This is a genomic window from Hymenobacter sp. BT559 (assembly GCF_016427535.1).
Lineage (GTDB): Bacteria > Bacteroidota > Bacteroidia > Cytophagales > Hymenobacteraceae > Hymenobacter.
Window position 1 is genome coordinate 1 of record NZ_JAELXV010000010.1, and the last position, 57,501, is coordinate 57,501.

Genomic DNA, 57,501 nt, shown 5'->3' on the forward strand with positions numbered 1-57,501 from the left:
CGGGTGGACTGGTCATGGATGGGCGGGTCTAGTGCGGGTAGCTCCGCACTGGCGGCCACGTGGTGGACAAATTGCCACAGCTCCAGCGGGGCCAGCGCCACTTGGTCGCCCGTGAACCAGAGGTCGGGGCGAAATTCATCCAGGGCGCGGGCCAGGACAGGGGCCCGGGCGCGTTCCGGCAGGGTCGGAAAGTGGTGGACTAAGCGCGCTTGCAGGTAGTGCAGCACCTGGGCGCGTTGCGCAGCCGTCGCCTGCCGGTAGGGCAGGGGGGAGGCAGTGGGGGAAAGCATAAATAGGAAGTAGTAAAAGGACAGACGGGGGCCAGCCACTGGGGAGCCAGCCGCGGAGCAGTATTCGCTGAAGTAAGGGAGCCGTTATGGCAGTACCGCGCCAGCGGCCGGGGCAGGGCGCTCGCGCAGCCGCTCATCTGCCAACCAGGTAAGCAGGAGTTGCTGGGCTTCGGCTCGCAGGGCTTGGCGGCGCTCGCGCAGAACCTCCCGGAGTGTGTCTGTAAAGGGGGCCCCCGTGGCGGAGGCGAGCATAATGGTCACCTGCCGGGTATGCGCGTGGAGCGTGACAGCAGTCAGTCCGGTGAGCTCCAGCTGGGCGAGTTGGCGTAGTTGGCGCTTGGCCTGCTTCTGGGCGCGGCGTAGCAGCTGGAGGTCGCGACGGTAGCTCATCGTGCTCGCTGGCTAAGTAGGTCGGCAACTGTTAGCGCGTCGGCCATTTGAAAGCTGGCGACAGCCCGGCGGTCGAACGTGCCGGCCCAGCGGTCGGACCTGTCGGGGAAGAAAGCACCGGGTACCCAGGTTGGAGTGGGCTGGCACAGGCGGGAGCGGTGGCCACGGAAGCTGCCGGAACGCAACTCACGCAACGTGGTACCCGTGGCGAGGTCGCGGCGCTGGCGGGCGGCTTCGGCTTGACGACGGGCGATTTCGGCTAGGACGTTTGCGCCCCAACGAGTTAGATGGGCGATATCGTTGCTTTCATGCACGAAATGGTTGGCCCGCAGTTGTTCCGCTTCGCTGAAAAGGGGGTGGCCGATGAGGGGCATTAGGACGTGCTGACGCAGCTCGCCCAGGGAGGGTTGGGGTACGCTAAAGAGCACACTCGTCCCAGTTACATGGTTCGCCATGTATTTTTGGATTAGGGTTGACAAAAGACCCACCCGTAGTGCCTGCTCTTAACAGGTGCTATATCGGAGGCCATCTCTTGCTGGAGATGGCCTCTTTGGCTTACTTACAGATGGAGCTTCTAACTGAAGCGCTACAAATGTACTACACAAATGCATTACAAAAAAAGCCAAATATTGTCATTTGTATCGCATTGCATTGCATAAGACTACCTTTGTACTACACAATAGGACCACGAATGAAAGCCAAGCCTGCTAAAGATGCGGCGCTAAACATGCGCTTACCAGCCGATTTGCTTGAAAAAGCGAAAACCCATGCTGAAAGCAAAGGCTTGAGTTTAGCAGCATTAGTCCGAATGCTACTTATTCAAGATATAGAAGCTAAAGCAACTCGTCAAACATGAGAAAGCCCAACCAATCGGTTGGGCTTTCTCATGTTTACAGAAGTAGTACGTTGATTATGGGGCCTTTATTGGACTAATTGCCGTTGGTAATCAAACGTTTATATCTCGTGCCAACCACCTGCTACAAGTGCAGGGTCGCGGCGATAGTTCAGCCTCACGCAAACTGCCTAAACTCTCGAAGCTGCTACTATTACTAGCACTCCCAAAATGGTAGCTAATGAGGCGCCAAAAAACAGCGTTTCTGGGACTCTTAGAACCTTCCCTTCAGACCCCGTTATTCAGGCATTTCTTGGAGAAATCACCAACAAACTATTCAGTTACTTAAACAGGCCTTGTAAGTCAAGCACTTATGAGGCCTGTTTGTTTGCAGGTATACTATAGGGGCACTATTTGCTTCTTCAAGTAAGTGAAGCCGTCGCCATATCCTGCAAGTTTAACAGGCTAACAGCCCTGCGGTAAATGTAGTCATTGGGTGGGCTTGTCTTTACTCACGAAAAGTGACGGTGAAGGTTGTCCCGCCCCCTTCCTGGCTCTGCACCGTGATGGTGCCCCCGGCGTTTTCGACTATGCGCTTGACCATATAGAGGCCCACCCCCGAACCTTCTACGTGGGTGTGCAGCCGCTGAAACAGGCCGAAGAGCTGTCGCTGTTGGGCCGCGCTCAGTCCCAGCCCGTTATCCCGCACCGTCAGCACCACGGCCCCCAGCTCGCGGGTAGCGCGCAGGGCAATGATGGGCACTCGGTCGGGAGCGCGGTATTTGACGGCATTGCTGAGCAGGTTGTACACCACCGAGCGTAGGTTTTTGGGGGCGAATAATACCTGAGTGTCGGGAGCAATGTCCACCGTGAGCTGCGCGTCGGCGGCCGTTAGTTGCGGCAGTAGGTCTAGGCGTACGTCGGCTACTACCGGCCCGAGGGGCACTTGCTCGGCCGGCAGGTTTTGGGCCTGCTGCAGGCGCGAAATATCGGTGAGTTGGTCAATGGTGAGCTTGAACCGCTCGATGGCCCCTTGCAGCAGCTGCAGCAGTTGGGCGGTTATTTCCTCGCTTTGCACCTGGGCAGGTAAAACATCATGCAGGGCCATAAGCAAGCCCTCAATGTTGGTGATGGGCGCTTTGAGGTCGTGCGAGGCCGTGTACACGAAGGTATCCAGGTCCACGTTGGTGCGCGTCAGGTGGACGTTGCTTTGGTGCAGTTCTTCGTTGGTCAGCTGCAGCGTGTGGTTGAGGGCCGCTAGCTCCTGGTTCAGCTCCTGCACTTGCTGGCGGGCGAGCACCTGCTCGGTGACCTCGGTGCCCACGGCAATCAGCCCCCAGGTGGTGCCGTGCTCGTCGTAGAGCGGATGGAAGCCGAAGTTGACGTAGGCCTGCGGGGGCAGGTCCAGGTGAGCCCGGTCGAGCATAATGGGGGCTTCGCGGACAAAAAATGGCTCGCCGGTGCGCAGCACGCCCGCCAGGATTTCCTCAAAGCCCTGCCCCGCCGTGTCGGGCACCGCTTCGAAGTAGGGTCGCCCCAGGGTCTGTGCCGCATTACGGCCCCAAATCAAGCCTACTGCCTGATTGGCCAGCTCGACTACCAGGCTAGGGCCGCGCAGGATGGCAATGGCCACGGGGGCCTGCTCGAAGATGCGGCGTAGCTCGCCCTGCTGGGCTTCGCGCTGTTGGCGGGCCAGGGTCTGCGCGGTGGCGTCGGTAGCAAACACCGACACGCCCACCGTTTGGTTGTTTTCGCGGTAGGGCTGGTACGTGAAGTTGAAATAACGGGTCTGGGGCGGTTGCCCGGCCTCCAGATTTAGCAGCACGGGCTCTTCCTGGCCTACGAAGGTTTCGCCCGACTGGTACACCCAGTCAAGGCGCGCCAGCGCCCCGCTGGCCTCGGCCAATGGGTGCACCTCAGCCAAGCGGTGGCCCCGTAATTCTTGCCCCGGAAAAAACTGCTGGTAGGCCGGGTTGACGTACTCAATGCGGTGCTCCGGCTCGCGCAGCAGCATGATGGCGGCCGGTGCTTGCTCGAAGGTTTGGAATAGGTCCTCGCGCTCTTGGGCTCGGCGCTGGGCGGCCGTCAGCAGGGCGGCTTGCATGGCTTCGGCCTGCTGGCGGGCTTGCACTTGCTCGGTCACGTCGTACACGAAGGTGGCTACGCCGGCTACGCGCCCCTGCTCGCGGTAGGGCTGGTAGGCAAGGGTTATAAAGCGCGGGCTGCCCGGCTGTAAGTTGGCCAGAGGCATTTCAGGTACCACCTGCATTTCGCCGGTGCGGTACACGCCATCCAGCAGGTCCACCAGGCCAGCCAGCTTCACCCGCGGGTACACTTCAGCAATGGAGTGGCCCTGGATAGGCCCGGCCCACTCCTCGGGCGGAAACAGCTCGGCAAAGGCGGGGTTGAAGTAGTCGATGCGGTGGTCGGGCTCGCGCAGCAGCACGATGGCCGCCGGCATTTGCTCGAAGAGCTGGTACACGTTCTGCCGCTCCTGCACCTGGCGCTGGGCCACGGCCAGCATAGCAGTTTGCAGGGTGTCGGCCTGGCGGCGGGCCAGCACCTTTTCCGTCTCGTCCACGGCAAAGGTCAGGATGCCCGTAATCTCGCCCTGCTCGTTGCGCAGGGGGTGGTAGCTGAAATCGACGTAGAGCGTCTGCGCCTGCTGGGTGGCCGCGTCGTGCAGCTGCACCGGAATCTCGCGGCCTAGGTAGGGCTTGCCGGTGCGGTACACGCGGTCGAGCAGGTCGATAAAGCCCTGGGCCACCAGCTCGGGCTGGGCCTCAGCCGTGGGTTGCCCTAGGGCGGCCCGATTGCCTACGAGGGTGCGGTAAATGTCGTTGGCAAAGGCAAAGCGGTGCTCGGGGCCCTCCAGCGTAGCAATGGCGGCGGGCACTTGCGCTAAGATTTGCCGCAGCTGCTGCCGCTGCCCGGCCAGCGCCTGGGTGCGCTGCTGCACGCGGGTTTCCAGTTCCTGGTTGAGCTGCTCGACCTGGCGGCGGGCCAGCACCTGCGCCGTGACGTCGTAGGAGAAATCCAGGATGCCGTAAATATGCCCTTCGGCATCGCGCAGCGGATGGTACGAGGTATTGACGAACAGCGGACTAGCGTTGCCCGGCTGGTGCGGGGCGAGCTGCACTTCTACCTCGTAGGCCTGGATTACTTCGCCCGTGGTATACACCCGGTCGAACAGGGCAAAGAGGGCCTCGCCCACGGCCCCGGCAGAGGCCTCGCGCACGGGGCGGCCGAGCACGGCGGCGGCTGGCACGAAGCTTTCAAAGCGTGGATTCACGAAAGTGAACACGTGGTCGGGCCCGGTATAGGTGGCCACCTGGGCCGGCAGCTGCTGCAGCACCTCGTAGAAGCGCTGCCATTGCGCCTCGGCTTCGGCCCGCGCGGCGCGCTCGCGGGCCTGGCTCTCGCGCAGGGCCTGCTCGACCTCGTGGTGCTCCTGCTCGGTCGAGGCGGTGAAGCTCACCAGCAGCAGCTCGCCCACGCGCTGGGCCGCGAGGCGGAAGTAGGCATCGTAGGCGCCGGGCTGGTGGTAGTTGGCGGCCAGGTGGCGCGGCTCGCCGCCGGCCAGGTACGCCGCGCAGTGAAAGGAAAAGCCGGCCTCGGGCTCGGTAAACTGCTGGCGGTACGTAACGGTGGGCTGGGCCGGCAAGCCGAGCAGGCGCTGGGCGGCGGGGTTGAGGTAGGCAAAGGAAAAATCTACCAGCTGCCCGGTGGCATCCAGCACGGGCAAGTAGCCTACTACGCCACTCACGGAGAGGTCCAGCAGGGCAGGCAGCAGCAGCTTGGCCGACGCTAGTGAAGAGAGGGGCATAAAGCAGGGATGTTTTACTGGGGAGGTATTCAGCAGGTTGGACCCCTAGGCTTACCGCCGGGAGAGTGCCACGATTGTTTAGTTGGCCGCGAAGTGCTCGGCCAGCAGCGTCGTCACTTTCTCTCTGGTGAGGGGCTTGTTGAGAAAGCCGGTAATGGGCAGCTGCTCCACGCGGGCCTGGTCGAGCGGGTTGAGGGAGGTAGTGAGCATGGCCACCACGGTGTGCTGCCGCCGCTCGGGCGGGAGGGTGAAGTAGGCCTCCAAAAACGCCAGCCCGTTCATGATGGGCATGTTCATATCGAGCAAAATCAGCTCGGGGCAGCCCGGCCCGTCGGGAAGCAGGCAGCGCTCTTGTAAAATGCGCAGGGCTTCGGCCCCGTTTTCGGCTACGAGCACCTCCTTGGTTACCCGCATGGTGGTAAGCAGGAGTAGCTTATTAAGAAAATTGGTCGTGGTGTCGTCGTCCACGAGCAGCACGCCGTTGAGGATAGGAGTATTCAAAATCAAGGAATTAACTAGGAAACGTAACGGTAAAGGTGGCGCCCTCGCCGAGTTGGCTGGCTACCGCAATGCGGGCCCCGGCATTCTCAATCAGGCGCTTAATCATGTAGAGGCCCACGCCCGTGCCTTCCACGTGGGTGTGCAGCCGCTGGAAAGCCTGAAACAGCCGTTCCTGCTGGCTGGCGCTCATGCCCAGGCCGTTGTCCTGCACCGTGAGCACTACGGCGGCGGGCTGGCGCTCGGCCCGCACCGTTACCTGGGCCGGGCGGGCGGGGTCGTGGTACTTGAGGGCGTTGCTAAGCAGGTTGTAGACGATGGAGCGCAAATTGGCCGGGGCGAAGTGCAGGCCCAGCCCATCGGCAATGGCCACGTGCACCTGGGCCTGCGCCGCCGTCACCTCGGCCGCCAGGTCGGCCAGCACGGCGGCTACCAGCGGCCCTAGGGGCACTAGCTGCGCGGGGCCGGCCGGCGTCTGCTGCAAGCGAATCAACTCGGTGAGCTGCTCGATGGTGAGGCGGAAGCGGGCCACGGTGCCATCGAGCAGGTCTAGTAGCGGAGCCACCAGCGACTGCTGCTGCACCTCCACGGGTAGCGTGTCGCGTAGCACGACCAGCAAGCCCTCCAGGTTAGTAATCGGCGACTTGAGGTCGTGCGAAGCCGTGTAGACAAAGGTGTCCAGATCGGCGTTGGTGCGGCGCAGCTGCTGGTTGGTTTGCTGCAAAGCCTGGTTGGCGCCGGTCAATTCTTCATTGAGTGCCTGCACCTGCTGGCGGGCACTGACTTGCTCGGTCACGTCCACGGCCACGCAGGCGATGGCCGCCACCACGTCCTGCTCATCAAGCAGCGGCTGGTACACGAAGGTGTAGTAGCCGGGCTGGCCGGGTTGGTGGTAGGCCAGGCGGGCGGGCCGCTCCTGCTGGGAGTAGGGCTGCCCGGTGTGCCATACCTGGTCGAGCAGCTCGGCAATGCCCTGCCCTTGCAGCTCAGGCACGGCTTCCAGGTAGGGTCGGCCCAGCAGCTCGGTTGGCGCGTGGCCCAGGATGCGAGCCATCAGCGGGTTCACTACTTCCAGCACATAGTCAGGGCCCCGTACCACGAACAGGGCCGTGGGCGACTGCTCGAACACGCTTTGCAGCAACTGGCGCTGGGCCTCGCGCTCCTGGCGGGCCAGTACCTGCTCGGTCACCTCCACCCCGAAGGCGAGCACGCCCCTAGGCTCGCCCTGGGCGTTGCGCAGTGGGGCGTAGGTGAGGTCGTAGTAGCCGAGCTGCTGCTGCCCCACCGACTGCGTGCGCCAAAGCGGGGTAGTGGGGCTGACCACCGGCGGCCCGCCGGCCCCGATGCGCCCGAGCATCTCGCCAAAGCCTTGAGCCACGGCATCGGGCTGCACCTCGGCTAGGGGGCGGCCTAGGGCGGGCTGGCCCCCCAGCAGGCGCTGGTAGTTGTGGTTGAGGAACGAAAAGCGTAGCTCCGGTCCGCTAAGCGTGGCAATGTAGGCGGGCGTCTGGCCCAAAATCTGATTGAGCAGCGCTTGCTGCTCGCCCAGCTCGCGGGTGCGCGCTCGCACGCGGGCTTCCAGCTCGGCATTGAGCTGCTCGACCTGCCGCCGCGCTAGCACGCTCGCGCTCACCTCGGTAGCTACCATCGTAATGCCGGTGATGCGCCCGTCAGTTTCGCGCAGCGGGTGGTACACGAAGTCCCAGTACACGGTGTCGCGCCGGCCCTCGCGGTCGATAATGGAAGGCAGCTCGTGGGCCACGTAGGGCTCGCCGGTGGCTAGCACGCCATCCAATAATTCCTCGAAGCCCTGGCCGGCCGCCTCGGGCAGCAGCTCGAAGAGCAGCGTGCCCACGGCTTGCGCCGGAGTGCGGCCCCAGAGGGCGCACACGGCCGGGTTGGCCATTTCAATCACGTAGCGCGGGCCGCGAAAGGTGGCAATGCCCACCGGGGCCTGCTCAAACAAGTCGGCCAGTTGCCGGCGCTGGGCTTCCTGCTGGCGGCGGGCGCGCACCTGCTCCGTCACGTCGGTGGCGAAGGCGCTGATGCCCACCACCGTCCCCTGCTCGCGGATAGCCTGGTAAGTAAAGGTGAAGAACCGCTCCTCGGCCGGCTGGTCGGCGGTGGCCGCCAGCGCCACGGACTGCTCGGTGCCGTGGTAGGTAGTGCCGGTCTGGTACACGCCATCGAGCAGGGCCAGAATGCCCGTGGACACCAGCTCAGGCAGGGCCTCGGTCACCGGTAGGCCCAGCAGCTGGCGGCCCGGCAGCAGCCGCTGGTAGGCAGCGTTCAGGTATTCATAGTGGTGGGCGGGGCCGCGCAGCACGCACACGGCCGCCGGTGTGTCGTCGTAGAAGCGGTAGAGGGTCTGACGCTGGGCCAGCAGGCGCTGGGCATCAGCCAAGGCGGCAGCTGGAGAAATAGCCGACAAATCGGCCGAAAAAGAATCGGCGGGAGAAGCCATTGCGACACCGGGGGAAAGCCCTGAACGACAGATAAACCATCGCTGCTGACCGCGTTGCAGGAACGAGGACAGCGAGCAGCCGGTGCGTGGCGCGTAGGATAAAAAACTAATTGGGTAGGACTAGCCAAAGATAGGGGCTGCCCGCCCCGCTAGCCCATCGGGAGTCAGAAAAGTTCCTGGGCTAAGTTGCCCCCTGCGCCGGCTGCCTACCGGCCAACTCGTTCTTGAAGTTTGACCTAGGGCACACCGGCCGCCGGCCTAGGCGGGAAACGTGAGGGTGAAGGTGGTACCCACCTCTACCTGGCTTTCGACGGCGATGGTGCCGCCGCCATTCTCCACCAGGCGCTTGGTGATGTAGAGGCCCACGCCCGTGCCCTCCACGTGGGTGTGCAGGCGCTGAAACAGTCCGAATAATTGGCGCTGCTGTACCTCGCTTATGCCTAGGCCGTTGTCCTGCACTTGTACCACTACCCGCGGCCCAGTGCGGGCCGCGTGCACCCGTATCTGGCAGGGCCGGTCGAGGGCGCGGTACTTCACCGCGTTGCTGAGCAGGTTGTAGATGGCCGAGCGTAAGTTGGCCGGCGAGAAGGACACGACCAGTTCGGGCGCGACGTCGACCGTGAGCTGCGCCCCGGCGGCCACGATAAGCGGGGCCAAATCCAGGCGCACGGCCTCCACTACGGCCGCCAGGTGCACCGGCTCAGCCGGGCCGGCATGTACCAGCTGCAACCGGGAAATATCCGTGAGCTGGCCGATGGTGAACTGGAAGCGGGCCGTGGTCTGGGTTAGCAGGTCGAGCAGGTGGGCCACCAGCTCGTCCTGCTGCACGGCGGGGGGTAGGGTTTCGCGCAGGGCTAGGGTAATGCTTTCGATGTTGGTAATCGGGGCCTTAAGGTCGTGGGAGGCCGTGTAGACGAAGGTGTCCAAGTCCACGTTGGTACGCGTAAGCCGGGTGTTGCTTTCGTTCAACTCTTCGTTGGTGACCGTCAGCTCCTCGTTGATGGCCGCTAGCTCCTCGTTGAGACCCTGCACCTGCTGGCGGGCCAGCACTTGGTCGGTGGCTTCCGTCCACATCACCACGACGCCATTCACGCGCTGGTTTTCATCGTGCAAAGGCTTAAAGATGACATTATAGTATCCTAAGGCTGGCAAGCCGGTGTGGGCGCGGGCCAACTTGATGGGCACTTCGCGCAGCACCACGGCCTCGCCGGTGGCCAGGATGCCAGCCAGCATTTCTTCGAAGCCCTGGCCGGCCGAGCTGGGAATGGCCTCGAAGTGGGGGCGGCCCAGCACGTCGGCCACCGCCACGCCCCAGATAATTTCGGCGTTCGCATTGGCCTGCTCGATAATAAACTGTGGGCCGCGCAGCACCACAATCGCCATCGGGGCCTGCGCAAAAAGGCGCTGCTGCGCTGCTTGCTGCGCTTGCAGCGCCTGGGTGCGCTGCTGCACGCGCGCCTCTAGCTCTTCGTTCAGGTGTCGCAACTGCCGCTGCGCCTCGCTCAAAGCCACGTTGGCCGACTGGTATTCCTCGTTGCTAGCTCGCAGCTCTTCGTTGATGGCGGCCAGTTCTTCGTTAAGCGTCTGTACCTGCTGGCGGGCCACTACCTGCTCGGTCACGTCCACGGCTACGCAGAGTACACCGCTCACCTGGCCGTCAACCTCGTAAAGCGGTTGGTAAACAAAGTTGAAATAAGTCGTGTGAAGCTGGCCATCACGCCGCAGCGTGGCGGGGGTTTCGGTGCCAATATACGACACCTGCGTGTGCAGCACCTGCCGCAGCAAGTCGTCAAAGCCCTGGCCTTGCAGCTCGGGCACGGCCTCCAGCAGCGGCCGGCCCAGGACCTGCGCCGGGGTGTAGCCCCAGAGCGCCGATATAACGGCGTTCACCGTCGTAATGCGCAGGTCCTCCCCCTCATATAAGCTAATGGCTACTGGGGCCTGCGTGATAAGGGCTTGCAGTTGGTTCCGCTCGCGCACGGCCTCGGCGCGGGCCGCTTCGAGCTGCTGGTTGAGCTGTTCGACCTGCTGGCGGGCCAGGACCTGCTCCGTAACGTCGATGGCCGACGTCAGCACGCCCGTGCGCTGCCCTTGCCCGTCGTAGCTCGGCTGATAGGTGATGTTAAAGTACCCCTGGTACGGCTGCCCGGCCCGGCGCAGGGAAACCAATTGCTCCTGCAAATAATGGGGCTCGCCCGTGCGCCAGACGGCGCCGAGTAGTTCCTCAAACCCCTGGCCGGCCAGCTCGGGCAGGGCCGTAAAGTGGGCCTGCCCCGCTACCTGCGCCAGGGACCGGTCCCAGAGCTGCGCCATGCGCGCGTTGGCGAACTCGATAACGTGGGTGGGGCCTTGCAGCAGGCTAATGGCCACGGGCGCTTGCTCAAACATGGCGTAGAGCGTCGCTTGCCGGGCTTCGGCGGCGGCCAGGGCGGCCTGCTCGCGGACCTGGCTCGCACGTAACGCCTCTTCCACCGCCGAGCGGGGCTGGTCGTTGGTGTCGGTGAAGCTGACGACCAGCACCTCCCCGCTGCGCTGCGCCGCGAGGTAGAAGTAGGCGTCGAGCCCGTCGTGCTGGTAATTAAACTGGTGCCGCTTGACCGTGGCCGCCTGGAACGCCTGGCAGTAAAAGTCGAACACGCCGGTGGGCCGGGCAGTGGGGTAAAGCGTCAGAAACGACTGCTCGGGCCGCTCCGGCAGCTGCAGCATCTGCTGGGCGGCGGCGTTGAGCCGCACGTAGGCCAGGTCTACTATCTCCACTTCATCGGCCGCAAACACGGGCTGGAAGAGGATAACGCCCGTCATGGAGACGTTGAACAGCACTTCCAGCAGGTCTTCGGAAGCCGGCACGGGGGCTGGGTGCGCCGGAGTGTGAGCAGACATAAGGCGCAAAAAACAACTAATTAAGGGTGCTAAAGTACGGCCCTTAAATAGTTCTTTCGGAAACTACTTCTTGACCCAGCAAAAAGTGGGTTTTCGGTCTATCTAGCGGGGGTAGGGGAGGGGGTGTCGGAACTGCGCGCCTTTCGGACGCACTGTGAAGTTTCAAATTGTCAGTTTTTAGTGGCTCTCTTTACTGGCTAAACAACTTCACTTTTGTTAGCAGGATTACTTCAGGATTGAAAGCGTCTTTTGAGCTACCGGACAAAACGCTTTTACGCTATCAATCATGAAATTACTCCTTGTCGAAGACGAAGCGGCCTTACGTACCACGCTGGTACCGGCGCTCGCCCAGAACGGCTATGTTGTGGAGGTAGCCATAAATTTTGCCCAGGCCTACGAAAAAATCAAGCTCTACCGCTATGACTGCGTGCTGGTAGATTTGACCCTGCCCGATGGTGATGGTCTTGACCTGGTACGGTCCCTGAAGGCCGACGGCTCGCCGGCCGGGGTGCTCATCTTCACCGCCCGCGACACGCTCGAAGACCGCATCACTGGCCTGGACTTAGGGGCCGACGATTATCTGGTTAAGCCCTTCCACCTGTCCGAATTGAATGCGCGAGTACGGGCCATCATTCGGCGGCGGCAATTTCAGGGGCAGCATCATATCGCATTTCGGGACCTCTTGGTCTGGCCCGAGCAGAATGAAGTCTTGGTGCACGGCGAAGCCCTGACGTTGACGCGTAAGGAGTACGATTTGCTACTTTATCTGCTAGCTAATCCCGGGCGAGTACTCACCAAAGAAGCCATTGCCGAGCACCTATGCGGCGACCAGGTAGACGCGGCTGACTCGTTCGACTTCATCTACACCCACCTCAAAAACCTGCGCAAGAAGCTCCAGGAGCACGGGGCTGAGAACTATATCCGTACCCTTTATGGGGTAGGCTATAAGCTCAACCTGGAGTAAAGGCCTAGTCACGCATGAAGCTACTCGCCGCTACTACCCGCTACTACCTGCTGCTGACGGCTGGCCTATTTGTGCTGGCCAGCGGCCTGCTGTACTTCGGCCTGGAGTGGGCCCTGCGGCACGAGGCTGATGAGCAGCTGCACAACGAGCGGCTGTACGTACAACACCTGGCGGCGGGCGGCAAAAGTCTGCCGGCCAGCCTTTTTGCTTACCAGCTTAGCCGCAGTACCAGCCCCCGACTCACGGGCTTTAGCGATACCCTGCTGCTCGACCCGGTGGAACAGGAGTTAGTGCCCTTCCGACAGCTGACGTTTCGGCTGCCGGCTACCCCTAGCCACGCCGCCGAGTGGCTCACGTTACGCAAGTCCCTAGTGGAAAGCCAGGATGTGCTGCGGGTAGTGCTGGGCGTGATGCTCGGCGCGCTGGCGCTGCTGCTGCTCGGCGTAGTGGGCCTGAATCGTTGGCTGGCCAAGCGCCTGTGGGCGCCTTTTCAACATACGTTGACGCGGCTGCGGGCCTACGACCTGCACCGCCACCAGCCGCTGCATTTACCCTTGCCCGTCATCGTGGAGTTTGCGGAACTCAACCAAGCGCTTAATCAGCTGAGTGAGCGCCTAGTAGCAGACTACGAAAGCCTGCGCCAGTTTACCGAAAATGCGGCCCACGAAACCCAGACGCCGCTGGCCATCATGCAGGCCAAGATGGAGCAGCTATTGCAAGCCCCCACGCTAGCTGAAGATGAGGCGACGATGACCTTACTGGGCGAGCTGCTTCAGGCCTCGCAACGCCTCTCGCGCCTGCACCAAGCCCTCACGCTGCTGAGCCGCCTTGAAAACCATCAGTTTGCTCCCGCCCAGGTGGTACCCGTTTACCTCGACCAGGTGCTGCGCGACCGCGTAGCCATGCTGGAGCCGTTACTCGAAGCCCGTAATCTGCACTTGACGCTGCACGTAGCGCCGAACCTGACTGCCCGCCCCCTACACCCTGGCCTGGCCGATTCGCTGGTGCACAACCTGCTGCAAAATGCCATCAAGCACAACTACCCCGACGGGGACATTGCTGTGTCGCTAAGTCAGACGGCGCTCGAAGTCAGCAATACCGGGCCAGCTATCCTAGGTGACCCCACGCGGTTTTTTGAGCGCTTCCGCAAGCACAATGCCGCTTCCGAATCCCCGGGCTTGGGTCTGAGCATCGTGCAACACATCTGCACCTTTTATAATTTCCGGGTGGGCTACGACTATGCTGCCAGTCCGGTGCGCCACACCCTGCGGGTTGAATTCTAGCCGGCGTACTGCCAGCTTGCTGGACCGTCAGCGCCCTAAGCTGAGCGGTGGCCAGTACCGCTGGAAAAGGCGCATTTATACGTCCAGTTCTTCCATTGCTGTTCATTAGCCAAGGATGTCTATCCGCTTCTTCTTTGCCACTCTCCGGCGGCTGGCCCGTCGCCATCAGCTCCTCTGGTTGTTGCTGGCGGTTATTGTCGGGGCGGGGGGGCTGTTTGTGGAAGTAGCCCACGAGTTGCGTGAGGACCGGCTGCAACCCGACCATGGCTTTCCCTTCGACCGGCCTATTCTCAACTTCCTGCACCAGCATGAAGGCGACGGACGCTGCGCGCTGGCCGACCAGCTGAGCGCGCTGGGTGGCCCGGTGTGGCTGGCCGTGTACGCCCTGGCGGCCCTAGGCGCGGGGCTGCTAGCGCGCCGGCGGCGCTACGGGGCGCTGGTGTTTGCGGTGGGCGCGGTGGGCGGCACGATGGCTTTTAACCTGCTGGCCAAGTACCACTTCGACCGCCTGCGGCCCGACTTCTATCACCAGATATGCCACGAAGCCGTGCAGCAGCTGCCCGACCCGAGCTTTCCCAGCGGCCATACCATGGCGACGGTGGCGCTGGCCAGTACGCTGGGTATCGTGTGCTGGCGCACGCGCTGGCGCTGGGTGGCCTGGGGCGTAGGGCTGCTGTTTGCGCTGGGCGTGTCGTGGGCGCGCCTGTACCTGGCCGCGCACTACCCGTCCGACGTGCTGGCGGGTTGGTTGGCAACCGGGGCCTGGGTTGGGACCTGGTACCTGGTGTCCTCACGCTACCTAGGAGAGGTGCGCCGCCTGGCGCAGCAGCTCTGGCAGGCCGCCCGGACCCGTGGCTAACTGACAGCTGTGGTCGGGTCGGTAGTCGTCACCGCTTCGGGGGGCCGCACGTGGTGATAAATTAGGCGCATGCCCGTGGGCAGTACGAACAGCAGCATGGGCAGGGCCACCACGAAGCCGCCAATCACGGCCACCGCTAGCGGCTGCTGCATCTGCGCGCCCAGGCCGATACCTAGGGCCAAGGGGGAGAGGGCCAAAATGGCCCCAATAGCCGTCATTAGCTTAGGCCGGATGCGCAAGGCAATGGCGTAGCGAATGGCCGTGTCCACGTCGCCGGTCTCGCGCAGCGATTCGTAGAACTGGTGCACCGTGAAGATGGCATTCTCCGCGATGATACCCACTATCATGATGATACCCGTGTAGCTGCTCACGTTCAGGGGGATACCGGCAAAAAATAGTCCCAGCAAACAGCCCGTAATGCCCATGACGGAGATGAAGAGAATAAGCAGCGAAACCAGCCACTCGCGAAATAGGAACAGCAGCACTACGAAGACCAACAAGCTAGCCGTTAGCAGAATAAGCTCCAGTTCCCGAAATGAGGCTTGCTGGTCGGCGTAGGCTCCGCCGTACACAATGGTGTAGCCGGGCGGCAGCACCACCTGCCGGTTCACCTGCTGCCGGATGCTTTGCACGGCCGTGCCCAGGTCGAGCCCGTCGAGGCGGGCCGTGACGATGGCCACCGACTTGAGGTCTTCGCGGCGCAGCTCCACGTTGCCGGGCTCCACGGCGATGGTAGCGAAGAAGGTGAGCGGTCGCACGCTGCCATTAGGCAGGAAAATGACCTGCTTTTGTAGCTGGGTCAAGCTATTGTGGTTGAAATCGACGAAACGCAGCAGCACCTGACGTAGCTGCTCGCCGTCCTGTACCTGCCCCACCTGCAAGCCGCCGAGCGAGCCCGCCTGCGCTGGCGAGATGCTAGCTTGCGCCGTGCCATTACCCAGGATTTGGCCACCCACTAGGTTGCCGAGCTGGGTCTGAAAGTCGAGCGGCGTGAGGCCGTAGCGCGTGAGCTTGGCCACGTCGGGCCGGAACACGATGCTGGGACCGGAGGGTATCAGGCCGTTGTTGACGTCAGCCACGCCGGTTATTTTCTCCAGCACCTGGCCGGTTTGGTTGGAAAGCTTTTCGAGGGTGGCCTGGTCGTCGCCGAAGATTTTGATTTCGATGGGTTTGGCGCTGCTCATCAAGTCACCAAGCAGGTCGCTGATGCGCTGACCGAAGTCCACGGTGAGGGCCGGCTCGCTGGCCTCGATGCGCTGGCGCAGCTGGGCAATGACCTCGGGCGTGCTGAGCTTATGGTCGCGCCGGAGCTGAATGAGGTAGTCGCCGTACTCGGGTGGGCGGGTATCGAAAGCCAGGCCGATGCCGGTGCGCCGCGAGTAGCTCTCGATTTCGGGGTGCTTCGTAATAATATCGCGCTCGACCTGGCGCAGCACGCGGTCGGTTTCGGCCTGGCTGGTGCCGGGCGGCATGTGGTAATCGAGTACGATGCTACCCTCATCGAGGTCGGGTAGAAAGCCCGTTTCGAGCTTGCCAGAAACCAGGTAGGCCCCGGCCAACAAGCCAACTACCAACAGCGTCGCCAGCAGTGGCCGGGCAAACAAGCCGGTGAGCCAACTGAGCTTGGCGGCCTGCTCCTGGGCCACGTTATGGTGGTCGGGGGCGTTTTTAGTGCCCCGGTAGCCGATGAGCAGGTGCAGCACCGGCAGCAAAAGCCAGGTCACTAGAAACGAGCAGACCATGGTAATCTGCATGGTATCCGAGAGCTCTTTGAAAAAGCTGCCCGCCAGCCCGCTCATTAGCCGGAAAGGAAAGTGGATGACGATGGTGCTCAGCGACGACGCCACCATGGCCGGAAACAGGCTGCGAATAGCCTCCCGCACTACCCGAATGTTGCTGTGGGTGGGGTTCTCCTCGTGCTGTCGGTATATCTGCTCGATGATGACGATGGCATCGTCAATAATCAACCCTACCGAGGCCGCAATGGCCCCCAGGGACATGATATCCAGCGTAATGCCGAACAGGTAAAGCACCAGCAAAGTGAAGCAGACCGTGACTGGAATCGTGAGCAGCACCGCCAGGCTGGCCCGCCACGAGCGCAGGAATACTATCATCACCAGGATAGCCAGCGCCAAACCCTCCACAATACTATGCAGCACGCTGTCAATGCTATCCGTCACAAACACCGACTGGTCGTAGTAGGGCTTGAGCGTCATGCCGGGGGGTAGCAGGCGGCGCAGCTCGGCGGCCTTGGCGTGGGCGTCGCGGGCGAAAGTGGCCAGGTCTACGCCCTGCTGCTTCACCAGGTCGATGAGCACGGCGGCGTGGCCGTTGGCATTGATGAGCACGAACTCCTGCTGCTCCTGAATGTCCACCGTAGCCACGTCCTGCACGCGCACCACGCGGCCCGAGTCGGCGCGCACCACTACCTGCTTGAGGTCGTCGAGGGTACCTAGGCGGGTGTCGGTGAGGGTGAGGTAGAGCCGCCGAAAGCTGGCCAAATTGCCGGCCGATTGCACGAAATTGGTGGTGGCAAACGCGGCTTGCAGCTGGGCCGACGTAATGCGCTGCCCCGCCAACTTAGCCGGGTCGGGAATGACGACGAACTCTTTAGCCTTGCCGCCGCGCACCACTACGTTGGAAGCGCCGGACACTTGCGAGAACAGCGGCCGGGCCAGCAGATTAGCCGCGTCGCGCAGGGCAATGGGCGAGCGCGAATTGCTTTCCAGCGAGTAGCCCAGCACTGGAAACAGCGACTGGTTCATGGCCTCGGTGGCAATGGTGACGCCAGCCGGCAGCAGCCCCTTTATCTCGTTTACGCGGCTTTCGAGCTGGGCCTTGGTGCTGTATACGTCTACATTCCAGTTCAGGAACACCTGAATCACGCACGAGCCCCGGCTGGTGCTGCTTTTCACCACCGTCACGCCCTTCACCCGCTTCACGGCGGCTTCGAGCGGCTTGGTCACGGTTATCATCATTCGGTCGATGGGCTGCTGCCCGGCGTCGGCGATGAGCGTGATTTTGGGAAACGTAACCTCTGGAAACAACGCCGTCTGCATCCGCGAATACGCAAACAGCCCGACAGCCAGCAGCAGCAGGCCGATGAGCAAAATCGGCTTGCGGTAGGTCTGGAAGTAAGAGGTTTCGTCGGGGCTAGCCAGCATGGGCGTAGCTGGCTGGCGCCACCTAGGCGGCACGGGCGGCGGGGTAGGGGTGGTGGGCTCGCTCATCGGACCACTTTTACTTTAGCGGTGTCGGCCAACCCGTAATTGCCCGAGCTTAAAATTCGGTCTTTTGGCTGAAAAATCGGGCTTTTGATTTCCGTTTCGTCGGGCTGCTGCACACCCAGCGTTACGGGTACTTTGATGGCCGTGGAGTCGTTGACCAGCTTCATCACCCAGAAGTTGTGCAGCGTCTCGTCGGCCAGCACGCAGGGGGTAGGCAGGGTTTGGGCGTTGGGCCGCTTGGTTTGGGTGAGGCGCACCTGCACGATGAGGTTCTCGGGAATGACGCCCTGCGGGTTGGTCGGCCGCACCAGGTACACCTCCGATTGGCCGGGGCTGACGCTGGCCAGCGGGGCCAGTACCGTACCCGCGAGGCGGGTGCTGTCGGGTAGCACAATGGTGCAGCTGGGGTTGCCCTGGGCCAGGGCGTGGTACTCGTAGGGCAGGTTGAGCTGAAACACCAACTGGCTACTTTCGGCTACCGTGCACAGCGCCGTGCCTTCGAGCAGATAATCACCCGACTGCTGGATATTGAGCACGCTCACAATACCCGCCGACGGCGCCGTAACTGACACGAGCCCGAAGCCCTTGAGCGAGGGGTCGATGCGCTCGGCATCGTTGCCTAGGGCCCGGCGCTCCTTGGTTTCGAGCGAGAACAAGACCTGGCCCGCCCGTACGCGGTCGCCGAGGCGCACCCGCACGCCGGTGACGTAGCCGGCCACGGGGGCCGTCACGGTGCTTTTGCGGGGGTAGGTCGAGGTAGCCGGAAACGTGCGGTACTGCGTCAGCGACTGCGTTTGCACGGTCACGACCTGCACTTGAGCGCGGGGCGGCGGGCCGGCCGCCTCTTCGTCGGGGGCAGCCCCGTGGCAGGCGGCGAGCAACAAGGCCGCCAGGACGAGGCAGCAGAAGCGGGATAGTAAAAGCATACGTTGAGTAGGAATCGCCGCGCGCCGGCTACCACGTCCAATAGTTATAGGCATTAATCAGCAGCAGGCGGTTGTTTTCCAGCAGCACCAGGTCGCGGGTAGCGGCCGAGAAGTTCTTGAGCACTTGCACGTAGCTCACCACCGAGAGCTGGCCGGCAATGACCTCGCGCTTATAAGAGTCGAGCACTTGCCGGTAGCTGGCAATCTGCTCGCGGGCCAGACGCTGGCGCTCGTCTAGCTGGCGCAGCTCGTAGAGCAGGCGCTGCTGGCGCACGGGGTTCACGGTAGCAAAGTTTTGGCGGTAGGCACGGGTAGTTGCGAGCAGCACGCTGGTGCGGTCGCGGCTGAGCTGGCGCTGGCGCCCGTCGAAGAGGTAGACGCTGAACTGTAGCCCCGCACTCACCCCAAACCGCTGCGGAATGTCGGCAAAATTGACGGCTTCGAGCCCACCGTTGGCAAAGGCGTTGAGCACGGGCTTATAGCGCAACTCAAATACCCGCTGATTGGCGGCCAGCGTGAGGCTGTCGAGGCGGTAGCGGGTGGTGAAGCCCGACAGGCCTGGCGCGGGGCCCGTGCGGCGCAGCGGCAGGTCGGGCGCGGCCAGCTGCACCTCCGTGGTGTCGCCCAGCCCGCAGAGCACGTTGAGGTCAAGCAAATCACGGTGGTAGGCCGTGCGGTAAGTGTTAAGAAACAGCTCCTGCGTCTCGACCTCGATGGAAAGTAATGCGTAGTCCGACTGCTTGAGCAGGCTGGCGGCCACCAGCTTTTGCACCAGCAGCCGCTGCTTGCCGAGGATGCCGAGCAGTTCCCGCACGTAGGCGAGCTGGTCCAAATCCTGCCGGCAGAGGATGTATTGGTCGCCCACTAGCTTCTCTAGGTCGTGCAGTGAAAGCTGCGAGAGGTTTTGCTGGCTCAGGGCAAATCCCTGCGCCTGCTGGGCGTAGGCCTCGAAGCGTTTCTGATTGAAGAGCGGCTGCGTGAGTTGGGCGTAGCCCTGGTAGAGCGCCCCGTTGCTCAGGGCCGCGTCGTAGCCCACGTAGTTGCTGCTGTTGTCGGCCGAGTAGCGCAGCGTGGTGCGACCGTTGTCGCGGGCCAGCACGGGTACGCCGGTATAGTTGCCCACCAGCGTACCCGTGGCCTTGGTGTAAAAGGCGCGCAGGCGCTCCGTTTCAAGCTGCACCGCCCGACCCTGGTTTTTGACATCGGCGCTCAGTGGGCTGTTTTGCTGCGCCTGGGCGAGGTAGTAGGCCAGGTCGCGGGTAGGGGTGGGCGGCACTTGGGCCGCCGCTGGCCGGCTCAGCAGCGCCAGCAAAGCCAGTAGCCAGCCCAGGCCCCGCCAATTGGTAGTGATGAAGGGATTTGCAGTCATACAAGGCGAAAAACTAGCCGCGCATTCAGGCGCGGCGCGGCCGGTTCAGTTCGATGCAGATGGCGCAGCGGGGCCGCGTGTCTGCTATCTGCCGCGGTTCATAGGTTTGCCAGTGGCCGCTACGCTGCACTTCCTGGCCCACCGGGCAATCGCTATCGTCGTGGTAGGGGTAGCGAACGGGCTTGGCAGCTGCCGTCGCACCCGCGGTACTAGGTGGGGGTAGGCGAAAAAAAGGCGACACTTTCATCAACAGCAACCAACAAGACCTTGATAACTAGCTGCATCGGTCTGCTAGCTGACCCGCAAGGTACCCGCCAATTCTGTGCACAATCAGGAGTACTACTCGCCCTGAGAGCGGTTACTCGAAGCCGCCTCCTTCTTCCTGGTCGTTCTTGCGCTTGGCGCGGCTGTCCTGGTTTTGGCCAAAACGGTAAGTGAAGCCCAAAAACGCAATGCGCGATTCGCGCTTGAAGTGGCTGAACGTTGAGAAATCAGCGCCATACGCGGTGAAGTCGTAGTGCAGTGTATTGAACACATCAGCTACGCGCAGCGTGAGCGTGCCCCGGTCGGCGAGCACGTTATACTTGGCCGCGAAGTCAATGTTGAAGTTAGCGCTGCGCGTACCCTGCGCCGAGTTGATGGGCGAGCGGTAGTTGAGAGCCAGCTGCGCGCCGAGCTTCTTGCTGATATTGAACGTGTTGTTTAGCCGGGCCGTGTACACCTGACTGGCCGTGTTGATGGGCGTACTGGCTACCCCGCCCTTGATGAGGCGGCGAAACGTGGAGGCTGTAACGTTGGTTTTCCACCAAGGAGTAACAGGGGTAGCACCCACCAATTCCAAGCCGTAAGAGGTTTCCTGACCCAGGTTCTGGCGGGTGGTACTCGTAACTACGTTACCCGTGAGCGGGTCAGTGATAACCTGCCGAAAGCCCTGCGCCGTGTTGGTTTCGAGGCGGTAAAATGCCGTGGTGCTCAGGCTGCGCCCCCCAGCAAAAGTGAGTTCATCGCCCAGCTCCACCGAGTGCACGTATTCGGGCAGCAGGGTGGGGTTGCCCGTTACCAGGTTGAGCTGGTCGGAACGGTCGGTGAAGGGGTTTAACTCGCTGGCGTCGGGCCGCTGGATGCGCTTGGTATAGCTCAGGCGCACCTGCTGGTCGCGAGGCAGGTCGTAGGTCAGCGCCGCGCTCGGAAACAAGTCGAAGTAGTGCTGGCTAAAGGCGGGGCTACTGCCGGCCAGCTGGTTGCCGTTCAGGTTCGTTTTCTCGGCCCGCAGCCCTAGCTGGTAGCTGAATTTCTGCCAGGCACTGGCGTAAATGCCGTAGGCCGCCTGCACGTACTGCTTATACAGAAAGCGGTTGGACGGGTCGAAGCCCAGGCCCGGCACGCTGCTGAAGCGGTAGTCGAGGTCGTACTGCCGCAGGCTGCTGCGGGCGCCCAGCTCAAAGCGGCTTTTCTCGCCCAGCGGGTGCACGTAGTCAACCTGGGCCGTGCCCTGGGTGGTGTGGTTGAGGGTACGCTGCTGCTGCGCGACCTGGCTATTATTCAGGTATAGAATGTTGGAGGCGACGTTGTTATCGGCCAGTAGTGGTGTGTACACCGCACTGGCCGTCAGTTCGCGGCCCTTGTACTTGTCCCACGTGTGGCGGTAGTCCAGCGTCACATCAGCCGAGCGGAAAGTGCCCGTGGTAGCGTTGCTGCGGTTGTTGGTGCCGGCCACCACCGGCTGGTCGCCGGCCGTTTGGTCGACCTGGCGCGAGCGCAGGGTTTCATCGGCTGTGAGCGGATTAAAGCGCGGCTGCACGGCCAGCGTGAGCGACTGCTCAGGCGTGAAGTCGTAGTCAAAGCCTAGGCGGGCGGCGTGCGAATTTTGGAGATTCACGCCCTGGCGGTCCTGGTGTAGCAAAAGGCTCACGCCGCCGGCCGCCGTGGTCTGGTCGAGCGTGCCGTTGATGCGGCGGCGGTCGCGCCGGTAGTCATACGAGCCGAAAAAATTGGCCTTGCCCTTGCGGTAATTGAGGCTTAGCGAGCCGTTGGCCTTATCGCCCGTGCCGGCCGTGGCGCTCACCTGGCCGTTCAGCCCGTCGCGGCGCTCTTTTTTTAGGATGATGTTGAGAATGCCGCCCGCGCCGCTGGCATCGTAACGCGCCGAGGGATTGGTAATGACTTCCACGCTCTGGATGCTGCTGGCTGGAATCTGGTCCAGCGTCGTGCCCGTGGGCTTACCATCAATAAAAATAGTGACGCCGCCTGAGCCCCGAATGCTGATGGCCCCGGTCTGGTCCACCGTTACGGAGGGCACATTTTGGAGTACATCAATGGCCGTGCCGCCCGTCACGGTCAGGTCTTTAGTCACGTCCACCACCTTCTTATCGAGGCCGCCGCTCACCACCGGGCGCTCGGCCGTCACTACTACGTCGGTGAGCTGGGTGGCCGCCGTGCGCAGGTGCAGCGTACCCAACGCCAGGGTCGGGGCGCTGGCCGTGAGCGCAATAACTCGCCGCCCGGTACGGTAGCCCACGGCCGTTGCGCGCAAGATGTACTGGCCCAGCGGTAGCTGGGTTAGCTCAAAAACACCCGCCTCATCGGCCTGCGCCCCACCAACGAAAGTGGAATCGGCCCGGCGCAGCAGCACCACGCTGGCGAACGAAATGGGCTGATTGGTGCCCACTTCCTGCAACGTGCCTCGCACGGCTGCCTGCTGGGCCCAGGCCGTGGCCGAACTACTTACCCCAACTACTACCAACAGCCCCAGCCGCCATCCCCCGCGCAAGCCTAACATTCTTCTAATCTCAAGTGAAAATTCTGGCCCCGTTAGCCAGCAAAAGCAGGTTATCGAGGGGCTACTTTGCCATCGGCAGTGAACAGCACATCCTGCTGCTTGCCACCCTTGGCTACTTCGGCCTCGTACACCGTAGTGCCGTCGGCCCTGGCGATGGTCGCCGCTTCGTTGACTTTATACGCTTTGTAGTCGCGGGCCAGGGTCGCGCGCACGGCGGCCGGCAATTCGCTGACTCGCAAGTCAGTTTCGGTTTCCTGCAACGCCCCGGCAGGCGTAATAACGGCCGACATTGTCTTACCGCCCAGTTGGAAGCCCGCCTCAAAATTAACGTCTTCCTTCTCCCAAGTCATGCGTTGAACCGTCGGAAACTTGGCTTTAAAAGTGGCCTTGACCGCGGCCGGCACTTGGGCAGCCGTCATTTTTTGGGCCTGGGCCGCCCCTACTAGCAGTAGGGTCGCCCCTAGCGTCAGCAACAAGGTTTTCATAAAAGCAGATGGGGTAAGGTTCAACTTTCAGGCAAACCTACCGGCTGATTCTGGCGCTAATCTGGAGGAGTTGTTCTGACGCAAAATTTAGGTAAGTTATTGATTAGCTTAATGCTGACACTTTTTCGTCAGGGTCAGATTTTCGCCAGAATCGGCCGGTAGGTTTGCCACTATGCTGCTTCCCGGCCGGGCGCCTGGTTCAGTAGTTCCCCTGCCTTTGGTCTTTGTCTGATGCGGTTTTTTCTTTTTTTACAACTGAACGTCTGGTTATTGCTCGCTGGCGTAGCTACGCCGGCCCTGGCGCAGGTACCGGCTTCGGCGGCCGACACTACCCACAAGTACGAAAACCCTACTGGGGTGCCCGCACCGGTCAAAAAACCCTTTCTGCAAAGCAAAGGCTTTAAGGCGGCCATCGTGCCGGCGGTGCTCATCGGCTATGGCATCAGCACCATCAACGGCCACGGCTTCTATTCCAGCTATGACCTCAAAAGCGATGTGAACCACGCCTTTGGGGCCGGCCGCCACACGCACGTCGACGACTTCCTGCAGTACGCGCCCTACCTCGAATTGGGCGGGGTATTGCTGGCGGGCGTCGAGAGCAAAAACGACCGCGTGAACCTGGGCTTAGTCATCCTCAAGGGCGAAGTCTTTATGCTAGCCAGCGTGTTTGCCGTCAAAAATTTAACCCACATTACCCGGCCCGACGGGTCCGATAACCTGTCGTTTCCGTCGGGGCATACGGCGCAGGCCTTTCTGGCCGCCAGCATCGTGCACACCGAGCTGCGCGACAAAAGCCAGTGGTACGGCATTGGGGCCTATGCCATCGCCACGAGCGTGGGCGCCCTGCGCGTTATCAACGACAAGCACTGGGAATCGGACGTGTTTGCCGGGGCCGGCTTTGGCATCCTGTCTGCCCACCTGGCCTACCTCACCCACCGCAACCGCTGGGGCCGCAAGCCCTTGGGCAGCGCTGCGGCCTGGCACGTCACGCCACTTTACTACGGCGGCGCCACGGGGCTGACGCTGAGCTGGCACCCGACGCACTAAGGGCGAGCCACTAGTGCCGCTGATAAATCCACCTAGCAAGCTTGTCATGAAGAAGATACCTGAGGTTACGCTGCTGTTCTGGATAATGAAAATCTGCGCCACCACCCTGGGCGAAACCGGGGGCGACTTGCTGGCCCAAACCCTGAACGTGGGCTACGGCCTCAGCTCGCTGCTGTTTATCGGCTTTTTTCTGGTTACGCTGGCCGGGCAGCTGGCGGCCAAGCGCTACCTCCCGGCGCTGTACTGGGCCGTAATTCTGGCCACTAGCACGGCCGGCACCACCATGTCCGACTACATGGACCGCACCCTCGGGCTGGGCTACGCCACGGGCACGGCCATGCTGGTCACTATTCTTATCGTGGTCCTAGGCGCGTGGCGATTGAGCGAAAAATCCTTGTCCGTCAGCGACATCACGACCCGCCGTGGTGAATGGTTCTATTGGACGGCCATCCTGTTTTCCAACACCCTAGGTACGGCCCTGGGCGATTTCCTGGCCGACGACTCGGGCCTGGGTTTTGGTGGCGGGGCCCTGCTTATTGGTAGCCTATTGGTACTGGTGATACTGGCGCACTACTTCACCCGCCTCTCGTCGGTGCTTTTGTTCTGGATTGCCTTCGTGCTTACCCGCCCATTTGGGGCCACGTTTGGCGATTTACTCACTAAGCCCGTCGCCAAAAACGGCCTGGGCTTTGGCACCCAAGGTTCGTCGCTCATTTTGCTCGGCCTCCTCGTGGCATTAATCATTTACGCCACTCTGCGGCCCCAACCGGCCGAGCCAGTTTCGGCCAAAGAGCCCGCTTAATATTTCTGGCTTACCCCCCTCTACGAATGAAAAACTTGTTTTTGGCCGCGCCACTGGCGTTCGCCCTGCTCGGCATCGCCCCTGCCGCCCCGGCCCAGACGGCTACTGCACCCTACCGCCTGCTCCGCACCATTCCCATTGGCGGTGAGGGTGGCTGGGATTTTCTGGAAGTGGACCCCGCTGGCGAGCGGCTCTACGTGGCGCACGGCACCCAAACCGACGTCATCGACCTCAAAACGAAGAAGCTGGTCGGCACTGTCCTCAACACGCCCGCTGCGCACGGCATCGCCATCGTGCCCACCGCGAACCGCGGCTACGTGAGCTGCGGGCGCAACAACTACTGCGTAGAGTTTGACCTGAAAACGCTAAAAAACCTCGGCACCATCCCCACCGGCCCCAAGCCTGATGCGATGTTCTACGACGCGTTTTCTCAGCGCGTGTTTGCCTTCAGCAACGACGGGGGGAAGAGCACCGTCTTGGACGCCAACACTGGCAAAGCTGTGGGTATGGCCGAGTTAGGCGGCGACGTAGAAGTACCCGCCACCGACGGCAAGGGCCACATTTTTGTAAATCTCGAAGATAAGAGTGAGGTCATTGAGTTCGATGCTAAAACTCTGGCCGTGCTGCACCGCCACTCGCTAGCCCCCGGCGCGGAGCCCACCGGCCTAGCGTTCGACGCTAAAAACAACCGTCTCTTCAGCGCTTGTGCCAACGAAAAACTAGTGGTTACTGACGGTAAAACCGGTCGGCAGGTAGCCGTACTGCCCATCGGCAAGGGAGTAGACGGGGCGGCCTTCGACCCTACGACGGGCAACGTTGTGACCACCAACGGTGGCGACGGCACGCTCACCGTCATCCACCAGGACACGCCCGATAAGTACCGCGTGGTGGCCACCGTGCCCACCGCTAAAGGAGCCCGCACCGTGGCCGAAGACCCCACAAACCACCACCTCTACACCTGCACCGCCGACCTCGGCCCCACCCCGGCCGCCACTACTGAGAACCCGAAGCCCCGGCCCAGCATCCTGCCCGGCACGTTCCGGGTACTGGAGTTTGGGAGGTAACGGTTGATAAGTTATTGTTGCCTACGTGCTAAGCCCTGGTCGGTCCCGCCAACGAGAACCGGCCAGGGCCTTTTGCTTTACTCTTGCCTAACTACTTGACTATGTGGTGGATTTATGCTTTGCTCTCGGCCGTGTTTGCTGCACTCACCGCCATACTAGCCAAAATTGGCATTAAGGGCGTTGATTCTAATTTGGCAACGGCCATCCGCACGGTAGTCATTCTGCTGTTAGCCTGGGGCATCGTGTACTTCCAGGGCGGCCTGGAGAAAATCCACCTACTTACTCGTACCAATCTTATTTTTCTGGGCTTGTCAGGCGTAGCCACCGGCTTGTCGTGGATATTTTATTTCCGCGCTTTACAGCTGGGCAAGGTTTCGCAGGTGGCCCCTGTCGATAAGCGCAGCGTGGCCATCGCCATCGTGCTATCGGTCGTATTCCTGGGCGAAAAGCTGACTTGGCACGCCGGCGTGGGCGCGCTACTCATTATCAGCGGCACCTTGGTGCTAATTTGGGGTAAGCTCGGCTCACTATCAGGAGCAGGCAGGAAAGCTGTGTTTTGAGAACCCAGTCGTGTAATGCCGAGTTTACAACGTTTATTAAACGAAGAACAGCTTAACATTATAAGCTCATCAAGCAGTTATTAAAGAGGCGTGTCTGTTGCAGAACTCGAACACTTATTTCGATAAGCGGTCGTGGCTAGTAAGAAGACATGCAAAAAGCATCTTCGTCAGGTTGAAGGCCTGATTTGGTTACTAGTAGCCGCACGCCAAGTCCTCGGCTGAGTTCTACAACAGCCACGGGCCCTTATTGGATGGTTTTGGAGGATGCCTTTCCAGTGTGTAGAGGCCCTTTTTTGGGCCGTATTTTCCTGACCCTTATTGGAGTATCTTCAGGGCATGACAACCGTCGCCCTCTACGCTCGTGTCTCGACCAAGGATAAAGGTCAGAGTACCGAAAACCAACTGCCCGAACTGCGGCGCTTTGCCCAGGCCCACGGCTATAGTGTCTACAAGGAGTACGTGGAGCAGGAGTCGGGTGGGACGGGAAAGCGCTCCGAGTTTCAGGCCCTCTTTGCGGATGCGCACCAACGACGTTTCGACTTAGTGCTATTCTGGAGCCTGGACCGTTTCAGTAGAGAAGGCGCGTTGCCCACCTTACAATACCTGAATCAACTGCAAGGCTGGGGCGTGGGCTACAAGTCGCTCACGGAGCAATACCTCGATTCGGTCGGCCTGTTTCAGGAGGCTATTATCTCCCTGCTGGCTACGCTGGCCAAGCAAGAGCGCGTCCGCCTCAGCGAGCGCACGAAAGCCGGCATGGCCCGGCGCCGGGCCGAGGGCGCGCAGATAGGACCGCCCGCCAAGAGTGCGGCGGTCATTGAGCAGATCCGCACGTTGAAAGCGACTGGCTTGTCTAACTACGCTATCAGCAAAGCGCTCAGCCTCTCAGCCAGCACCGTGGCCAAGTATGTGACAGGGCAGGGGGCGACCTGAAGTAGTACCGCCTTACCTCGCTCGGTCAATCACACTTCATACAACCGCGTAAGCCCGACGCCTGGGCTTCGCGCTGGCTCATGACTAAGGTCTGATAGGTGCACCGGCGCATGGCGGCGCAGGACTCCGTGCTATGGTACACTTCGGTGCGTCCGTTGCCGCAGACGTACACTTTCGGGCCGGTTGTCACTTTGGGAGCTACTCGGCGAATCGTTGCCGAGTGAGCCGGCGCAACGGTCGAAGCAGCCAAAGGGGAGAGGCTGCTATAAGTCTCCCCGCCCGCTGCGGCTATCTCCGGCCAGTCTACGTCGGCCGTTACGGCTTCTTGCGTCTCCACTAGATAGTCGGACTTGACGTAACCACGAGCCTGTGCTACCTGGATCTGACTCCACCCATCCGCCCGTTCTTGCAGGAGTTGCACCCGGCTCGCTCCCGCAATCGTGGCCGCGGCCCCCGCGGTGGTAGTAGGGGAGGAGCGCAGGGTGAGCGAGGTCGCATTTACGTAGCGATACGAACTGGTAGGTGCCTGTTCTAGGGTAGGCGACTGACGCAGGCTATCCGCCGGCGCAACTTGTGCGAACCCCCAGGCGGGTACCAAGCAAGCAGTCCAAAGTAGTAGTAATTTAATCATATAGTTGATTGGTATAAGCTGCAAGATAGCGAGTTATCCCCCATTAAAGGACAGGTATAAGTGCGCCTGCATCGGTCTGCGAGTGGGTCTACCCAGTAGAGAAGCTAGGCAATCACTTGACCGCCTTTGCGGACTTTACCGGTAAGAGGCTAGGAAGGAGCAGGGAGTAGCAGCTAATGCAGCACTAGCTGCTACTCCCCAGCGGTTTCCGAGCAGTTGCTTGTCCAGAAGTACCGCCTCAACCTGCCTTCCGCAGTCGACCTGCCAGCGCTTATTCAACCAGAACAAGCCCACTGGTCCGAGTAGCTACGCTACTTGGCTTTCGCGTCTACCAGGGGGGGCGAGGGGCTAGGCTCCGCCGTAGCTTTGTGGAAGACCCCGCTCATGGGGGCGCGTATCCGAATGGCTGATCCGATTCAAGAAGTACTCGTAGCCTTGCGCCAGTTCCGGGACGAGCGGGACTGGGCGCAGTTCCATAATGCCAAGGATTTGGCGCTGGCCCTGGGAGTAGAGGCGGGCGAACTCAACGAGCAGTTCCTCTGGAAAGCCGCCGCCGAGGCCAATCCAGCGCGAGTGAAAGAGGAACTGGCCGACGTGTTGCTCTACGCCTTCCAGTTGGCTGACCACTATGGCTGGGACATCCGCGCGCTCATGCTGGAAAAGATGGCCCGCAACGCCGAAAAGTATCCCGTCAGCAAAGCCCGGGGTAACGCCACTAAATACGACGCGCGCTAACGCAGCCCATGATTGTCTACCAAAAAACCAAAGCCGCGTTTCGGGAGGATGTCTTCTCCAACAACGTGGAGAACATCATTCAGGAACAGGTGCTCCAGAAGTTGGGTAAGCGCACGGGCCAACCCGAAATCAACTCCTGGCGCAACTCCCTGCAGTACATGGATCGGGTGCTGAGCGACAGTCAAATCCCGGAGGATAGCGGCGTTGGCATTGAGTACCAGCTGCCGTACTCGGGGCTGCGCATCGACTTCGTGCTCACCGGCCAGGACGAGGCGGGTACCGACAAAGCCATCATCATTGAGCTCAAGCAGTGGTCGGAAGCCACGGCCACCGATGATGATGGCATCGTGACGACCTTTCTGGGCCGCGGGATTCAGGAAGTCAACCACCCCTCTTACCAGGCGTGGTCCTACGCGGCCTACCTCGAGGGCTTCAACGAAACGGTCTACGCGGAGCACATCAAGCTGCTCCCGTGCGCTTATCTGCATAACCACCCCGACAATGGGGAGCTGACCAGCAGCCAGTACACCGGCTACGTCGAGAAAGCCCCGTTGTTCTTCAAATCGGATGCGGCCAAGCTACGCGACTTCATCCGGCAGCACGTCCAGCGCGGCGACCACTCGGGCATCATGTACCGCATCGAGGGCGGGCGCATTCGGCCCAGTAAGCAGCTGGCCGAAGCGCTGGCTGGCTTGCTGAAGGGCAAGCCGGAGTTCATTCTACTCGATGAACAGAAGGTAGTATACGAAACGGCCCGCAAGCTGGCGGCCAAGGCGACGAACGAGACCAAGCAGGTGCTAATCGTGCGCGGCGGCCCGGGCACGGGCAAAACGGTGGTGGCTATCAACCTGCTGGTCGCCCTGACTAAACAGGCGCTGAATACCAAGTACGTCAGCAAAAACTCCGCACCCCGGCACGTCTACAAGCGCAAGCTCACCGGTACCATTCGAGGGTCGCGCTTCGACTCGCTGTTCGTGGGGTCTGGCGCCTTTATCAATACGCCCGCCAACACGTTCGACGTCCTGCTGGTCGACGAGGCCCACCGGCTCAATGAGCTCTCCGGCATGTACGGCAACCTGGGAGAAAACCAGGTCAAGGAACTGATTGCCTCGGCCCGCTGCACTATCTTCTTTCTAGATGAGGACCAGCGCGTGGCCGTGCAGGATATCGGCAGCGAGGACGAGATCCGGCATTGGGCGCTGCAGGTGGGGGCGCAGGTCCATGTCAAGGAGCTGCACGCGCAATTCCGGTGCAATGGCTCGGATGCCTACATGGCCTGGCTCGACAACGTCTTAGCTATCCGCGAGACGGCAAATCCGACGCTCGAGGCCGATGACTACGATTTTCGCGTCGTGGACTCTCCCGACGAGTTGCAGCAGCTTATCTACGCGAAAAACAAGGTGAACAACCGTGCCCGCATGGCCGCGGGCTACTGCTGGAAGTGGACCAGCAAAAAGGATGCGGCGCAAATGGATTTTCAGCTTTCGCCTACTTTCCGGCACCGCTGGAATCTAGCAAAGTACGGCAACCACTGGATTAACGAACCCGACTCCGTGACGGAAATCGGCTGTATCCACACCACCCAAGGACTAGAGCTGGACTATATTGGCGTCATTATCGGCCCTGATTTGGTGGTACGCGCCGGGGAAGTCGTGACGGACGCGATGGCCCGCGATCAGTACGATACGACCGTCAAAGGCCGCAAGCGGTTATTGGCCACGGCTGAGGGGCGGGAACTGCTCGACCTAGTCATCAAGAATACCTACCGGACCCTGTTGACGCGGGCGATGAAGGGCTGTTACGTCTATTGCACGGACCCGGAAACAGCGGCTTATTTACGTCGGCGAATGACGCAGCCTGCCTAAGCAGGGAGACCCTTACCGGCTGGGCTCTCTGCGGCAACGCTGGCACCTACTCTTCCTAGCTAAGCAGGTTTGGCTATCTTGTCACTTTTAGGCGTGAGGCAGGTCAATAGACAGGACTCGTTATCCTGTACTAGCAGGGGTAGTCAGTTAGCTTTACACGCATGCCGCCACTCGCCGGTGATCAGCTGATCGCCACTATCCTCAAGCACGATAACAAGACCACTAGCTACAAAATAGCGCTTCTGCGGGCGCTCAATGATTTAGTCCTCTCGTACCCCGGTCTGGCGCAGTACAACCAATCGGTGGCGGTTCCGCTGGTCCGTCTAGCCGAATTGTGGGTGGCTTATTACTGGCCCTTCATGGATGAGCAGCAGCCCATCTACCAAGGGGCCCGGGCTCAACGTGGCGCTAGTCAACGCCACGACGTGAGTTTCCGCCCTGCGCTAACCCACTTGCGCGCGGAGTGGCAGCGCGCGCTGTTGCTGGTTCCCGAAGCTGCGGATGGCTTCTTCCTGCTCACCGAGATGCGTACGCCGCGCCGGCGGGCGACCTATCCAGCCTCTTTAGTTCGCGCCTATAATCAAGCCATTGCCGCCATCGCCACGGCGATTAAAATGCCTATCCGTTACGCGGGGCCTGCTCAGTGGAGCATCTTCCCGCTGCCTACACAGCTCCAGCAGTTGCCCCCTGCAACGCTGGCGCTGCCCGGTAGCCTGCCTACGGATATGTGCGTGCTGATCACTGCTTCCTTATGGCAGGCCTTCCACCGCCTCTCCCTCTACGTCGAAGCACTATGCATTCACGAGTGGAGTCTCTTTACGGAAGGGGTTGCTCAAGTGTCAACTGACGCTACGACCCGCGGGGCTATCTACACGCTGCTGACCGCTCGCCCAGATAATCGCCGACCACTTACGTGGGAGCGCAACCAAATCGACATTTTGTTGCAGGAACACGTCGTGTTTACTTGTCCCTGGACGCAAAAGCTCCTGACGCAGCCGCAACACTACGACTTAGACCATCTCGTGCCGCTCTCCCTCTATCCCATCAATGAACTCTGGAATCTGCTGCCCGTCGACCGCGAGTTCAACCAGCGAACAAAGCGCGACCGCGTGCCTTCGGCTCAGCGATTAGCTAGTGCGGTGCCCCATTTCACGAGTGCGTATGCGAATTACCTAGCAGCGCCTGTCCTCAATCAAGCTATTCGAGCCGATGCAGCGCTACGATTTACTGGCCTTCAGAACACCATGGATTTCCCCGGGCAGCTTGCCCAACATACCGCTAGCTTCATTACCGATATAGCTACTTCTCGTTATGCTACGCGCTTTTAGCGATACCTGATTTTAACTAAGGTTAGCTAAAATAGCAACGTCTTTAATTTATTAAAATTAACTTTATTCCTGTTAGTTATATAGCATAAATTAAAGTGATACTTTAATTTAAAAAATGCAAGCTACCTCAGGTGCTTTGCCTCACTTACCAAATACCCTATCTTTGCTTGGCACGTCGGGGTTAGCCCCCGAGACCCATGCGCTGTTACAAAGAGAAGCCCCAAGGTCTCGCGAACCAAGGGGCTTCAAGAAGTTCGGGGGAGATTCGGCCACCCCTTTACTTCATCGGCAAAATGAAAAAGGAACGTGCAAAATCGGAGTTTGAGCTTGGGCTTAAACTCCGCATGTCAGATAAGCTTGCATTGCGGCTTCTCTGGCTTCTAATGGGAGGAACTGCTATCGCGGCGGGCTTCTCTCATTGGGTTAAGTAGGACTTGGGCCGTGCCGGAAGGTGCGGCCCTTGTTTTTACACTGCAAAGTAACGTAACACAAGGAAAAGAAGGTGCAGTCACCAAAATTTAATTTTAGTAACTAGCTCATTCTCAATTGTGGCACTTTAACACAAAATGTGGCAATTTGTGGCAGACGGTGACATACAAAGTATATCTCGCCCGCAACAAAACGGCTTCCGTTTGCCCAACTGGTAATTTTGACATAGTGGATAGGAGTCTTACTAAAACTAGCCAAGCTTTTTCCCGCAGTGCGGACAATAAGTGAAGCTGTTGGTGTCGGTAGATGGCTCCTGCAAATGCTCACTAAATCCGGAAGCAAGGATACCCGTGGGAATAGCAAATAGGCCTAAGCCAAGTACGGCGATAATACTACTGAGCACTTTACCCGCTGGCGTAATTGGGAAGACATCACCATACCCCACAGTGGTGAGCGTGGCCACCCCCCACCACATCGTGTCGGGAATGCTGCCAAATTTATCAGGTTGCGCCTCACTCTCGATGGCGTACATTAAGGTGGAGACCAGTAGGAGCATCACCCCAATGACACCCATTGCCACGAGTAATTCCGTCCGCTTGCGCCGAATGACATGCTCAATCAGGTGAAGAGCTTTGACGTAGCGGGCTACCTTGAGTACTCGTACCACGCGCAACAGTCGAGCTAATCGCAAGTTCAACCCGCCGAAGGCCAGGAAGAACGGCAAGACGGCCAGTAAGTCAATCAAGGCTAGCGGCGTCAACATAAAGCGCAGCCGGCCACGCCATGGTTGCTGGTAACGCGGGTCTTCTACACAGGACCATACCCGCGCCAAGTACTCTAGGGTAAACACATAAAGTGACACGAGTTCTACTCCCACGAACAAGGCGTGATACTGTTGGTCCAACACCTTTACCGAATCGAGTACTACGGCGGTAGCATTGAGACTGACCAACGTGAGCAGGATACCATCCAGCACTCGCTCAGCCGGCGTTTGGCCCCCATCGTGGTAGTCTAGCAACTGGTGGAGAAAAGAGCGGAACGTAACGAGCATAGGGAAGTAGCTAAAAATAGAGTACGGTTCGAAGGTAAGCCACACAGTGTCTGCGTTATGTCTACTAGCAAGCGTAAAGCTCGGGTGGCGTGCTACTTGCCTAGTACAATTATTAGGCTTACTTAGATATTTTTCATAATGCCTTTGCAGTAAGCTAACTAAGCTGAAACATTTAAGCAAAAGCCACTACATTTAGCCTTCCCTATCTACTCCCCACTATGGAAGACAACTTAGACCACATTGAAACTGGCCGCAACAATCTTTTCACGAAGACCCTGCTCATTCTGTATACCGGGCTACTGGCTTTTACCAATAGCCACGCGCACGCCGCGACGCCTACTAAGGGCACTGTGCTGCCACTGGATGAGGACTTCGTTACGCGGCTGCGCCGCATGCGCTACAAGCCGCAACTTGTGCTTAAGCTGAATCGGGCGAATCCTTTAGCTAGCAAAGCGATGATGCACACGTCGCACCGCTCGCACAGCTCCCATAGTTCACACTACTCGTCCTCTGGGGGGCATAGTTCCCATTCTTCGCACAGTTCCCATAGTTCGCACTACTCGTCCTCAAACTACTCACCTTCCTCGGGTAGCAGCAGTACGCCCTCTTATTCCTCTCCATCCTACTCCAGTCCGTCTCTCACGACCCCAACCCTGTCGACGCCCCATCGGTCCAGTACGCCAACTACTACCTATCCCTCTATCAACACGACTCCTCATGCGCTAGGTGACCGGGTCCTGAAGCTTGGCGACCGTGGCTTGGATGTCACGGCCTTGCAACAGCTGCTCATTAGCGTCGGCTACGAGGTGAGCGCAAACGGGGTCTTTGGCTTAGCTACCAACGCAGCCGTGAAAGATTTTCAAGCGGCCCATCAGCTTCCCGCCGATGGGATAGTAGGTCCGCAGACCATTAGCGCGTTACAGGAATAAGGTGCTATGCAGGTACAACTACTATCCAACGGACTAGAGGTGGTAGTGGACGCCCAAACTTTCAGCGAGGCGACACTGCACAAATGCTTTTACTGGTACACCCGCGATTATCAGGTAACTATTCAGCCGGGCATCAACCACCAGACGCAGGTGCGGCTGGTGGCGAAAGAGCACGTAGCAGTTGACGTCACGGCGCTCCAGCACCAAGTGCACAACGACTTACTAGACTTTCGCCTGCGCGAGTTGATTGCCGAGGAAACACGCCCCATCCGCGAACTGCTCGTGGCGAAAGCCTTCGCCCACTACGCCCCGCCGCAGCCCTTAACGGCTCCCATCTCCGACCCAGTGGGCTTCCATCCCCTAGCTCCCGCGCCCTGATGCAGCCCACGCTTGAGCGCGCAACGCGCAAATTCAAGGACCTGGCGGTTTACGCTCCCGCTGGGTCCTACACCCTACTGCCCTTCCGCTTCCACGTGCTCACACCCGAGAAGGAGTTGCTGGTAAGCGAAGTCGGTGACTACTTGCTGGTACCCCGGGGTACGGTGGCCCGCGTTGTGGGGCGGCAGTTGACGTATGCCGAGGAGCCGGACCTGTACGCCGACCTGCTGGCGGGCTTCTTTATTACGGATTCCCCGGAGCTACCACTCTTGGACGTGCTGGCCACGCGCTACCGGACGAAGAAGGCGTTTCTAGAACACTTCACGGCCCTGCACATCTTCGTCGTCACGCTCCGGTGCGAGCATACCTGCCACTATTGTCAGGTGTCGCGCGTCACGGCCGATAAGAACGCCTTCAATATGGCGCGCCACCACCTCGATCAGGGCATTGCGCACATGATGCGTTCGCCTAATCCGCACGTGACGATGGAGTTTCAGGGTGGAGAAGCGCTGCTCGCCTTTGAGGTCATTCAATACGGGGTGGAGGAAGCCGAGCGGCTCGCCGTGCGCCACGATAAGCAGATCACCTTCGTTATTTGTACGAATCTAGCCGTACTCACCGACGAAATACTCCTCTACTGCCAGCAGCATAACATCTTACTCTCTACCTCGCTGGATGGTCCCGCTTTTATTCATAACGCCAACCGGCACCGCCCCAAGCGCAATAGCTACGAGCTGACCATCCAGGGGATTGCCCGGGCGCGGGAAGTCGTGGGCTACGACCGCGTGTCAGCCTTGATGACGACCTCGACCTTGTCGCTGGAGCATCCGCTGGCTATTGTCGATGAGTACGTGGCGCAGGGCTTTGCCAACGTGTTTCTGCGGCCCATCTCGCCCTATGGCTTTGCCCTGCGGCACGACCGCAAGAACAAGTACGCCACTGATGCCTTCCTGACGTTCTACAAAACGGCCCTAGCGCATATCCTCGATTACAATTTCCGGGGGCACTTTCTGCGCGAGGATTATGCCACCATCATTCTACGCAAAATTCTGACGCCTTTTTCCGTCGGCTACGTAGACTTGCAATCGCCTGCCGGACTGGTCAATAGCGTGGTAGTATTCAACTACGATGGCGCCGTGTATGCCTCGGATGAGGCGCGCATGCTGGCCGAAATGGGCGATGTGACCTTTAAGCTGGGGCACCTCGATACGCACGCCTACGAAGAGCTCTTCTACGGACCAAAAGCCCGCGAGATTGCCGGCGCCTGGGCCAATGAGGCGCTGGCCGGGTGCTCGGAGTGTGCCTTTCAACCCTACTGTGGCGCTGATCCCGTGCTGCACCACGCCACACAGGGAGATATGTACGGGCACCGGCCAACGAGCGTGTTCTGTCAGAAAAATATGGAAATCATTCGCTACCTGTTCGAATTGATGGATGCCGATCCGCGCATTGAAGCCATTTTTCGGAGTTGGGTAGCTGACTTTACTTAACCGCTTCTCATGCTGCGTTTACGTGGAATTGCTCATCAATTCGAGCAGCCCCTAGTCGGAACTATCACCCGGCACACAGGAAACACCGGTCCTACGCACTTCTTAGTGCAGGAGGCGGGAATTACCTGCCCGGTCACCGACACTTATGGGGCGGTGCTGACCGAAGCCCCGGCCTTACCAGCGGCATGGACGGGTCCCGGCCTTACCCACCTGCTCAATAGTGAGCAGTTGGCGGAAGGCGACGTCGTCTCCCTGGCCCCGTCGGGACAGCTTATCCGGCAGTACCGGGCTGACTCGGCCCAGAACTTCCTGCTGGCTACCGAACGCTGCAATAGCAATTGTCTGATGTGTTCGCAGCCCCCAAAGGACCGCGACGATACGGGCTATCTGCTTCAGCTCTACCGGCAAGTTATCCCACTAATTCCGAACTCCTGTCCCGAATTAGGTATTACGGGGGGCGAGCCTACCCTATTGGGCGACGGCTTCTGGGAACTGCTGCAGCTCTGCAAGCAGCACCTGCCCACGACGGAACTGCACTGCCTGACGAACGGGCGCAGCTTTGCTTGGCGAGAGTTTACGCAGCGGCTCGGCGAGCTGTCCATGCCCCAGTTGATGTTAGGCATCCCACTCTACGCGGATCACGCACCGCTGCACGACTATGTCGTCCAGGCTAAAGGAGCCTTTGACCAAACCGTGCGGGGACTGCACGAACTCGCGGCCATTGGGCAACGAGTGGAGATTCGCGTCGTGGTGCACCGCCTCACCGTCCCGCGGCTCGGCAAGCTGGCCCGGTTCATCTACCGCAACTTTCCCTTTGTCGAGCATATCACCTTCATGGGCCTGGAAAACACGGGGTATACGCCCCATAACCGGGACAAGCTCTGGCTGGACCCGGTGGACTATGTGCCGGAGTTGACTGACGCCGTCGAGTTCCTGGCCGCGCACCAGCTACACGTTTCCATTTACAACCATCAGCTCTGCTTACTACCCGACCAGTTGTGGCAATTTGCCCGGCGCTCTATTTCGGACTGGAAAAACGTGTATTTGCCTTCCTGTGAAGGGTGTGGCGTGAAGGAGCTGTGCGGCGGCTTTTTTGCTTCCTGTGGCACCCTGCACAGCCGCGGAATTCAGGCACTAGCGGCCATGCCATCCTTGATAAATTAAAAACTAAGTAGTTGCTATCTATGCTCAAACAATTACCCCTTCTTACGTTATTTATCGGGTTCGCGCTACCCGGAATTGCTCAGCGCAAAGCAACCGCTCCCCCCATTCCCCCGGCTGATACCGTCTATTTTGATAGAGATTGGGAGCGTACTACCCTGCCGGAAGACCGCAGCTACGCTCGAGTCGCTCATCACGCCAAGGATGGTAAAACCATCGGTACGGTACGAGATTTTTACTACCCCTCCTGGAAAAAGCAGTGGGAAGGAAAGCTGACGCAGGAGCAGCCGGACCAGCCGCACGGACTCTGTACTAGTTGGTATGAAGCAGGTGGCCTGGAGTCACGCGGAACTTACGCCCAAGGAAAATTGCAGACCGAGCCACAACGATGGGCAGAAGATGGACATCTGATTACGTGCCGCTTCACTTATCAAGAGGCGTTAGCGCTGAGCACGGGCAAGTTGCACTCGTACTACAATGACGGAAGCAGCCGCCAAGTATTTCCGGTGGACTTACCCGCCAATACGGCGGGCGTCGTTTACCGGTTAGACATTCGGGATGAAGGTGCCCCCCTCATCTCGTGGGATAGTGCGCTCGCCTTAGGGGCGGCGTACTTCAGCCCGACGACAACCTTAGCCAGTATGCTGAGCACCGGTGCGCGTTCCTTAAGCCAGGGGGCAACTGCAAGTCCGGTAGCTAGCACGAAGTGCCACTGGTATATCGTGCCGGACCTAGCCGCCGCGCAAGAATTTATGCAGACCAAGGGGACTATCTCGGGCAAGCCTTGCTATCGGCAAGCCGCTAACATCTGCGCAGAAACCCGCGAGATTTTACTAGCGCCAAACACGCGCCGTATCTACATCTGCGTCAACAATGATAATGACATCACTGCTGCTACGGCAACAGTTAGTGTTTCAGCGCTTGTGAAGAGTTGTGATTAGCAAGAAACCACCTAAGACTATTTAAGCTCAATCAAACCAATCACCTAATCTACTAATAAGGAAATTTTGTCTTTACTCCCAACAAGCTCGCTGAGATGCCGAGCATAAGCATATGGGCGAAAAAAATACTTTCTTAGTCAACTTTATTTTAGGTAATTTCATGCTCAAGGATTGATACCTGGTCTTTGAATACTAATAATCAATACTTTATCAATATTTGTCACAAATAAAAGTAGCAAAATTTTACACATTGCTTGGAGCCTTTTCAGGTACGATTATTTGAAACGTACAAATGTTCTCCTAAGGCTTCATCATACACTGATACTTTGTCTCAGTACACAAGGTCTCATGGTTAGTAATAGCTACCTTGAGACCTTTTGCAATACAATGGCTGCGCCTACTAGTAGCTCAAACTGCCACATACCAACCCGCTAGTAATGACACTAAGCACGAAGGCGTGAGAAAGCAAACGGATGTTTTTCATAGTTATATCTATATTCGACTTATAAATAATCTTATTAAGTGGCAGGACATTCGCTACTTAGCTTGGCATCTTAAGAAGATATAAATAACTGACCTTTATGGAGCTTTCAAGTAAAGATGTTGTAGCGCTTATGCGTGAAAAAGGCGTAGAATACCTATACCATGCTAATACAGTACGTACGACCTGCACTTTTTTCCGCACAGGCCATCTACTGGCCCGTGGCTCAGTGCACGAAAGGAGTTTGGACCAAACTACCCAACCTTCGGATAGGCTAGATAGAAAACTTGGGATATGGTATGATTTATTTTTCGATTCCTGCGATATTCACGCAAGAAGCAGTAATTACAATAAGTATGGGCCAGTATTATTATGCTTCGACTTATCGTTACTAGAACAGGATTGGGCACCTACTGTATGGATGACAAAAGACAATCCCATACGTTGGAGCACGGACACACCATCCAACGAGCGTTGGTTCAATTCTTTTGAAGAACTACAAACCAGATACGACAGGTATGCTTTTCAGCAACACTGTGTACTAAGGAATGTAGGCGGCAGTGTTCGAATGCTTCCTTATTTAAAGAAAATCGTATTAGATAACCCTAAAAGGGCTAGACCAAACGCAGCAAGCGTTGATCGATTCAGTGAGGCGGTTGGTGCACTTAACAATGCCTTACGTGCAGGAGGTTTATTTGAAAAGGGAATAACCTTTAATAACAGGCCTTGCACATGCGGTTGTGTATCAAGCTACGCAAGTATGACAGAAGAGAAACTTGACAAGCTCTTTGGCAGCTAGCGCAAAAGGTTGATCATTTTGCAAACGCTCGTGCTTAAAATGACCAACTAGCCTCGCCCCTGTCTTAGCCTTAACCGAACGACTATCTGAAGCCGTGAAGAAATACGTTGCCAACTACTATATGGAGATAGGGGGCTTATTTTATATGCTCAACGAATGGTCGTTATCGCTTTCATATAGAATGCCCCTTACTTGATACAGACAGTCTTAACTTTATTTTCAACAACGACTTTGATATGCTAGTTGTACCGACTCAGTTTGCTCCTGTACCTGTTGCACCCCCTTGGCCTGGCGGCAATCTAAACAGGCTAATGGGGCCAGGAGCCTACATAGAACCTATAAAAAGGCTTAGCATTTTCTCTCCGGAAGAATTTGAAATATTTGTGCTACAATGGGTTGAAGGCCATGTGTCACAAAAGTATAGTGAAGTTCAATGGCGTGGAGGTGCCGGGGATAAGGGGAGAGACGTAGTTGGCTGGCTTAATCATTCAAATTCGCCCGTCAGAGAGTGTGATATCTACCAATGCAAACATTATGATACACCGGTTACACCCGAGGATATTTGGAAGGAACTCGCCAAAGTATGTTATTTTTCATTTATAGGAGATTATCCTATACCAAATAACTACTATATAGTCACGTGCAAAGGAGTTGGCAATTCGCTACAAGATTTGATTGACAAACCGTCAAATCTTAAAAAAGAACTTATTGACAAGTGGGACAAAAAATGTGTAGGTAAAGTTGGAAAAAATATACCGGGTAAGTTGGTTGGCCCGCTAAAAGATTGGGTAGACAACTTTGATTTTTCAATCGTTAAGACACTAAGCCCAAGCCGTCTTATTACAGAACATTCAAATACTAGATTTCACCCATATGTATTTGGCATAACAGTAAAAGCTCGACCAACGCCAATTACTCCACCTGCGAATATAGACGATAAGAAAGAAGTAAGGTATATCAAATGTATACTTGAAGCATATGGAGAACATGCTAATATAAAACCATTTAAAATTGAGAGTTTTAGCGCTTATCCTATGCTTAAAAAGCATTTTGAGAACTCTCGTATTAGTTTTTATTCGGTTGAAACGTTAAAAGAGTTTGTTAGAGATAATTTTCCCGATAACAGTCATTTTGACTCTTTGCTAACAGACTTCGAAAGAGGCACTTTTCATTCTTTTTGTCGCCCTTGCAATACAGGTTTCGAAAGAATGATAAATGTATGTGACAGTGCTGTACAACTCGCTGTCGATAGTAGCATTCTAAAACCACAACTTACGCCCGATGATCGTGCTGGCATGTGTCACCATTTAGTCAACGAAGGGCGCATTCAATCTTGGGTTCAAAATGGTAGATGAAGCAAAGCTAGAACGCCCATTTAACCATCCTGTTGAGGTCGGTATAAGGCTACTCTATATACTTAATGTTTTTCACCCACGCTCATTTGACATAAAGCATCTACTCTATATGGACTATTTGCTTGTCCACTCAGCAGATGCCGGGGGACCATCTAGCCTCCACGCTGCAATGCCCTATAGAACTGGTGAATGGCTGGTGAGAAGAAAAATATTAGAAGCAGGATTAGCGTTGATGTTTTCTAAAGAATTACTCAGCAAGCATTTGTCTAATGATGGCATCACTTTCAGCGCCTCTCCTTTAACAAAGCATTTTCTCAAGCACCTGAAATCGGAATATGCTTTGGGCCTATACACAAGAGCCGAATGGCTAAAACTTAAATTTGATAATATGAATTCAAATCAAATCAATGAGTTCATGAAATTAAATTTAACCTCTTGGGGCAACGAATTTAAAGCCATTCAATATTAAGGAGTAAAGGCATGGAATTAGTTAACAGAGATAATATCGGCTTTCAAATTAAGCGAATTATTGCAACAGGTGCGGATGTCCCACAAGCTAGTCTTGAATTTTCCGATGGCCTCAATGTTATAACTGGCGCATCTAATACAGGTAAAACTTATATATTTCAAGCAATTAATTTCCTATTAGGTGGCAATGATTGGCCCAAGGAAACCCCTGAAAGCAAAAACTACGATACGCTTTATCTTGAAATAGAGAATAGCTTATATGGCCCTATCTTGATTAAAAGAGAATTCGCAGATACTAATCCTATAATTTATTATTCAACTTTTAATCAATTAGCAGATAGAAATCAGCTAGTAGGAAAAATACTTCCCAAAAAAAGTAGTGAAAAAGCAGGTTTATCATTAGCTGATTTCATACTATCTATATGTGGCGCAGAATCTGTGCGCGCTAAAAGTAATCAAAATAACAAAACCGTAGCTGTTTCTTTTAGAACAATACGGCATTTCTTTATTGTAAGCGAAACGGAGATACTCGAAGAAGGATCTCCAACATGGCTGGGTCAAAATACCACGAAGACCTTATCAACTTCATTATTTAAATTCCTGCTATCCGGACAAGATGATTCTGGACTTAAGAAAATCAAGGATGAAAAAGTCTTTACAAGTAATAATGCTAAATACAATCTACTATCAGAGCTAATTGAAACCACTTCTATAGAGTTAGCATCTTTAGCAAAAGAAGGGGATAACAAAGATACGGAAAGCAAGATTAAAGCTAAATCAGAGGAACTTGAGTATAATTTAAATCAAACTTCTTCATTAGAATTAGAGCGCAGAGAATTATCGCAACAGGCTAACAGCATTGAATCTGAAATCACACTACGAGTTGAGCTTCTCAACAGATTCAAAGTATTAAAACAGCACTACGAATCAGATATTAAGCGTCTAGACTTTATAAGCGAAGGAAGTTACTTAATTGAACAACTAGAATTTACAAGCTGCCCTTTCTGCTTTAATCCATTAACCGCGTACGCCCGTCATGAGGCATGCATAGCAAATTCAATTGCACCTGAAGTATTATATAATTCATGCAAGAGTGAATTTGAAAAACTAACCGCACAGTTACAGGACTTACAAGACACTATCAAGCAGGTGGATAGGGAGCATGAAGCATTAACTGCCAACCTTCTTTCACTTACTCGTTCATTCAAATTAGCTGCGCTATTGATATCAGATACTTTTATTCCTAAAATAAAAGAATTACAGTCTGAAATACAATTTCTTCAGCAACAACATTCTGCTTCCATTTTATATGAATCCACTGAGAACCGATTAAATAGCTTAATCGAAATGCGTAAGCAGTGCGCTCCTCAATCGAAGGAAAAGCCCAACAAGCAGAATGAAAACAAAGAGTTACCAGTAGATGAAGTCAATGAATTTTGCACGGAGACGCAATCACTATTGAAGTCATGGGGTATAAGCGATGGTCCTGTTACATTTAATTATAACACCATTGATATTACAATAAATGGAAAAGACCGCAAAGCTGATGGCAAAGGGCTTAGAGCAATTACCCGTTCTGCCTTTATGGTTTCTCTTATGAAATATTGCAAGCGAAAATCACTACCACACACTCGAATGTTAATACTTGATTCGCCAATCACAAATTATAGAGAAAATTCTAAAAAATATGAGGATATTAATCGAATCCAAAATTATATATTTCGTGAATTATCACGTGACTTCGCTAGTGACCAAATAATTGTCTTTGAAAACAAAGAACCATTATTACCAAAGGGGGAGAAAATCAATATTATCAATTTTGGCAGTAATCCTGAAACAGACCGACCAGGATTCTTTCCCACCTTATCTTATTAAATATTCAATATATATAAAGTCGCTTCGCATATTCATACCATTCTATTCTGTCAAACATTATAAGTCCTAAAAATAAGTAAATATCACTTTTGTATGGTAAGAAAGCATGCCATACTTCAATTGTGAGATGTATAGGAAAGCATACTTATTATGTTTCGCAATACGGTCGTTTTAGCTGACACTTTACTAGGCTGGGAAATGCACTACTAAGAAGCACCTTTTACGTCCCATTTTCTTGTCTCACAAAACAATGGCTCATTATATTTTAGGCGGTTGACTCAATGAGGCAGAGCCATTAAGTCCCAATAGACTCGTGTTAGTACAGCAGGCTAACAGTTCATTTTAGAGAATTCAAAAAAGCTATCGCTACCTAGCAAGGGTTTTGCTATTATTAGAATACTAAATAGATCTTATTTTACACACGTTAAACGTCCATTCAACTCAAGTGGCATCTTGAGCGCAACAAACTGACAATTAGAAGGGCTAACGGCTTTCAGCGTGGCAGTCCTGTTTTAGGAACGGTTGAGTTTTTTTATATCTTATAAAGGAAGCCTTGCTACACGTACAATAGCTTACCGGGCCGGTTTGGGCAGTAAACGCTGCACGCCCATAGGGTGGAATGCCTTCCCGTGCCGCGTGCGGTACCCTGACTGGTTAAGCTGCTCGGCGATAGCGCGCAGCGTGGCTCCCGTGGCCCGCAGCAACGCAGCCAGTTGCGCGGCTTGCCGGTTATTCAAATTCTCTTGCGCATTCTGGGTCATCGCGGCCCAAGATTTCTCGCGCGCGGCCTGGGTCAAATTAGCCGGGGTACCTAATTGCACTCCGCGAGCCTTCTTAGCGGCAAGCGCATCCCGAGTCCGAGTAGAGATGGCCGACGCCTCTTTCTGGGCCACTGCCGCCAGGATGTGCAAGGTGAACTCATCGGCCGCCGGCAGGTCGACCGCTTGAAAGCGCACCCGACCTTCCATAAGGGTAGCGAGAAAAGCCACGTTCCGAGCGAGGCGGTCCAACTTGGCCACCAGTAGTACCGCCCCCTCCCGCTGGGCCTGGGCAATCGCCGCCGCTAATTGGGGTCGCTCGTTTTTCTTGCCACTCTCGATTTCTAGAAAGGTGGCCACCAGTTGCGCGTCGCCACGCAAGAAATTCTGTACCGCTGCCTGCTGGGCTTCGAGCCCAAGACCGGACTGGCCCTGGCGGACGGTACTCACCCGGAAGTAGGCGACAAACTTGGTCATTGGTACAAAACTACCCTACTTTTCCTGTTTGTCACAAAAGTTAAACGTACGTTTAACAAATGACTATAAGGGCTATCTTCGCTTCAAATCACGATTTGGTCTGTCATGTCTGCCTATTTTGCCTACTACCGCGTCTCGACCCAGAAGCAAGGAGCCTCTGGGCTCGGGCTCGAAGCGCAGCAAGCCGCGGTGGTCAGCTTCCTGAAAGGCGGCCAGCCGCAAGGCGAGTATATCGAGGTCGAGAGTGGCAAGAAGAATCAGCGGCCCCAACTGCTCGCGGCCATGGCGGCGGCTCGCGCCGCCGGTGGGGTGCTGCTCATTGCCAAGCTCGACCGACTCAGTCGCAATGCCAGTTTCATCTTTGCCCTACGTGACTCGGGGGTGGATTTCGTGTGCTGCGACATGCCCGATGCGAACACCCTTACGGTGGGTCTCTTCGCCGTGCTCGCCCAGCACGAGCGCGAGACTATCTCGAAGCGCACCAAAGATGCACTTGCCGCCAAGAAGGCGCGGGGTGCGCAGTTGGGTACGCCAGCTAATCTGACAGCTGCGGCGCGAGAGCAGAGTCTGCTCGTGCGACGAGCCCACCTGCAGCAGCACCCGGGCTTGCGGCAAACGGCGGCTTTTATTGCCTCCCGCCGGGCGCAGGGGGTGAGCTTTCGGCAGCTGGCGGGGGAATTGAATGCCCTCGGCTTTATGGCCCCACGTGGGGGGACCTTCAATCAGAAGCAAGTGCAACGCCTCTATGAGCGCTTACCAGTAGCTGATAAGCGCAGTACGAGTGACCTATATAATACTGAGTGACGAGACCTAATTCGGTCGGTGCCCAGAAGTAGAAATCGGTAGCACTGCCCTTCACTTACCGCTACCCATTCTGAATGGCCTAAAGCCACTTATTTCACTCACTGAAGAGAGGCTTTATACTATTAAGTAGTAAGCCGGTAGTTAGCGCAAAAACACAAAAGACTGCTACTTAAGTAAAGCACTTTCTAATCATTCTCCTACTGAATCAAAGGATAAGGAGTAGCTGCCCGATTATTCGTTGAGATACTGGTGAACGAACTTGATAGCCATGCTGCCTTCGCCCACGGCCGAGGCCACGCGGGCCATGGCGCCGGCGCGACCGTCGCCGGCGGCAAACAGGCCGGGTACGCAGGTTTCGAGCAAGTAGGGCTCGCGGTCTTTCTTCCAGGACTCTTTGTAGCGTAGGTCGCTCACGAGGTCGCGGCCGGTGAGGAGGTAGCCTTTGGGGTCGCAAATGGCGAGGTGACAAATCCACTCGGTGCTGGGCTTGGCCCCGATGAAGATAAATAGCGCCCGCGCCGGGTGCTTTTCGGGTGCTTGGCCGTCGCGCTGCACCACTACGGCCTCCAGCGACTGGCCCCCGCAGGCTTCTATAATCTGCGTGTGGGGCAGAATCTCGATGTTGGGCGTCTGGCTGATTTGCGTAATCAGGTAGGCCGACATACTGGCTTCCAGCGTGGCGCCTCGAATGACGAGGAACACCCGCGCGGCATACGTAGCGAGGTACATGGCGGCTTGGCCCGCCGAATTGCCCCCGCCCACGATGTAAACCGGCTGGCCCGCGCAGCTGCGCGCCTCGGTGCGGGCGGCCCCGTAGTACACGCCGGCCCCACTCAGGCGGTCGAGGCCCGGCGCGTCGAGCTTGCGGTAGCTGACACCCGTTGTTAGAACTACGGCGCGGGCGCGGATAGTAGTGTCGTCGCTCATTGTCAATACCTTGTAGCCATCTTGCACGCACAAGTCCAATACTTCCTGCGGGGCCATAAATTCGGCACCTAGGCGAATGGCTTGTGACCAGGCGCGGTGCGCCAGTTCGGAACCATTGAGGCCAGTGGGAAACCCCAGGTAATTCTCGATGCGCGACGAGGCGCCTGCCTGCCCGCCGGGCGTTTGCCGCTCGATAATGAGCGTTTTCAGCCCCTCCGACGCGCCGTACACGGCCGCCGCCAGCCCGGCCGGCCCGGCCCCGATAACGACCACATCGTAGAGTTCTTGCTGGGCCGCAACCAATAGCCCGAGGTGCCGGGCCAGGTCGAGCTTGTCGGGCTGGGCCACTACCCGCCCATCAGGGCAGATAACAACGGGTAGCTCATCAACTGTGAACTCCGTGGTGGCCAGCAGGGTAGCGGCTTCTGCGTCCTTTTCAATATCGAGCCACTGGTATCCCACCAGGTAGCCGCTCAGAAAATCCTTGAGCTCGTGCGAGAGCGGCGACCACTGAAACCCAATGAGGCGCAGGCCCGCAAACCGCGGCCGATAGGTGGCTTGCCAACTCGCCAGCAAGTCGTGCAGCACCGGGTATAGCAGCTGCTCGGGCGGGTCCCAGGGCTTGAGCAGGTAGTAATCGAGTTGGGCCGAATTAATGGCTTGAATGGCCGCCGCGGTATCGGCATAGGCCGTGAGGAGCGCCCGTTTGGCCTCGGGGAAAAGCGCCAGCGCATGCGCGAGTACTTCCACGCCTTCAACCTCGGGCATGCGCTGGTCGGCTAGCACCAGAGCCAGCGGCTCGGCGCGGGCGCGCAATTCGTCAAGGGTCGTTAGGGCTTCTGGGCCCGAGTTGGCGCTCAGAATGCGGTAATCCTGCCGAAACTCGCGGCGCAGGTCGTGGCTGATGGCCGCGAGCACTTGCGGGTCGTCGTCAACTACCAAGATGGCGGGCTTTTTCATGAATCAGGTGAGGGCTAAGGGTTCGTTTGCTACTGGGGCTACCGATTAGCTAACGGGATAAGTAGTGCCCGTGAGCTGCTCGCTAAGAGCCCACAGGCGGTCGGCATTCGCGGTATCTACTGCATAGGGCATAACCCCAGTCATAGCGCGAGGGGCAACGGAACTATCTGGGGTATAGATAGTCGCAATGTCATTGTCTTCGCAATACACCCCACCTAGGCCAGCCAGCTGCGGGCTAGTGGCGCACCACACGCTGGTTGACGCGCCCTGGGCCACGGTTTTCAAACCCCGGTCGGGGTCCAGCACGATGTTGCCGGCCTCATCCACGGCGCCCATCTGCCGCAGTTGTTCCGGCGTGACGTACTTGCTTAGCCCCGTGCCCGCAATACTGCCCGGATGCAGCGAAAAAGCCCGAATGCCCGCTGCTTGCCCGCGTTGGTCTAGACCCCGCGCAAAAAGCACGTTGGCAGTTTTCGACTGGCCATAGGCAACCCAGGGGTCGTAGGCGTGGCGCTCGAAATTAGGGTCGTCGAACAAAACCGGCGAGAGGCGATGCCCCCGGGAGGAAACCGCCACCACCCGCGCCCCCTGCGCTTGCACCAGGGCCGGCCAAAGGCGGCCGGTTAGCTGGAAGTGTCCGAGGTGATTGGTAGCCAGCTGTGATTCGTACCCGCGGGCATCGCGGGCGAGGGGATTAGCCATGATGCCCGCGCTGAGTACCAGCAAGTGCAGTGGCCGCCCACTGCTCAAAAACCGGGCGGCTAGGGCATCAATTAAAGCGGGGTCGAGCAAATCCAGTGTTTCCACCTCGACGCCAGCTAGGTCTTGCATGGCCTGAGCTGCGCGGGCTGGGTCGCGGGCCGGCACGATAACATGGGCACCGGCGCCGTGCAAGGCCCGCACAGTTTCCAGGCCGAGGCCGGCGTAGCCCCCGGTCACGAGGACCACCCGGCCAGTGAGGTCGCGACCCCGAATAACGTCGGCAGCAGTGCTGGCAGCGGCAAAGCCTGAACCTAGGGGCTGCTGCGGGGTAGGTTGATAATCAGGGGCAAAAACAGACGAATCAGGCATATAAAAAAGTAGCAGATAAGTAGCTGATGAACAAGGCTATTTTAAGTATTGCCACTAGCATCAGTATCTGAAGGGCCAAGACCCCTAGGGCGACTCACTGGATGCGAATGGCTCGCTTCAGCGTCTGATAATGAGCAGAGTGAAAGCACCTCGGGGAGGAGGGCTAGCCAATGGGCAGCCAAGCGGTGAATTCGGTGCGCCCCGGCTCAGAGGAGACTTCCAGCCGCCCGCCATGCTCCTGCACAATGCGCCGGGCAATGTCTAGGCCTAGGCCACTGCCCTCGCCCAGGGGCTTGGTGGTGTAGAAGGGCTCGAACAGGTGCGCCAATACCTCGGGCGTGATGCCGCTGCCATTGTCTTGCACCCCAACCACCAGGCAGGTTCCGCACTGCTCGACGCGCACTGTCAATTCCCCGCCAGCGGCGGGCAGCGCATCCAACGCATTGTCAATCAAATTAGTCCAGACTTGGTTAAGACTGGCGGCTTGGCCTATTATTAGCGGCAGTTCAGGGGCATAATCGCGGGTGAGGTGCACGTTTTTTTCGCGTAGTGCGTGCGCAAATAAGTGGAGCGTGCTGTCGAGCCCGGTGGTCACGGCCAGTTTGTCTGGGCCCGTGGCGCGGTCCATGTGCGAGTAGGTTTTCACGTCGCCCACCAGCGTGCTAATGCGCCGGGCAGCCTCGCTGATGTCGCGGGTGAGGCGCGCGGCCGTCAGGTGCCCGCTGAGCCAGGTAAAGGCGGCGGGCCGGGCGCGGGCCGGCAGCTGGGCCGCCAGCGGGGCTAGGTCCGCCACCCCCATGCCGGCATCTAGCAAGCCCGTGGCCAAGCTATAGCCATCGGGGCAGCCTAGCGTTTCGAGCCAGGTAGCTAGCTCGTCTTCGCGGTCAGCAGCTTGCAGGGCCGACAAGGGCGGGGGCAGTTCCGCCGGCAGTACGGCCAGCGCCGTGATGGCTGCCACCGTTTCGGCAGGCGGACAAGTAGCTAATAGCTCAATCAATTGCGCCGGAGCAACTTGCAACGCGGTAGTAAGCGAAGCCGCCGCCCGGCTGATGGCCGCGGCTGGGTTGTTTAGCTCGTGCGAGAGGCCGGCCGAGAGCTTACCCAGGGCCCGGAGCTTATCGTCGCGCTCTTGCGTGCGCACTAAGTCGCGCGCCCGGTCATTCATGATGCCAACCAGGCGTTGCACCAGTTCGGGACTTACCTGCTCTAGCGCTGAAAAGTGATGGTGAGGCAGCTCATACAACACCGTTTCGCCCACGGCCACGCCCTGCGCCGGAAAGAACTGGAGCCGAGAATACGGCAATAGCCCCCCCACATCGCCGACTACTAGCCGAAACCCTCGGGCACTGGGGTTGCCCGGTAGCTGAGTATAGGTGCCGCCTCGCACTACGGCCAGCAGCTTATCGGCGGGGGCGCCTGCCAGCACTACCGTTTCACCGTCGGCATACTGGCGCAATTCGCCCGCTTGCAGTAGCCAGGCAAGCACCTCGGGGGGCAGGCCCCGAAATGCGGTGATGCGGTCAAGGGCACTAGGGTCGGCGGGCAATAGCTGAGCCATATGAGTGCGAACGAAACGACTGCCCGACAGCCTAGTACTCTGCAAACTCTTGGTCGGGGTAGCAATAGACCCAATATTCGCCGGGCTCGGCGGAGCTTACTACCGGGTGCTGGGTGGCGTGGAAATGCTTGGTAGCGTGCGTGTTTTTGGACTGGTCGCAGCAGCCGACGTGGCCGCACTCCTGGCACACGCGCAGGTGCACCCAGGTGTCGCCTAGGGCCACGCATTCGGGGCAGACGTGCTGAGGGGCGGTTTTCAGGTGCGCCACATCGAGCGCTGATAAGTGGGAGCAAACAGAGGCCATAGCAAAAGCGTAAAAAGTAAGGTAGTGAGAGGCCGGGCCTAAGCCACCAGGCACTGCGCAAAGGTGTCGGTGTGCTTACCCCCCACTCATTGACTTTTATCAAGAAAGGCTATTCCTCAAGCAGGTTGAGGAGTTGCGGCGCTTTCACCTACTGACACGGCTTGCCCTGCGTTTCGGCCACAGCTGCCCAAATAGTGGTTGTGTCGCCACTGTTAGTCCAAATAGCCAGTGCCCGGTGGTCCGAGCCAGGTAGCTCGGCCACGATGGCATCGGTATAGAAGCGGTGTAGGCCAAACCGGCTCCTGCTGTAGCCAACCGATGTACAATGCCGGCCCCAATGCCGCGGCTTCCAGCATACTCCGGCTAGCAGATAGGACGGTGTAAGAACGCGCTAACGCTCCTTGCCCACCGGGGCAGGGGTGCTGGCTTCCTTACTTAGCGGCGGGTAGCAGTTCAGTCAACTTTTTGGTGAGGGCCTCACCAGTGAGGTTGGTAGCCACAATGCGGCCTTGCGGGTCGATGAGAAAATTCTGCGGTACCGCCACTACGCCGTAGCTGCGGGCAGCTTCATTGTGCATGCCTTTCAGGTCCGAGGCCTGAGGCCAGGTCAACCCATCATAGCGGATGGCTTTTAGCCAGGCAGCCCGCTGCTTTTCATTGTCTACTGATATACTTAGTATCATGAATCCCTGCGCTTTATAGGTAGCGTAGGTTTTGACTAAGTGCGGGTTTTCGGCCCGGCAGGGCTTGCACCATGAGGCCCAGAAATCGACCAGCACGTAGTGGCCGCGCCAGTCGGCTAGGCGCACTAGCTTACCCGTAGAATCGGGCTGGCTGAAAGCAGGCGCGGGGGTGCCCACGCCGATTTGCCGCAGCTTTTCAACTTTTTGCTGCGCCAGCTGCCCGAGCGCCGAGTTTCGTACGCTGGGCGCTAGGCCTTCGTATAGGGCAACATAGCCATCGGGTTTGGGCAACAGGCCATCGTACTCTTCCAGCACGAGCAGGCTAAATATTGCTGTTGGATGGGCTTTGATATAGGCGGCGTACAAGTCTTGGCGTTGCTGCAAAAACGGCGCAGCCTGCACCGCCACCCGGTGTTGCAGGGCCGTATCGGGGCGCTCAGTGTTTGCCTGGGCGTAAAAAGGCTGGTAGATGCCGTTCAGGCGGTCTTGCACCGGTTTCAATTGCGTCCGAAACTGTTGGTTTTCGCGGTTGAGAGGGGTACCGCTCACGGTAGCGCCGCTCACTGCGCCAAGTCCGGCTACGGTGATGCTGCCCGGCTCTAGGTACAGGGTTACGGCCGTTGCCTCAGCCACCGTGCCCGCCTGCGGTAGCGTGAGCCGGGCTTTGACTGGCACCGCCACCCGGCCCTTAAACTGAAAATGGCCATTGGTTACACGGGCGGAATCGAACTGAGTTTTAGCGTTGATAATGTAGCGTAGGTAAGCCATCTTAGCTCGGCTGGCGGGTAGATTACCCGTCACGATGTAGCCAGTGGGCAAGGCAGTTTTGGGTTTTGGCTGCGTACCAGCCAGCAAAGAACTGGTAACTGCTAAACCTAAGCAAGCGAATTTCATGTAAGTAGTTGGCTAATAAAGCAAAAGCGAGAGGAGCATCTTGGCGCTAATGCACTGACCTGCGCGCTGGGGTTGCTTGCTGGCCGTGCAGCCAGGAAATGGTCGGGCCCTCATCGATAAATGCCGCGGCCTGGTAATAGCGATTGGTCGGGTGGGCCAGGATGGGTAGCACGACGTCGGTGTAATGCACCAAGTGGGACGGGAAAACCAAGTGCGCGCTGTAGATGGCTTCTGACGAGCTGAAGGCTGAGGCCACAAGCGGGCAAAACTCCTCCACCAGCCACTGGGCTTGGCGGGCACAATTGGGCGGGCAGCGCCGCACATCGAGCAGCCAAAAGGGGCAGTTGTAGTGCCTAGCCTTTTGCAGCAGGTAGTGATAACCAGTTTTGAAGTCGGTGTCGGTGCGCATTTGCTGTATCCAGCGAGCCACTAGCACGTGCTCCTGCGGCCGGTATGAAACGTCTAGGAAGTGCTGCATAGCAGGTTTTGGGCAGGGTACAAGTGTTCGGTGAGGAGGACACTCGCGAATTGACGGCGCTACTCGCTGAGCAGTACTGGGGTGCTGCCCGCCGCCTTGGGGGCCACTACTACCCGCTGATAGGGTTTGCTTGCGGTAGCTAGGTCCACATTTTGCACGGCTTGCACGGGGCCTAAGGTCTGGCTCATGGCGCCGCCTTTGGCATCGGTGTGCACCGTGAGCAGGGGGTAGTCGCGGGAATACGGGGCCTGCGTGGCGCGGCTGAGGTACACGTCGTAGTCGGTATCGGGCTGGAGATGGGCCAGCGAAAAAGACACGAGGTCGACCAAACCTTCGGAGCGCGTGACTAGCGAGCCAGCCGCCGCACCCGGCTGCGTGGGCTTCAACTGGCGCACCACGGCCGGCTGGTCTACCAACTGACGACCTAGGGCCGTAGCGGCTGGGACGCCGGCTAGCACGGCATTGGGCACGTAAACCAGCGCCATCGGCGCCTGACCGATTTTGCCTTTGCCGATTACCCGGTTGGTCGCCGTGTTGATGGCCACCACCGAGTCGGCGTTTTCCAGGCCCAGGTACACGCGGCTGGCATCGCCCGAGGCCCAAATACCATGCGGCAGCGCCCCCACCGGAATGGTGGCCAGTTGCTTGAAGCCGGGCTCGCGGGAGTACACTTTCACCACGTTTTCACCGCCCACTGTCACGTAGGCAACTTTTCCCAGGCCCGTTTCCAGGGTCGTGACGTGGTTGGTGATGGGGCCGGTATCGAGCACGCCCACGATGCGCAACTCCTTCACATCCAGCACTGACACCTTACCCACGTCCTTGTGCGTAAACCAGGCCTGCTTGCCGTCCTTGCTGGCGAAGATGTTGGGAGAAAAGGGGCTGACGACCGGAATGCGCTTGATGATTTTGTATGTAGCCACGTCTACCACTGCTAGCTCGGGCGAGAAGCTAGAGCACACGAAAGCCAGCTTATTGTCGGGACTAAAGGCCACCATGCCGGGGCCGTTGGCCACTTGCACGCGGCGCGTTTCACGCATGGTGGCCACATCAATAACCGAGAGGTAGTCTTCGCCGCGTACCGTCACCCAGACCTCCTTGCCATCGGGGCGGAAGGTAGGTTCGTGCGGGGCGCGGCCCACATACACGCTGCCCTTAATGGCGTTGGTGGCCGGGTCGATAAAGGTGACGTTGTTCGAGCCAATGGATACCACGGCCAGCGTCTTATGGTCGGGTGCGGCACCCATGCCGTGCACCATCACCTGGCCTTTATAGAGTGGCGTCAGCACATCAGGCTGGGGCTTGCCTAGGATAATCTGGCCTAGCAGCTTGTTGTCGGCTGGGTCAATAACTGAGACGGTATTCGAAATCTGGTCGGCCGTGTACACCCGGTCGCGGTGGCTCACAGCCTGGGCGTGGGTGGCGAGGGCGCTGGTCAGCAGCAGCCCAGAAAGTGTGTATTTCATAAGCAAGAACTTAGTGGTGAGGAGTCGGCGCGGCGCTGGTAGTGGCGGGCCGGTGCTTGCGCAGCCAAGCCTGCATCTGCTGAATCTCGACCTGTTGCTCGGCAATAATGCTCTGGGCCAGCCGGCGCAGTTCGGGGTCTTTGCCGTAGAGGAGTTGCAGGCGGGCCATGTCCACGGCGCCCTGGTGGTGAGGTGCCATCATGGCCGCGAAGCTGGCGTCGATATCAGTAGGCGACACGCCACCCATCTGGTGCATCCCGTTGTCCATCACGGTCATTGCCGAATCCATCTGCTGGTGAAAAGCCGCCGCAGGCGAGCCAGGGGGTAGGGCGGGCATCACCATGCCACTCATCGCGAGCATGGCCTGTGAAGAGTGGCTTTTTGCCGCCGGTATGCCGTGGTGCTCATGCGTTTGGGCTTGTGCTGCCGCCACTAGCGTAGCAGCCAGCAGCGCAAGCAGCGGTAGGTATGTTAGGGTGAGCTTCATATACAATGCGTTTAGACAGGGGTAGGCGATGAACCATGTGCTAGTTGCACCCCCCTAGGGGAGTTACCCGGTGGCTGGCCTACCGGTTGCGGACTGCTGGGGGTGGCCCAACTACTTCATCGCCCACCTCGGCCGAAGCCCGGGCAAATGCTTCCATGTCGGGCGGTGTGGTGGGGGGTAGGCCCGATGGGTCGGCCGCGGTGCCCGCCGCTTTGATGAGTTGGGCAAAGCCACTGGGCGAGGCGACTACTAGCCCCCGCGACTGCGCCGGGCCACTCACGACGGCATGGATAGTACCGCGCGGGATGAAGAAGTTTTCGCCCGGTTGCACGACTACTACGCCCGCTTCGGTGTGCACGCTAAACTCGCCTTCCAGCACAAACAAGTGCTCGGAATACATGGTGTGGCGGTGCATCGGCGTGGCTACCTCGGGCTGAAAAGTGCCCTCAATGAGGTCGTAGCGGCCTTCGGTCGTTTCGTGGTCGGCCAGAATGCGCGTGAGGGTGCCCAAAAGCCAGAAAGACTGGTTCATGAATTAGAACTGATAGGTTAGTAAAGAGAGCACCGCGAACGGGCGCCTTACCCCTGTATCAACAGCCCCTGCCTTCTACCCTAACTTGGGTAAAAAGCAGGGGCTGAAGGAGTCGAAAGCAAAGCGGGAGTCTAGCCGAGGTACTTCTTGAGTTCGGCCGCCGCGTGCACAAATAGCGACTTGACGGCCGGTACCTCAGCTAGGGCGTTGAGCAGGCCGAAGTCGTGAATCATGCCGTTGTAGCGGATGGTAGTGGCGGGCACGCCGGCTTCGCTGAGCTGGCGGCCGTAGGCTTCGCCCTCGTCGCGCAGAATGTCGTTTTCGGCTACCTGAATGAGAGCCGGGGGGAGACCGGCCAGTTGCTCGGAAGTCGCGTTGAGAGGCGACGCGTAGATTTCCTGGCGCTGCGCGGGGTCGGTGGTATAGGTGCTCCACATCCACTTCATGAGCGGTGCAGTGAGGAACCGGTCCTGGCCATACAACTCAAACGACTCGGTGCTAAAAGCCGCGCTGGTCACGGGCCACATCAGGATTTGCAGCTTGATGCGCGGCCCACCTTTCTCCTTGGCCATGAGGCAGGTTACGGCCGTCATATTGCCGCCCACGCTGTTGCCGACGATAGCTAGGCTCTGGCCGTCCACGTTGATTTCGGCACCATTTTCTGCTACCCACTTGGTGGCGGCGTAGATTTCGTTGATGGCTTGCGGGTACTGCGCATCGGGGCTAGGCGTGTAGTCCACGAATACGGCCACGTAGCCCGAAGCCACCACTAGGTCGCGTACCATGCGCTGGTGGGTGGGGAAGTCGCCGAGCACCCAGCCACCGCCATGAATGAAGATGAACACGGGCAACACCGTACCAGCGGTGCTGGAGGGGCGCACGATGTGCAGGGGTATCGTGTAGCCGTCCTGCTCGATGGTGCGTTGCGTGGTTTCCACGCCCGAGAGGTCCACCTTCACCGAAGCTTGCGCGCCAGCCAGCACCTGGCGGGCGTCGGGCACGGGCAGCGTTTCGAGGCCGGGGCCACCGGTATTCAGGGCTTTGAGAAACTCAGTGACTTGTGGGTCAATATGCTGGTCGGTGGCAAAAGGAGAGGCTTGCATAGGCTTGGCAAATTATGGATTGTGCGCTTAATGGCACATGGTGAAAAAGAAACAGCGTAGTAGAGTGGCCCGCCGTTACGCCGGAAACCGGGCCAGATTAGTGCCCGACAGCGGGCCGGGAAACTGCTGAAAGCGGCCGCCCGTGGCCAACCCGCCCAAGTCGATGCCGGCAAAGCCCATGGCGTCGAGCAAGTGCATGACTTCCGCTTTGGCCGAAGCGTCGTCGCCGGAAATGAAGATGACCCGCTTTCCTACTCCCTCGCTAGGGTCGAGGGCCAAAATGGCCGCTCCCATAGCGTTAAAGCCCTTTACGACGCGGGCGCCGGGGGCTTGCTCGGCCACGATTTCGGAGGACGTTTTTGGGCCTAGGTCCAGCGCTTTGAAGTCGGGGAAATGAATGGCGTTGGTCGTGTCTACGACCACCTGGTTTTGCCAGGCGGGCACGTGGGCCAGCACGTCGGCCACAGCATCCCACGGCACCGACAGCAGCACGAGGTCGGCCTGCACGGCTTCTTCGACCGTGCCAGCTCGCACGCCCGGCCCTAGGGTCGCTGCCAACTCGGTGAGGGCGGCCGGCCCCGATTTGCTACTGATGACAACTTCAAAGCCCGCTTTGGCCGCGTGGCGAACAAACGCCTGGGCAATGTTGCCCGCGCCGATAGTTCCTATTTTCATAGAGTTTGGGATGAGGTGAAATGTAAGTATTTGAAGAAAAGCGGAGTGCCTAGTGCGCGCCGGCGGGCCGGTAGCCGGGGGCGACCAGCCGGTACCAATCGGGGTGCTGATGGATGTAGCGCGCCACAAACGGGCACAGCGGAATGATAGTCAGGTGGCGCTTGTCGGCCTGGTGCAGCACCTTTTCCACGAGGGCGCTGCCTACCCCCTGGCCTTGCAGGGCGGGGGGGACTTCGGTGTGTATCAGGCTTAGGTACTGGAGATGCAACTGGTACTGTACCAAAGCAGTAGCGTCCGCCACTTCCAGCTCAAATTGCTGGTCGTAGGTGTTGTCTACCAGGGGTATGGCTTGATAGGCGGGGTTCATAGCAGGGTGATGCGGGTGGATAAGTCCTGCGGTGACGTGACGACTTCGTACTTGATTTGCCCGTACTCGCCAGCGAAAAAATCTTCGTAAGCCATCGCTATTTCCGCGTGGCTGTTCATCACGAAGGGCCCTTGGGCCACCATGGGCTCGGGTATCGGCTCGCCGCCGAATACCAGCACGCTGACCGGCTCGATACTAGGATTGGTGAAAATGATAGGGCCAACTTCCGCACCAAACAGCACCAACTCGCTTTGGCCATACGACTGGCCATTAAGCCGTACCGACTCGGCCGGGACAAAGGCGGCGTAGTCCAGGCCTATTTTGGTAGCTAGGGTAAACGTGGCCTTAGGGTTGAGTTGCAAGAGGTACAAGAACTGCGGGCTGCTGGTGGGCACCGGCGAGGTGGCATCGCCCAGCGCCCCGAGCAGCACCCGGAGGCTACCAGCTACCTCGGGTAGCAGCACTTCGGGCACCGCCGTCGAGTGCAGGGCCAGGTAGTCGGGGGCTTCTGCTTTGTGGCGGGCGGGCAGGTTTAGCCAGAACTGGAGCGCGTGCAGCACGCC

51 protein-coding genes (1 of these 51 only partly in view) are annotated in these 57,501 nt (G+C 58.3%); 22 read left to right on the forward strand and 29 right to left on the reverse strand.

Annotation, left to right across the window (positions count from 1 at the left end):
* The 3 genes from JAO77_RS22120 to JAO77_RS22130 all read right to left on the reverse strand — a co-directional run.
* The coding region (locus JAO77_RS22120; RefSeq protein ID WP_198992720.1) for a hypothetical protein at positions 1-290 on the reverse strand (290 nt) is incomplete at its 3' end.
* An 84-nt stretch (positions 291-374) separates the two neighbouring features.
* Positions 375-680: a hypothetical protein gene (locus JAO77_RS22125; RefSeq protein ID WP_198992721.1), complete on the reverse strand. Its 306-nt coding sequence runs from the start codon at positions 678-680 to the stop codon at positions 375-377.
* Entirely contained in the window at positions 677-1,108 is a 432-nt protein-coding gene (locus tag JAO77_RS22130) for a hypothetical protein (RefSeq protein ID WP_198992722.1), read from the reverse strand. Before JAO77_RS22130 ends, JAO77_RS22125 begins: the two co-directional genes overlap by 4 nt.
* Positions 1,109-1,245: 137 nt before the next feature.
* On the opposite strand from JAO77_RS22130, the gene JAO77_RS22135 reads away from it, so the two are divergent.
* Positions 1,246-1,536: a hypothetical protein gene (locus tag JAO77_RS22135; protein ID WP_198992723.1), complete on the forward strand. Its 291-nt coding sequence runs from the start codon at positions 1,246-1,248 to the stop codon at positions 1,534-1,536.
* A gap of 484 nt (positions 1,537-2,020) precedes the next feature.
* On the opposite strand, the gene JAO77_RS22140 is transcribed toward JAO77_RS22135, so the two are convergent.
* From JAO77_RS22140 to JAO77_RS22155, 4 genes are all read right to left on the reverse strand, one after another.
* Positions 2,021-5,338 carry a PAS domain-containing sensor histidine kinase gene (locus tag JAO77_RS22140; RefSeq protein ID WP_198992724.1) on the reverse strand — a complete coding sequence of 1,106 codons (3,318 nt, stop codon included), beginning with the start codon at positions 5,336-5,338 and terminating at the stop codon, positions 2,021-2,023.
* Between the two features lie 78 nt (positions 5,339-5,416).
* Complete coding sequence (locus tag JAO77_RS22145; protein ID WP_213019464.1) at positions 5,417-5,839, reverse strand: response regulator; 423 nt, start codon at positions 5,837-5,839, stop codon at positions 5,417-5,419.
* Positions 5,840-5,849: 10 nt separating this feature from the next.
* The gene (locus tag JAO77_RS22150) at positions 5,850-8,300 is read right to left on the reverse strand and encodes a PAS domain-containing sensor histidine kinase (RefSeq protein WP_198992725.1); all 2,451 of its coding nucleotides are present in this window, start codon (positions 8,298-8,300) and stop codon (positions 5,850-5,852) included.
* 258 nt (positions 8,301-8,558) lie between these two features.
* Positions 8,559-11,180, reverse strand: a complete 2,622-nt coding sequence (locus JAO77_RS22155) for a PAS domain-containing protein (RefSeq protein ID WP_198992726.1) — start codon at positions 11,178-11,180, stop codon at positions 8,559-8,561.
* Between the two features lie 286 nt (positions 11,181-11,466).
* Here JAO77_RS22155 and JAO77_RS22160 point away from each other — a divergent pair, with 286 nt between their 5' ends.
* The 3 genes from JAO77_RS22160 to JAO77_RS22170 all read left to right on the forward strand — a co-directional run bounded on the left by JAO77_RS22160 (position 11,467) and on the right by JAO77_RS22170 (position 14,286).
* Positions 11,467-12,144 (forward strand): response regulator transcription factor, encoded by a 678-nt coding sequence (locus JAO77_RS22160; protein WP_198992727.1) that lies wholly within the window; start codon positions 11,467-11,469, stop codon positions 12,142-12,144.
* A 14-nt stretch (positions 12,145-12,158) separates the two neighbouring features.
* Positions 12,159-13,427 carry a sensor histidine kinase gene (locus JAO77_RS22165; protein WP_198992728.1) on the forward strand — a complete coding sequence of 423 codons (1,269 nt, stop codon included), beginning with the start codon at positions 12,159-12,161 and terminating at the stop codon, positions 13,425-13,427.
* Positions 13,428-13,542: 115 nt separating this feature from the next.
* Entirely contained in the window at positions 13,543-14,286 is a 744-nt protein-coding gene (locus JAO77_RS22170) for a phosphatase PAP2 family protein (protein ID WP_198992729.1), read from the forward strand.
* Here the strand turns inward: JAO77_RS22170 and JAO77_RS22175 are convergent.
* From JAO77_RS22175 to JAO77_RS22200, 6 genes are all read right to left on the reverse strand, one after another.
* On the reverse strand, positions 14,283-17,516 hold the full coding sequence (locus tag JAO77_RS22175; protein WP_235998567.1) for an efflux RND transporter permease subunit: 3,234 nt from the start codon (positions 17,514-17,516) through the stop codon (positions 14,283-14,285). The two genes, JAO77_RS22170 and JAO77_RS22175, sit on opposite strands and share 4 nt — an antisense overlap.
* Entirely contained in the window at positions 17,513-18,439 is a 927-nt protein-coding gene (locus tag JAO77_RS22180; RefSeq protein WP_198992730.1) for an efflux RND transporter periplasmic adaptor subunit, read from the reverse strand. Before JAO77_RS22180 ends, JAO77_RS22175 begins: the two co-directional genes overlap by 4 nt.
* A 28-nt stretch (positions 18,440-18,467) precedes the next feature.
* A complete protein-coding gene (locus tag JAO77_RS22185) occupies positions 18,468-19,808 on the reverse strand; it encodes a TolC family protein (protein WP_198992731.1) in 1,341 nt (446 codons plus the stop codon).
* A 25-nt stretch (positions 19,809-19,833) separates the two neighbouring features.
* Positions 19,834-20,049, reverse strand: coding sequence for a hypothetical protein (locus tag JAO77_RS22190; protein ID WP_198992732.1), 216 nt, complete (start codon positions 20,047-20,049; stop codon positions 19,834-19,836).
* Positions 20,050-20,166: 117 nt separating this feature from the next.
* Complete coding sequence (locus tag JAO77_RS22195; protein WP_198992733.1) at positions 20,167-22,587, reverse strand: TonB-dependent receptor; 2,421 nt, start codon at positions 22,585-22,587, stop codon at positions 20,167-20,169.
* A gap of 50 nt (positions 22,588-22,637) precedes the next feature.
* Positions 22,638-23,072, reverse strand: coding sequence for a PepSY-like domain-containing protein (locus tag JAO77_RS22200; protein WP_198992734.1), 435 nt, complete (start codon positions 23,070-23,072; stop codon positions 22,638-22,640).
* Positions 23,073-23,303: 231 nt separating this feature from the next.
* Between JAO77_RS22200 and JAO77_RS22205 the strand changes: the two genes are divergently transcribed.
* The 5 genes from JAO77_RS22205 to JAO77_RS22225 all read left to right on the forward strand — a co-directional run bounded on the left by JAO77_RS22205 (position 23,304) and on the right by JAO77_RS22225 (position 27,478).
* Entirely contained in the window at positions 23,304-24,119 is an 816-nt protein-coding gene (locus tag JAO77_RS22205; protein ID WP_198992735.1) for a phosphatase PAP2 family protein, read from the forward strand.
* 46 nt (positions 24,120-24,165) lie between these two features.
* Positions 24,166-24,921: a COG4705 family protein gene (locus tag JAO77_RS22210; RefSeq protein WP_198992736.1), complete on the forward strand. Its 756-nt coding sequence runs from the start codon at positions 24,166-24,168 to the stop codon at positions 24,919-24,921.
* 26 nt (positions 24,922-24,947) lie between these two features.
* Positions 24,948-25,985 carry a YncE family protein gene (locus JAO77_RS22215; protein WP_198992737.1) on the forward strand — a complete coding sequence of 346 codons (1,038 nt, stop codon included), beginning with the start codon at positions 24,948-24,950 and terminating at the stop codon, positions 25,983-25,985.
* Between the two features lie 101 nt (positions 25,986-26,086).
* The gene (locus tag JAO77_RS22220; RefSeq protein WP_198992738.1) at positions 26,087-26,545 is read left to right on the forward strand and encodes an EamA family transporter; all 459 of its coding nucleotides are present in this window, start codon (positions 26,087-26,089) and stop codon (positions 26,543-26,545) included.
* Between the two features lie 336 nt (positions 26,546-26,881).
* The gene (locus JAO77_RS22225) at positions 26,882-27,478 is read left to right on the forward strand and encodes a recombinase family protein (RefSeq protein WP_198992739.1); all 597 of its coding nucleotides are present in this window, start codon (positions 26,882-26,884) and stop codon (positions 27,476-27,478) included.
* A 25-nt stretch (positions 27,479-27,503) separates the two neighbouring features.
* On the opposite strand, the gene JAO77_RS24625 is transcribed toward JAO77_RS22225, so the two are convergent.
* Positions 27,504-28,109 (reverse strand): SH3 domain-containing protein, encoded by a 606-nt coding sequence (locus JAO77_RS24625; protein ID WP_370550327.1) that lies wholly within the window; start codon positions 28,107-28,109, stop codon positions 27,504-27,506.
* 402 nt (positions 28,110-28,511) lie between these two features.
* Here JAO77_RS24625 and JAO77_RS22230 point away from each other — a divergent pair, with 402 nt between their 5' ends.
* The 3 genes from JAO77_RS22230 (at position 28,512) to JAO77_RS22240 (ending at position 32,037) form a co-directional block, all read left to right on the forward strand.
* Positions 28,512-28,844: a nucleotide pyrophosphohydrolase gene (locus JAO77_RS22230; RefSeq protein ID WP_198992740.1), complete on the forward strand. Its 333-nt coding sequence runs from the start codon at positions 28,512-28,514 to the stop codon at positions 28,842-28,844.
* An 8-nt stretch (positions 28,845-28,852) separates the two neighbouring features.
* Positions 28,853-30,709 carry a DNA/RNA helicase domain-containing protein gene (locus JAO77_RS22235; RefSeq protein WP_198992741.1) on the forward strand — a complete coding sequence of 619 codons (1,857 nt, stop codon included), beginning with the start codon at positions 28,853-28,855 and terminating at the stop codon, positions 30,707-30,709.
* 161 nt (positions 30,710-30,870) lie between these two features.
* Positions 30,871-32,037, forward strand: coding sequence for a DUF8808 domain-containing protein (locus JAO77_RS22240; RefSeq protein ID WP_198992742.1), 1,167 nt, complete (start codon positions 30,871-30,873; stop codon positions 32,035-32,037).
* Between the two features lie 679 nt (positions 32,038-32,716).
* Here JAO77_RS22240 and JAO77_RS22245 read toward each other — a convergent pair.
* Positions 32,717-33,517, reverse strand: a complete 801-nt coding sequence (locus JAO77_RS22245; protein WP_198992743.1) for an ion transporter — start codon at positions 33,515-33,517, stop codon at positions 32,717-32,719.
* Positions 33,518-33,975: 458 nt separating this feature from the next.
* Here JAO77_RS22245 and JAO77_RS24630 point away from each other — a divergent pair, with 458 nt between their 5' ends.
* The 9 genes from JAO77_RS24630 (at position 33,976) to JAO77_RS22290 (ending at position 43,394) form a co-directional block, all read left to right on the forward strand.
* A complete protein-coding gene (locus tag JAO77_RS24630) occupies positions 33,976-34,446 on the forward strand; it encodes a peptidoglycan-binding domain-containing protein (RefSeq protein WP_370550331.1) in 471 nt (156 codons plus the stop codon).
* A gap of 6 nt (positions 34,447-34,452) precedes the next feature.
* The gene (gene hxsD / locus JAO77_RS22255) at positions 34,453-34,824 is read left to right on the forward strand and encodes a His-Xaa-Ser system protein HxsD (protein WP_198992745.1); all 372 of its coding nucleotides are present in this window, start codon (positions 34,453-34,455) and stop codon (positions 34,822-34,824) included.
* A complete protein-coding gene (hxsB, locus tag JAO77_RS22260) occupies positions 34,824-36,314 on the forward strand; it encodes a His-Xaa-Ser system radical SAM maturase HxsB (protein WP_198992746.1) in 1,491 nt (496 codons plus the stop codon). Before hxsD ends, hxsB begins: the two co-directional genes overlap by 1 nt.
* Before the next feature lie 9 nt (positions 36,315-36,323).
* Positions 36,324-37,478, forward strand: a complete 1,155-nt coding sequence (gene hxsC / locus JAO77_RS22265; RefSeq protein ID WP_198992747.1) for a His-Xaa-Ser system radical SAM maturase HxsC — start codon at positions 36,324-36,326, stop codon at positions 37,476-37,478.
* A gap of 20 nt (positions 37,479-37,498) precedes the next feature.
* Positions 37,499-38,416 (forward strand): toxin-antitoxin system YwqK family antitoxin, encoded by a 918-nt coding sequence (locus tag JAO77_RS22270; RefSeq protein ID WP_198992748.1) that lies wholly within the window; start codon positions 37,499-37,501, stop codon positions 38,414-38,416.
* Between the two features lie 581 nt (positions 38,417-38,997).
* A complete protein-coding gene (locus tag JAO77_RS22275) occupies positions 38,998-39,696 on the forward strand; it encodes a hypothetical protein (protein ID WP_198992749.1) in 699 nt (232 codons plus the stop codon).
* A 236-nt stretch (positions 39,697-39,932) separates the two neighbouring features.
* Positions 39,933-41,051: an ABC-three component system protein gene (locus JAO77_RS22280; protein WP_198992750.1), complete on the forward strand. Its 1,119-nt coding sequence runs from the start codon at positions 39,933-39,935 to the stop codon at positions 41,049-41,051.
* Positions 41,041-41,520 carry an ABC-three component system middle component 2 gene (locus JAO77_RS22285; protein WP_370550329.1) on the forward strand — a complete coding sequence of 160 codons (480 nt, stop codon included), beginning with the start codon at positions 41,041-41,043 and terminating at the stop codon, positions 41,518-41,520. The genes JAO77_RS22280 and JAO77_RS22285 overlap by 11 nt, the downstream gene beginning before the upstream one ends.
* Positions 41,521-41,531: 11 nt before the next feature.
* Positions 41,532-43,394, forward strand: a complete 1,863-nt coding sequence (locus tag JAO77_RS22290) for an SMC family protein (protein ID WP_198992752.1) — start codon at positions 41,532-41,534, stop codon at positions 43,392-43,394.
* 572 nt (positions 43,395-43,966) lie between these two features.
* Here JAO77_RS22290 and JAO77_RS22295 read toward each other — a convergent pair.
* Positions 43,967-44,629: a recombinase family protein gene (locus JAO77_RS22295; protein WP_198992753.1), complete on the reverse strand. Its 663-nt coding sequence runs from the start codon at positions 44,627-44,629 to the stop codon at positions 43,967-43,969.
* A 105-nt stretch (positions 44,630-44,734) separates the two neighbouring features.
* Here JAO77_RS22295 and JAO77_RS22300 point away from each other — a divergent pair, with 105 nt between their 5' ends.
* Positions 44,735-45,433: a recombinase family protein gene (locus tag JAO77_RS22300; RefSeq protein ID WP_198992754.1), complete on the forward strand. Its 699-nt coding sequence runs from the start codon at positions 44,735-44,737 to the stop codon at positions 45,431-45,433.
* Between the two features lie 231 nt (positions 45,434-45,664).
* Here JAO77_RS22300 and JAO77_RS22305 read toward each other — a convergent pair whose 3' ends face one another.
* The 13 genes from JAO77_RS22305 to JAO77_RS22365 all read right to left on the reverse strand — a co-directional run.
* The gene (locus JAO77_RS22305; RefSeq protein ID WP_198992755.1) at positions 45,665-47,320 is read right to left on the reverse strand and encodes an NAD(P)/FAD-dependent oxidoreductase; all 1,656 of its coding nucleotides are present in this window, start codon (positions 47,318-47,320) and stop codon (positions 45,665-45,667) included.
* Between the two features lie 45 nt (positions 47,321-47,365).
* Positions 47,366-48,391, reverse strand: a complete 1,026-nt coding sequence (locus JAO77_RS22310) for an oxidoreductase (RefSeq protein ID WP_198992756.1) — start codon at positions 48,389-48,391, stop codon at positions 47,366-47,368.
* Between the two features lie 163 nt (positions 48,392-48,554).
* Entirely contained in the window at positions 48,555-49,949 is a 1,395-nt protein-coding gene (locus JAO77_RS22315; protein ID WP_198992757.1) for a sensor histidine kinase, read from the reverse strand.
* Between the two features lie 31 nt (positions 49,950-49,980).
* Positions 49,981-50,253 (reverse strand): UBP-type zinc finger domain-containing protein, encoded by a 273-nt coding sequence (locus tag JAO77_RS22320; RefSeq protein ID WP_198992758.1) that lies wholly within the window; start codon positions 50,251-50,253, stop codon positions 49,981-49,983.
* 431 nt (positions 50,254-50,684) lie between these two features.
* Positions 50,685-51,830 (reverse strand): TlpA disulfide reductase family protein, encoded by a 1,146-nt coding sequence (locus JAO77_RS22325; protein WP_198992759.1) that lies wholly within the window; start codon positions 51,828-51,830, stop codon positions 50,685-50,687.
* A gap of 46 nt (positions 51,831-51,876) precedes the next feature.
* Entirely contained in the window at positions 51,877-52,308 is a 432-nt protein-coding gene (locus tag JAO77_RS22330) for a hypothetical protein (protein ID WP_198992760.1), read from the reverse strand.
* A 59-nt stretch (positions 52,309-52,367) separates the two neighbouring features.
* Positions 52,368-53,774 carry a YncE family protein gene (locus JAO77_RS22335; RefSeq protein WP_198992761.1) on the reverse strand — a complete coding sequence of 469 codons (1,407 nt, stop codon included), beginning with the start codon at positions 53,772-53,774 and terminating at the stop codon, positions 52,368-52,370.
* Between the two features lie 10 nt (positions 53,775-53,784).
* Positions 53,785-54,261 (reverse strand): CopM family metallochaperone, encoded by a 477-nt coding sequence (gene copM, locus JAO77_RS22340; RefSeq protein ID WP_198992762.1) that lies wholly within the window; start codon positions 54,259-54,261, stop codon positions 53,785-53,787.
* Between the two features lie 79 nt (positions 54,262-54,340).
* Positions 54,341-54,793 carry a cupin domain-containing protein gene (locus JAO77_RS22345; RefSeq protein WP_198992763.1) on the reverse strand — a complete coding sequence of 151 codons (453 nt, stop codon included), beginning with the start codon at positions 54,791-54,793 and terminating at the stop codon, positions 54,341-54,343.
* Positions 54,794-54,924: 131 nt separating this feature from the next.
* On the reverse strand, positions 54,925-55,896 hold the full coding sequence (locus JAO77_RS22350) for an alpha/beta hydrolase (protein ID WP_198992764.1): 972 nt from the start codon (positions 55,894-55,896) through the stop codon (positions 54,925-54,927).
* A 75-nt stretch (positions 55,897-55,971) separates the two neighbouring features.
* The gene (locus tag JAO77_RS22355) at positions 55,972-56,571 is read right to left on the reverse strand and encodes an NADPH-dependent F420 reductase (RefSeq protein WP_198992765.1); all 600 of its coding nucleotides are present in this window, start codon (positions 56,569-56,571) and stop codon (positions 55,972-55,974) included.
* Positions 56,572-56,620: 49 nt separating this feature from the next.
* Complete coding sequence (locus JAO77_RS22360; RefSeq protein WP_198992766.1) at positions 56,621-56,938, reverse strand: GNAT family N-acetyltransferase; 318 nt, start codon at positions 56,936-56,938, stop codon at positions 56,621-56,623.
* A protein-coding gene (locus JAO77_RS22365; RefSeq protein WP_198992767.1) for a pirin family protein crosses the window boundary here: on the reverse strand, positions 56,935-57,501 show its 3' portion. The gene runs 351 nt beyond the window's last position; only the last 567 of its 918 coding nucleotides appear in the window; the start codon falls outside the window, past its right edge; it ends in the stop codon at positions 56,935-56,937. Before JAO77_RS22365 ends, JAO77_RS22360 begins: the two co-directional genes overlap by 4 nt.

Bases quoted from the DNA above. Each gene is read 5' to 3' on its own strand.
- JAO77_RS22125 (WP_198992721.1), bottom strand. From the start codon at position 680: ATGAGCTACCGTCGCGACCTCCAGCTGCTACGCCGCGCCCAGAAGCAG.
- JAO77_RS22135 (WP_198992723.1), top strand. From the start codon at position 1,246: ATGGAGCTTCTAACTGAAGCGCTACAAATGTACTACACAAATGCATTA.
- JAO77_RS22140 (WP_198992724.1), bottom strand. From the start codon at position 5,338: ATGCCCCTCTCTTCACTAGCGTCGGCCAAGCTGCTGCTGCCTGCCCTG.
- JAO77_RS22150 (WP_198992725.1), bottom strand. From the start codon at position 8,300: ATGGCTTCTCCCGCCGATTCTTTTTCGGCCGATTTGTCGGCTATTTCT.
- JAO77_RS22155 (WP_198992726.1), bottom strand. From the start codon at position 11,180: ATGTCTGCTCACACTCCGGCGCACCCAGCCCCCGTGCCGGCTTCCGAA.
- JAO77_RS22160 (WP_198992727.1), top strand. From the start codon at position 11,467: ATGAAATTACTCCTTGTCGAAGACGAAGCGGCCTTACGTACCACGCTG.
- JAO77_RS22165 (WP_198992728.1), top strand. From the start codon at position 12,159: ATGAAGCTACTCGCCGCTACTACCCGCTACTACCTGCTGCTGACGGCT.
- JAO77_RS22170 (WP_198992729.1), top strand. From the start codon at position 13,543: ATGTCTATCCGCTTCTTCTTTGCCACTCTCCGGCGGCTGGCCCGTCGC.
- JAO77_RS22175 (WP_235998567.1), bottom strand. From the start codon at position 17,516: ATGAGCGAGCCCACCACCCCTACCCCGCCGCCCGTGCCGCCTAGGTGG.
- JAO77_RS22180 (WP_198992730.1), bottom strand. From the start codon at position 18,439: ATGCTTTTACTATCCCGCTTCTGCTGCCTCGTCCTGGCGGCCTTGTTG.
- JAO77_RS22185 (WP_198992731.1), bottom strand. From the start codon at position 19,808: ATGACTGCAAATCCCTTCATCACTACCAATTGGCGGGGCCTGGGCTGG.
- JAO77_RS22195 (WP_198992733.1), bottom strand. From the start codon at position 22,587: ATGTTAGGCTTGCGCGGGGGATGGCGGCTGGGGCTGTTGGTAGTAGTT.
- JAO77_RS22200 (WP_198992734.1), bottom strand. From the start codon at position 23,072: ATGAAAACCTTGTTGCTGACGCTAGGGGCGACCCTACTGCTAGTAGGG.
- JAO77_RS22205 (WP_198992735.1), top strand. From the start codon at position 23,304: ATGCGGTTTTTTCTTTTTTTACAACTGAACGTCTGGTTATTGCTCGCT.
- JAO77_RS22210 (WP_198992736.1), top strand. From the start codon at position 24,166: ATGAAGAAGATACCTGAGGTTACGCTGCTGTTCTGGATAATGAAAATC.
- JAO77_RS22215 (WP_198992737.1), top strand. From the start codon at position 24,948: ATGAAAAACTTGTTTTTGGCCGCGCCACTGGCGTTCGCCCTGCTCGGC.
- JAO77_RS22220 (WP_198992738.1), top strand. From the start codon at position 26,087: ATGTGGTGGATTTATGCTTTGCTCTCGGCCGTGTTTGCTGCACTCACC.
- JAO77_RS22225 (WP_198992739.1), top strand. From the start codon at position 26,882: ATGACAACCGTCGCCCTCTACGCTCGTGTCTCGACCAAGGATAAAGGT.
- JAO77_RS24625 (WP_370550327.1), bottom strand. From the start codon at position 28,109: ATGATTAAATTACTACTACTTTGGACTGCTTGCTTGGTACCCGCCTGG.
- JAO77_RS22230 (WP_198992740.1), top strand. From the start codon at position 28,512: ATGGCTGATCCGATTCAAGAAGTACTCGTAGCCTTGCGCCAGTTCCGG.
- JAO77_RS22235 (WP_198992741.1), top strand. From the start codon at position 28,853: ATGATTGTCTACCAAAAAACCAAAGCCGCGTTTCGGGAGGATGTCTTC.
- JAO77_RS22240 (WP_198992742.1), top strand. From the start codon at position 30,871: ATGCCGCCACTCGCCGGTGATCAGCTGATCGCCACTATCCTCAAGCAC.
- JAO77_RS22245 (WP_198992743.1), bottom strand. From the start codon at position 33,517: ATGCTCGTTACGTTCCGCTCTTTTCTCCACCAGTTGCTAGACTACCAC.
- JAO77_RS24630 (WP_370550331.1), top strand. From the start codon at position 33,976: ATGCACACGTCGCACCGCTCGCACAGCTCCCATAGTTCACACTACTCG.
- hxsD (WP_198992745.1), top strand. From the start codon at position 34,453: ATGCAGGTACAACTACTATCCAACGGACTAGAGGTGGTAGTGGACGCC.
- hxsB (WP_198992746.1), top strand. From the start codon at position 34,824: ATGCAGCCCACGCTTGAGCGCGCAACGCGCAAATTCAAGGACCTGGCG.
- hxsC (WP_198992747.1), top strand. From the start codon at position 36,324: ATGCTGCGTTTACGTGGAATTGCTCATCAATTCGAGCAGCCCCTAGTC.
- JAO77_RS22270 (WP_198992748.1), top strand. From the start codon at position 37,499: ATGCTCAAACAATTACCCCTTCTTACGTTATTTATCGGGTTCGCGCTA.
- JAO77_RS22275 (WP_198992749.1), top strand. From the start codon at position 38,998: ATGGAGCTTTCAAGTAAAGATGTTGTAGCGCTTATGCGTGAAAAAGGC.
- JAO77_RS22280 (WP_198992750.1), top strand. From the start codon at position 39,933: ATGCTAGTTGTACCGACTCAGTTTGCTCCTGTACCTGTTGCACCCCCT.
- JAO77_RS22285 (WP_370550329.1), top strand. From the start codon at position 41,041: ATGGTAGATGAAGCAAAGCTAGAACGCCCATTTAACCATCCTGTTGAG.
- JAO77_RS22290 (WP_198992752.1), top strand. From the start codon at position 41,532: ATGGAATTAGTTAACAGAGATAATATCGGCTTTCAAATTAAGCGAATT.
- JAO77_RS22295 (WP_198992753.1), bottom strand. From the start codon at position 44,629: ATGACCAAGTTTGTCGCCTACTTCCGGGTGAGTACCGTCCGCCAGGGC.
- JAO77_RS22300 (WP_198992754.1), top strand. From the start codon at position 44,735: ATGTCTGCCTATTTTGCCTACTACCGCGTCTCGACCCAGAAGCAAGGA.
- JAO77_RS22305 (WP_198992755.1), bottom strand. From the start codon at position 47,320: ATGAAAAAGCCCGCCATCTTGGTAGTTGACGACGACCCGCAAGTGCTC.
- JAO77_RS22310 (WP_198992756.1), bottom strand. From the start codon at position 48,391: ATGCCTGATTCGTCTGTTTTTGCCCCTGATTATCAACCTACCCCGCAG.
- JAO77_RS22315 (WP_198992757.1), bottom strand. From the start codon at position 49,949: ATGGCTCAGCTATTGCCCGCCGACCCTAGTGCCCTTGACCGCATCACC.
- JAO77_RS22320 (WP_198992758.1), bottom strand. From the start codon at position 50,253: ATGGCCTCTGTTTGCTCCCACTTATCAGCGCTCGATGTGGCGCACCTG.
- JAO77_RS22325 (WP_198992759.1), bottom strand. From the start codon at position 51,830: ATGAAATTCGCTTGCTTAGGTTTAGCAGTTACCAGTTCTTTGCTGGCT.
- JAO77_RS22330 (WP_198992760.1), bottom strand. From the start codon at position 52,308: ATGCAGCACTTCCTAGACGTTTCATACCGGCCGCAGGAGCACGTGCTA.
- JAO77_RS22335 (WP_198992761.1), bottom strand. From the start codon at position 53,774: ATGAAATACACACTTTCTGGGCTGCTGCTGACCAGCGCCCTCGCCACC.
- copM (WP_198992762.1), bottom strand. From the start codon at position 54,261: ATGAAGCTCACCCTAACATACCTACCGCTGCTTGCGCTGCTGGCTGCT.
- JAO77_RS22345 (WP_198992763.1), bottom strand. From the start codon at position 54,793: ATGAACCAGTCTTTCTGGCTTTTGGGCACCCTCACGCGCATTCTGGCC.
- JAO77_RS22350 (WP_198992764.1), bottom strand. From the start codon at position 55,896: ATGCAAGCCTCTCCTTTTGCCACCGACCAGCATATTGACCCACAAGTC.
- JAO77_RS22355 (WP_198992765.1), bottom strand. From the start codon at position 56,571: ATGAAAATAGGAACTATCGGCGCGGGCAACATTGCCCAGGCGTTTGTT.
- JAO77_RS22360 (WP_198992766.1), bottom strand. From the start codon at position 56,938: ATGAACCCCGCCTATCAAGCCATACCCCTGGTAGACAACACCTACGAC.